At 72.3% G+C, this 57017-nt stretch carries 47 protein-coding genes and 4 pseudogenes (2 of these 51 cut by a window edge); 25 read left to right on the forward strand and 26 right to left on the reverse strand.

Going from position 1 to position 57017, the window contains the following annotated elements; genetic code table 11:
• Nucleotides 1-1210, forward strand: the 3' portion of a protein-coding gene (locus WMF17_RS24470; protein ID WP_437643524.1) for a hypothetical protein. Its footprint begins 485 nt before the window's first position; only the last 1210 of its 1695 coding nucleotides appear in the window; its start codon lies off the left edge, out of view; it ends in the stop codon at nt 1208-1210.
• A 151-nt stretch (nt 1211-1361) separates the two neighbouring features.
• Here WMF17_RS24470 and WMF17_RS24475 read toward each other — a convergent pair.
• Both WMF17_RS24475 and WMF17_RS24480 read right to left on the reverse strand, forming a co-directional pair.
• Nucleotides 1362-1682 (reverse strand): annotated as a pseudogene (locus WMF17_RS24475) (SDR family oxidoreductase); the annotation flags it as partial.
• Between the two features lie 22 nt (nt 1683-1704).
• Nucleotides 1705-1779: pseudogene (locus WMF17_RS24480) on the reverse strand (oxidoreductase); the annotation flags it as partial.
• Nucleotides 1780-2072: 293 nt separating this feature from the next.
• Between WMF17_RS24480 and WMF17_RS24485 the strand changes: the two are divergent.
• A pseudogene (locus WMF17_RS24485) lies at nt 2073-2210 on the forward strand (AraC family transcriptional regulator CmrA); the annotation flags it as partial.
• A gap of 294 nt (nt 2211-2504) precedes the next feature.
• Nucleotides 2505-3047 carry an EF-hand domain-containing protein gene (locus WMF17_RS24490; protein WP_437595531.1) on the forward strand — a complete coding sequence of 181 codons (543 nt, stop codon included), beginning with the start codon at nt 2505-2507 and terminating at the stop codon, nt 3045-3047.
• Nucleotides 3048-3183: 136 nt separating this feature from the next.
• Here the strand turns inward: WMF17_RS24490 and WMF17_RS24495 are convergent, their stop codons facing one another.
• Both WMF17_RS24495 and xylA read right to left on the reverse strand, forming a co-directional pair.
• On the reverse strand, nt 3184-3870 hold the full coding sequence (locus WMF17_RS24495) for a hypothetical protein (RefSeq protein WP_437643526.1): 687 nt from the start codon (nt 3868-3870) through the stop codon (nt 3184-3186).
• A gap of 492 nt (nt 3871-4362) precedes the next feature.
• A complete protein-coding gene (gene xylA, locus WMF17_RS24500) occupies nt 4363-5694 on the reverse strand; it encodes a xylose isomerase (protein ID WP_437595534.1) in 1332 nt (443 codons plus the stop codon).
• Between the two features lie 702 nt (nt 5695-6396).
• Here xylA and WMF17_RS24505 point away from each other — a divergent pair.
• The 7 genes from WMF17_RS24505 to WMF17_RS24535 all read left to right on the forward strand — a co-directional run bounded on the left by WMF17_RS24505 (nt 6397) and on the right by WMF17_RS24535 (nt 16559).
• Nucleotides 6397-7539: a penicillin-binding transpeptidase domain-containing protein gene (locus tag WMF17_RS24505; protein ID WP_437643528.1), complete on the forward strand. Its 1143-nt coding sequence runs from the start codon at nt 6397-6399 to the stop codon at nt 7537-7539.
• A 173-nt stretch (nt 7540-7712) separates the two neighbouring features.
• Entirely contained in the window at nt 7713-11933 is a 4221-nt protein-coding gene (locus WMF17_RS24510) for a PAAR-like domain-containing protein (RefSeq protein ID WP_437643529.1), read from the forward strand.
• Complete coding sequence (locus tag WMF17_RS24515; protein ID WP_437643531.1) at nt 11930-13606, forward strand: hypothetical protein; 1677 nt, start codon at nt 11930-11932, stop codon at nt 13604-13606. Before WMF17_RS24510 ends, WMF17_RS24515 begins: the two co-directional genes overlap by 4 nt.
• 112 nt (nt 13607-13718) lie before the next feature.
• Nucleotides 13719-14351 carry an endonuclease III gene (gene nth, locus WMF17_RS24520; RefSeq protein ID WP_437595541.1) on the forward strand — a complete coding sequence of 211 codons (633 nt, stop codon included), beginning with the start codon at nt 13719-13721 and terminating at the stop codon, nt 14349-14351.
• Between the two features lie 7 nt (nt 14352-14358).
• The gene (gene ung, locus WMF17_RS24525) at nt 14359-15042 is read left to right on the forward strand and encodes a uracil-DNA glycosylase (protein ID WP_437643533.1); all 684 of its coding nucleotides are present in this window, start codon (nt 14359-14361) and stop codon (nt 15040-15042) included.
• Between the two features lie 7 nt (nt 15043-15049).
• The gene (locus WMF17_RS24530) at nt 15050-15814 is read left to right on the forward strand and encodes a YkgJ family cysteine cluster protein (protein ID WP_437643535.1); all 765 of its coding nucleotides are present in this window, start codon (nt 15050-15052) and stop codon (nt 15812-15814) included.
• A 127-nt stretch (nt 15815-15941) separates the two neighbouring features.
• Nucleotides 15942-16559 carry a glutathione S-transferase family protein gene (locus WMF17_RS24535; protein ID WP_437595545.1) on the forward strand — a complete coding sequence of 206 codons (618 nt, stop codon included), beginning with the start codon at nt 15942-15944 and terminating at the stop codon, nt 16557-16559.
• Nucleotides 16560-16816: 257 nt separating this feature from the next.
• On the opposite strand, the gene WMF17_RS24540 is transcribed toward WMF17_RS24535, so the two are convergent.
• From WMF17_RS24540 to WMF17_RS24555, 4 genes and pseudogenes are all read right to left on the reverse strand, one after another.
• The gene (locus WMF17_RS24540) at nt 16817-17494 is read right to left on the reverse strand and encodes a hypothetical protein (RefSeq protein ID WP_437595546.1); all 678 of its coding nucleotides are present in this window, start codon (nt 17492-17494) and stop codon (nt 16817-16819) included.
• Between the two features lie 616 nt (nt 17495-18110).
• Nucleotides 18111-18401, reverse strand: a complete 291-nt coding sequence (locus WMF17_RS24545) for a helix-turn-helix domain-containing protein (protein WP_437604300.1) — start codon at nt 18399-18401, stop codon at nt 18111-18113.
• Nucleotides 18402-18572: 171 nt separating this feature from the next.
• A pseudogene (locus WMF17_RS24550) lies at nt 18573-19424 on the reverse strand (sigma 54-interacting transcriptional regulator); the annotation flags it as partial.
• A gap of 60 nt (nt 19425-19484) precedes the next feature.
• Nucleotides 19485-21314: a protein kinase domain-containing protein gene (locus WMF17_RS24555; protein ID WP_437595548.1), complete on the reverse strand. Its 1830-nt coding sequence runs from the start codon at nt 21312-21314 to the stop codon at nt 19485-19487.
• Between the two features lie 262 nt (nt 21315-21576).
• Between WMF17_RS24555 and WMF17_RS24560 the strand changes: the two genes are divergently transcribed.
• The 4 genes from WMF17_RS24560 to WMF17_RS24575 all read left to right on the forward strand — a co-directional run bounded on the left by WMF17_RS24560 (nt 21577) and on the right by WMF17_RS24575 (nt 25171).
• On the forward strand, nt 21577-22512 hold the full coding sequence (locus WMF17_RS24560) for a PP2C family protein-serine/threonine phosphatase (RefSeq protein WP_437643537.1): 936 nt from the start codon (nt 21577-21579) through the stop codon (nt 22510-22512).
• A gap of 171 nt (nt 22513-22683) precedes the next feature.
• Entirely contained in the window at nt 22684-23529 is an 846-nt protein-coding gene (locus tag WMF17_RS24565; RefSeq protein WP_437595551.1) for an aldo/keto reductase, read from the forward strand.
• A 147-nt stretch (nt 23530-23676) separates the two neighbouring features.
• Nucleotides 23677-24288 carry an HAD family hydrolase gene (locus tag WMF17_RS24570; protein WP_437595552.1) on the forward strand — a complete coding sequence of 204 codons (612 nt, stop codon included), beginning with the start codon at nt 23677-23679 and terminating at the stop codon, nt 24286-24288.
• Nucleotides 24289-24370: 82 nt separating this feature from the next.
• The gene (locus tag WMF17_RS24575; protein WP_437595553.1) at nt 24371-25171 is read left to right on the forward strand and encodes a hypothetical protein; all 801 of its coding nucleotides are present in this window, start codon (nt 24371-24373) and stop codon (nt 25169-25171) included.
• Nucleotides 25172-25393: 222 nt separating this feature from the next.
• On the opposite strand, the gene WMF17_RS24580 is transcribed toward WMF17_RS24575, so the two are convergent.
• Nucleotides 25394-26854 carry a thioredoxin family protein gene (locus WMF17_RS24580; RefSeq protein ID WP_437643539.1) on the reverse strand — a complete coding sequence of 487 codons (1461 nt, stop codon included), beginning with the start codon at nt 26852-26854 and terminating at the stop codon, nt 25394-25396.
• A gap of 187 nt (nt 26855-27041) precedes the next feature.
• Here WMF17_RS24580 and WMF17_RS24585 point away from each other — a divergent pair, with 187 nt between their 5' ends.
• From WMF17_RS24585 to WMF17_RS24600, 4 genes are all read left to right on the forward strand, one after another.
• On the forward strand, nt 27042-27464 hold the full coding sequence (locus WMF17_RS24585) for a hypothetical protein (RefSeq protein WP_437643541.1): 423 nt from the start codon (nt 27042-27044) through the stop codon (nt 27462-27464).
• A 267-nt stretch (nt 27465-27731) separates the two neighbouring features.
• On the forward strand, nt 27732-28334 hold the full coding sequence (locus WMF17_RS24590) for a hypothetical protein (RefSeq protein ID WP_437595556.1): 603 nt from the start codon (nt 27732-27734) through the stop codon (nt 28332-28334).
• A gap of 129 nt (nt 28335-28463) precedes the next feature.
• Complete coding sequence (locus WMF17_RS24595; protein ID WP_437643543.1) at nt 28464-30527, forward strand: OPT family oligopeptide transporter; 2064 nt, start codon at nt 28464-28466, stop codon at nt 30525-30527.
• 533 nt (nt 30528-31060) lie between these two features.
• Nucleotides 31061-31297 carry a hypothetical protein gene (locus WMF17_RS24600; protein ID WP_437595558.1) on the forward strand — a complete coding sequence of 79 codons (237 nt, stop codon included), beginning with the start codon at nt 31061-31063 and terminating at the stop codon, nt 31295-31297.
• A gap of 68 nt (nt 31298-31365) precedes the next feature.
• On the opposite strand, the gene WMF17_RS24605 is transcribed toward WMF17_RS24600, so the two are convergent.
• The 4 genes from WMF17_RS24605 to WMF17_RS24620 all read right to left on the reverse strand — a co-directional run bounded on the left by WMF17_RS24605 (nt 31366) and on the right by WMF17_RS24620 (nt 34852).
• Nucleotides 31366-32574, reverse strand: coding sequence for a PAS domain-containing protein (locus WMF17_RS24605; RefSeq protein ID WP_437643545.1), 1209 nt, complete (start codon nt 32572-32574; stop codon nt 31366-31368).
• A 207-nt stretch (nt 32575-32781) separates the two neighbouring features.
• Nucleotides 32782-33693 (reverse strand): alpha/beta fold hydrolase, encoded by a 912-nt coding sequence (locus WMF17_RS24610; RefSeq protein WP_437643547.1) that lies wholly within the window; start codon nt 33691-33693, stop codon nt 32782-32784.
• A complete protein-coding gene (locus WMF17_RS24615) occupies nt 33690-34322 on the reverse strand; it encodes a TetR/AcrR family transcriptional regulator (protein WP_437643549.1) in 633 nt (210 codons plus the stop codon). Before WMF17_RS24615 ends, WMF17_RS24610 begins: the two co-directional genes overlap by 4 nt.
• A gap of 98 nt (nt 34323-34420) precedes the next feature.
• The gene (locus WMF17_RS24620; protein ID WP_437643551.1) at nt 34421-34852 is read right to left on the reverse strand and encodes a hypothetical protein; all 432 of its coding nucleotides are present in this window, start codon (nt 34850-34852) and stop codon (nt 34421-34423) included.
• A gap of 305 nt (nt 34853-35157) precedes the next feature.
• Between WMF17_RS24620 and WMF17_RS24625 the strand changes: the two genes are divergently transcribed.
• A complete protein-coding gene (locus WMF17_RS24625) occupies nt 35158-35841 on the forward strand; it encodes a glutathione S-transferase family protein (RefSeq protein WP_437643553.1) in 684 nt (227 codons plus the stop codon).
• A 111-nt stretch (nt 35842-35952) separates the two neighbouring features.
• On the opposite strand, the gene WMF17_RS24630 is transcribed toward WMF17_RS24625, so the two are convergent.
• Together WMF17_RS24630 and WMF17_RS24635 are read right to left on the reverse strand one after the other, a co-directional pair.
• Nucleotides 35953-37224 (reverse strand): hypothetical protein, encoded by a 1272-nt coding sequence (locus WMF17_RS24630; RefSeq protein WP_437595566.1) that lies wholly within the window; start codon nt 37222-37224, stop codon nt 35953-35955.
• A 335-nt stretch (nt 37225-37559) separates the two neighbouring features.
• Complete coding sequence (locus WMF17_RS24635; RefSeq protein ID WP_437643555.1) at nt 37560-39377, reverse strand: hypothetical protein; 1818 nt, start codon at nt 39375-39377, stop codon at nt 37560-37562.
• 125 nt (nt 39378-39502) lie between these two features.
• Between WMF17_RS24635 and WMF17_RS24640 the strand changes: the two genes are divergently transcribed.
• Nucleotides 39503-40078 (forward strand): FKBP-type peptidyl-prolyl cis-trans isomerase, encoded by a 576-nt coding sequence (locus WMF17_RS24640; protein ID WP_437643556.1) that lies wholly within the window; start codon nt 39503-39505, stop codon nt 40076-40078.
• Between the two features lie 84 nt (nt 40079-40162).
• Here the strand turns inward: WMF17_RS24640 and WMF17_RS24645 are convergent, their stop codons facing one another.
• Together WMF17_RS24645 and WMF17_RS24650 are read right to left on the reverse strand one after the other, a co-directional pair.
• Nucleotides 40163-41020, reverse strand: a complete 858-nt coding sequence (locus WMF17_RS24645) for a serine/threonine protein kinase (RefSeq protein ID WP_437643558.1) — start codon at nt 41018-41020, stop codon at nt 40163-40165.
• A gap of 133 nt (nt 41021-41153) precedes the next feature.
• Entirely contained in the window at nt 41154-41579 is a 426-nt protein-coding gene (locus WMF17_RS24650; RefSeq protein WP_437643560.1) for a tellurite resistance TerB family protein, read from the reverse strand.
• A 128-nt stretch (nt 41580-41707) separates the two neighbouring features.
• Here WMF17_RS24650 and WMF17_RS24655 point away from each other — a divergent pair, with 128 nt between their 5' ends.
• Complete coding sequence (locus tag WMF17_RS24655) at nt 41708-42463, forward strand: tetratricopeptide repeat protein (protein WP_437643562.1); 756 nt, start codon at nt 41708-41710, stop codon at nt 42461-42463.
• A gap of 28 nt (nt 42464-42491) precedes the next feature.
• Here the strand turns inward: WMF17_RS24655 and WMF17_RS24660 are convergent, their stop codons facing one another.
• Nucleotides 42492-42860: a hypothetical protein gene (locus tag WMF17_RS24660; RefSeq protein WP_437595573.1), complete on the reverse strand. Its 369-nt coding sequence runs from the start codon at nt 42858-42860 to the stop codon at nt 42492-42494.
• A gap of 10 nt (nt 42861-42870) precedes the next feature.
• Entirely contained in the window at nt 42871-43227 is a 357-nt protein-coding gene (locus WMF17_RS24665; protein WP_437643564.1) for a hypothetical protein, read from the reverse strand.
• Nucleotides 43228-43414: 187 nt separating this feature from the next.
• Here WMF17_RS24665 and WMF17_RS24670 point away from each other — a divergent pair, with 187 nt between their 5' ends.
• On the forward strand, nt 43415-44125 hold the full coding sequence (locus tag WMF17_RS24670) for a nucleotidyltransferase family protein (protein ID WP_437595576.1): 711 nt from the start codon (nt 43415-43417) through the stop codon (nt 44123-44125).
• Here WMF17_RS24670 and WMF17_RS24675 read toward each other — a convergent pair.
• The 3 genes from WMF17_RS24675 to WMF17_RS24685 all read right to left on the reverse strand — a co-directional run bounded on the left by WMF17_RS24675 (nt 44114) and on the right by WMF17_RS24685 (nt 46852).
• Complete coding sequence (locus WMF17_RS24675; RefSeq protein WP_437595578.1) at nt 44114-45259, reverse strand: DegT/DnrJ/EryC1/StrS family aminotransferase; 1146 nt, start codon at nt 45257-45259, stop codon at nt 44114-44116. The genes WMF17_RS24670 and WMF17_RS24675 overlap by 12 nt on opposite strands.
• 80 nt (nt 45260-45339) lie before the next feature.
• On the reverse strand, nt 45340-46338 hold the full coding sequence (locus WMF17_RS24680; protein WP_437595579.1) for an SDR family NAD(P)-dependent oxidoreductase: 999 nt from the start codon (nt 46336-46338) through the stop codon (nt 45340-45342).
• An 82-nt stretch (nt 46339-46420) separates the two neighbouring features.
• On the reverse strand, nt 46421-46852 hold the full coding sequence (locus WMF17_RS24685) for a hypothetical protein (RefSeq protein WP_437595580.1): 432 nt from the start codon (nt 46850-46852) through the stop codon (nt 46421-46423).
• Nucleotides 46853-47043: 191 nt separating this feature from the next.
• Here WMF17_RS24685 and WMF17_RS24690 point away from each other — a divergent pair, with 191 nt between their 5' ends.
• Both WMF17_RS24690 and cysK read left to right on the forward strand, forming a co-directional pair.
• Nucleotides 47044-47823, forward strand: a complete 780-nt coding sequence (locus WMF17_RS24690) for an endonuclease/exonuclease/phosphatase family protein (protein ID WP_437595581.1) — start codon at nt 47044-47046, stop codon at nt 47821-47823.
• A gap of 161 nt (nt 47824-47984) precedes the next feature.
• On the forward strand, nt 47985-48875 hold the full coding sequence (cysK, locus tag WMF17_RS24695) for a cysteine synthase A (RefSeq protein WP_437604301.1): 891 nt from the start codon (nt 47985-47987) through the stop codon (nt 48873-48875).
• Here the strand turns inward: cysK and WMF17_RS24700 are convergent.
• The 4 genes from WMF17_RS24700 to WMF17_RS24715 form a co-directional block, all read right to left on the reverse strand.
• The gene (locus tag WMF17_RS24700; RefSeq protein WP_437643566.1) at nt 48863-50464 is read right to left on the reverse strand and encodes a complex I subunit 4 family protein; all 1602 of its coding nucleotides are present in this window, start codon (nt 50462-50464) and stop codon (nt 48863-48865) included. The genes cysK and WMF17_RS24700 overlap by 13 nt on opposite strands.
• Nucleotides 50461-51897 (reverse strand): NADH-quinone oxidoreductase subunit 5 family protein, encoded by a 1437-nt coding sequence (locus tag WMF17_RS24705; protein WP_437595584.1) that lies wholly within the window; start codon nt 51895-51897, stop codon nt 50461-50463. Before WMF17_RS24705 ends, WMF17_RS24700 begins: the two co-directional genes overlap by 4 nt.
• Complete coding sequence (locus WMF17_RS24710) at nt 51887-54946, reverse strand: YbcC family protein (RefSeq protein ID WP_437651384.1); 3060 nt, start codon at nt 54944-54946, stop codon at nt 51887-51889. Before WMF17_RS24710 ends, WMF17_RS24705 begins: the two co-directional genes overlap by 11 nt.
• A 77-nt stretch (nt 54947-55023) precedes the next feature.
• The gene (locus WMF17_RS24715; RefSeq protein ID WP_437643568.1) at nt 55024-56670 is read right to left on the reverse strand and encodes a SulP family inorganic anion transporter; all 1647 of its coding nucleotides are present in this window, start codon (nt 56668-56670) and stop codon (nt 55024-55026) included.
• Between the two features lie 294 nt (nt 56671-56964).
• On the opposite strand from WMF17_RS24715, the gene WMF17_RS24720 reads away from it, so the two are divergent.
• Nucleotides 56965-57017, forward strand: partial view of an RNA polymerase sigma factor gene (locus WMF17_RS24720; protein WP_437643570.1) — the 5' portion only. Its footprint extends 535 nt past the window's final position; the window shows 53 of its 588 coding nt (coding positions 1-53); its start codon is at nt 56965-56967; its stop codon lies off the right edge, out of view.

Below are 57017 nucleotides of genomic sequence, written 5' to 3' on the forward strand. Positions count from 1 at the left end.
GGTGGGGATCGCCGGACAGTCGACGATGCGGCCCTGGACGAAGCGCTCGATTCCCAACCTCAACATCGACGCGGACGAGTTCGTCGAGAAGCAGCGGCTCGGCGGCGTCGAGCACCTGCGGCTCAACAACGGCCAGGTCGGGACCATCTTCCGCGAGCGCCTCACGCTCGAGCTCTATACGCGCCTCGATTACCCGGCCCCCCTGACCAGCTACGCCTGGGTCTCGAGCAATGTCTGGGGTGCGGAGGTGTCCATCCCCTACGTCGTGGTCGAGCGTTACAAGAAGGCGTTCTGTTCGCGCCTCGAGGACAAGCTCGGCGGCGGCTGCGTCAACATGTGGGAGTTCGCCGGAGACTTCGCCGGCAACGACCCGTGGGGCGGCGGCGGGAGGCCGATCGACATGGTGCCGCCCGGGGGCAGCGTCTTCGACGATCCAGGGAGCTGCCAGCTCAAGACGTGCGACAACACCCGCGTGAAGGAGCTCGAGGAGGCGATAGCGGAGGCGCCGCGAGGCGAGGGCTTCAAGGCCGCGCTCGCGGGCTGGATCGACTGGCCGGCTTTCCATCGATTCCAGTGCCTGTCGTGGGTGCTCGCCACCGGAGACGACACGCTTCACAACGGCAACAACGTCGTGCTGGTCGAGCGGACCGATGGTCTGTTTCAGTACTTGCCGTACTCGGTCGACATCAGCCTGGGGCAGAGCTGGTATCCGCAGGTCCCTCTGCCCGGCACGAGCGCGCTGGCGCGCGGATGCCAGAGCGAGCCGGCCTGCTGGGCCGACACGATCGCGGCGTGCGAGGACGTGATCGAGGACTTCGCAGCGCTGGACCCCAACGCGGTCCTGAAGGGCATCTACGAGCAGCTGTCGGACGAGGGCATGCTCCGCTCGGGCGATGAGGAGCGGTACGAGCTTCTGGACGCCTGGATCACGGCGCAGCTCCAGTTCCTGCCGGTGGAGCTGGAGAGGAACCGTGACGAGCCGCAGCTCTGCGTTCCTCCCCAGGTCGATTGCGGTGGATACTGCGGCTATCCCGAGGACTGCGGCCTGGGCGCCGGAGCGGGCGGATTCGGTGCGGGCGGGGGTGGCGCGGGCGGTGGAGACCCGGGCGAGGGTGGCGCAGGCGGTGGAGACCCGAGCGAGGGTGGCGCGGGCGGTGATGGCGGTGGTGGCGCAGGCGGTGATGGCGCGGGGGATGCTTCAGGGAAGTGACACCGAGAATGGCGCCGTGAGGTTGTGTGCCCGACGGCGCCGTGCTCGGCCGCGCGGGGAGCGCTCGGCTCCCGGGGCAACCGAGCTCCGTCAGCTCGGCTTCATGTGGAGGCGCGCCCTGTGGCTCCGGGTACCCTACGGCCCGTCGAGCTCAGAGCAGGCTCGCCGTCGGGCCAACGACGATCTCGTTCACGTCGACGTCTTCCGGCTGCTCGATCGCAAACGCGATCGCGCGGGCGACAGAATCCGATGAAATCGCAATTTTCCGCCACTCATTCACCGTCTGTCGCGCGCTGTCGTCCGTGATGGTATCGGCCAGCTCGGACTCGGTGGCGCCAGGGGAGATCACGGTCACCCGGATGTCGGTGGACTCCTGCCGGAGACCGTCGGAGATGGCCCAGACCGCGTATTTCGTCGCGCAGTACACCGCGGCCGTCGGGAGCACGCGGTGCGCGCCGATCGACGCGAACGACCCGGGCGCCGCGCCGGGCAAGCAGGCGCGCGGTGGCCTCGCCGATACCACTGCTCGCGCCGGTGATCACAACGACCTTACCCTCGATACCAGGCATGGGAGACTCCTCGATACGGATTGCTCTCCGGCGCGGGAGTGCGCCGGTCACGAGGAGAACCTAGGGCTTCACCGCGAGCACGCGGTAGTCGGTTCCTGGACGGCTCTTGCCCGATCCTGCACGGCGTGCCCACGGCGCGACGAGGCGCGCTCCATCCTTCCCGCGCGCGGGAAGGATGGATGACGAGGAGGAGGAACGGGGAGGCGCCGGGCGCCCTCGCCGGCCTCTGCCGGGTGGGCGGCTCGAGCGCGATGAGGTACCCTGGACTCATGCATGGAGGCGTCCGGGCGGCGGCGAGCGCCGGTTACCGCGTCGGCTACGAGAGCCCGTCGCAGTTCAGCCGCGAGTACAGCCGGCTGTTCGGGGCGCCGCCGTCGCGCGACGTCGCGCGGCTCCGGAGCAGGATGGGCTCGAAGTCGCTGATGGGTTAGCCCCAGGGCGCACGCCGGCACGACCGGAGAGGCAGCGACCCGCCGGGGCAGCCCGCGCTGCTGTGGCATGGATTCCTGGGGACCGGCAAAGGCCGGGGCGGCGCCGGGCGCTGTCGCTCTCCTCCTGGCGGTGCGGGACATGAGATGCCCGGCCGGGTGGGAGATGCCGTGGGTCACGCCCGCGCCCGCTCAAAAAAAAATCGAGACGCGCGTAGGGAGGGCCGGCCGGGGCGCGTCCCAGGAACACAAGCCGGCAAGAACAGGCTGGCCCTTGCACCAAGGAGCACGACCCACATGACCCTCTCCCTCTTCTCGAACACGGCCCACAGCGCCATCCGTCGCTTCATCCTCGGCAGCTTCCTCGCGACGGCCGTGCTCGCCGGCAGCGGAGCGGCCTACGCGGCGACCAGCGCGAACGGCGCGGCGGACACGCAGGCGCCGCGCCAGGGCAAGGACGCCCGGCGCGAGCACCGCCCCAGGGATCCGGCCCGCCTCATCAAGCGCCTGGACAAGAATGGGGACGGCAAGCTGACCGTCGCCGAGCTCCCGGAGAAGGCGCAGAAGCGCCTGGGCAAGGCGGACACGAACAAGGACGGCACCCTGTCGGCCGAGGAGCTCAAGGCGCACGCCGAGCAGCGCACGAAGGCGCGCGCAGCGAAGCAGCAGGCGCGCTTCGTCAGGAGCGACAAGAACGGCGACGGCTTCCTCACCAGGGACGAGGTGGGCGACAAGCGCTGGGAGCGGATGAAGGCGGCGGACGCGAACCGCGACAACAAGCTGACCGCCGACGAGCTGCGCGCGGGGCGCTCCGCGCGCAAGCAGCCGGCAGCGCGGTAGCATCGCGGCGGACGCGCGGCGCGCGCGGCGGCGGTCAGGGCATGATCCCGGAGCGCAGCGCGCGTCGAGGCGCCACGCCGGCTCGGCCGACTCCACCCGCGCGCCGCCGCGCTCCCCTCCCCCCGGCGCTCGTCGCTCAGCGCCGCGAGCGCCCCTGCGCCGGCCCCGGGTGTGATGGGCGGTCGGCAGCAGGGGGGTCGCTGTCGCCTCGCCCGATGGGCGGAGAGGTCTCCTCGCCGGCGCCAGGCGCTATCGCAGCGCCCGCGCCAGGCGCCGTCTCCGCGCCAGCGCCGGGCGCTACCGCGTCGCCGGCGCCCGCCGGAGCGGCGACGCGGCGCTTCCTCGGACGCCTGGGGAAGAGCGGGAGCTGCTGCTCAAGCACCTGGCTCCGCCAGGCGAGCAGCGTCTGCGCGCGCCGGCGCGCCGTCTCCTTCCCGATGCCGGCGGTGAACCGGTAGAGGCGCCGCGCGAGCGCCACCGTGGTGGGCGCCGCCGGATCGAAGAGATCGGGCGCGACCTCCTTCACGACGTCGCACATGAAGATCGCTCGCCGCAGGAGCATCCGCTCGTCGGCGGTGCCCGGCGGGGCGGCGAGCAGCTCGCGTCCAGCGGGCGTGATCGCGGCGTCGTCGTCGCCGAGCCAGCCGAGGACGCGGGCAGCGGCGAGCGCGTAGCCGACGTGGCGCAGGGAAATGCCCGTCTGCTCCACGATCTGCTCCTTCGCGGTCACCCCTCCGGCGATCGCCTCGAGCACGCGCCGGACGTTCGCGAGGTTGTCGGCCTGGGGGATCTCGGTGCTGCGCAGCAGGCGGGTCGGCGGCATGGGCGACGATGAAGCCCCGGCCCCGGCCGGGAGGCGACACCATAGCGCGCACAGGAGCAGCGCGGATCTCGAACGCGTCCGCCCCGGTCCGGGCGATAGGTCGCGCGGCGGCGCCGGTGCCAGGCCCCGCGGCGGCGCCGGCGCCAGGCCCCGCGGCGGCGCCGGCGCCAGGCTCCGCGGCGGTGGCGCCGGTGCCAGGCTCCACGGCGGCGCCGGTGCCAGGCTCCGCGGCGAGGTGGGCCGGGAGCGCCCTGGCCTTGCTCGACCGCCTGAGCAGCGCCCTCTTCCGCAAGGGGCGCAGCGCCCGTCGTGTCGGCGCTGCGCCGCAGCGGTCCATCGACCGCACGGCGCAGCGTCGACACGACGGGCGAGCTCTGCGAGCAGGACAAGGCGAATGGCGATCTCGACAAGACCGGACGTGGAGCCCGGCTGCCCCTGAGACAGCCGGGCTCGCAGCGGCGTCGCCCGGCTGTCGCGCCTCAATCGCTCAACTTATCGAATCCACCGATTGACGATGTTTTCGTACAGCTCTTGCTGACCGCTCGTGAGCTTGACCTCACCACCAGCGTTGCCGATCTCGGCCAGCTGCTCCAGCGTCAACTTACCCAGCTCGAACTCTGCACCCTTACCACCGTCGAAGGATGCGTAACGAGCCTTGCGCATCGACTCGATCGGCGACTTGCGGATCAGGTCGTCGGCGATGAGGAGCGAGCGAGCGAACACATCCATGCCGCCGATGTGTCCGTGGAAGGTATCGGTCAGATCCGTCGAATTACGACGACGCTTGGCGTCGAAGTTGACGCCGCCACCCTGGAACCCACCGCTGCGGAGCAGGATGAGCATCATCTCCACCGTCTCGTTGATGCTGTAGGGGAACTGATCGGTGTCCCACGCGTTCTGATAGTCGCCGCGGTTGGCGTCGATGCTGCCGAGCATACCGGCGTCCGCAGCCACCTGCATCTCGTGGTCCATGGTGTGGCCAGCGAGCGTCGCGTGGTTCGTCTCCAGATTGAGCTTGAAGTCCTTGTCCAGGCCGTGTTGACGCAAGAACCCGATCACGGTCTCGGCGTCGAAGTCATACTGGTGCTTGGAGGGCTCCATGGGCTTGGGCTCGATGAAGAAGACCCCCTTGAAGCCGCGCGAGCGCGCGTAGTCGCGCGCCATGGTCAAGAAGCGCGCGAAGTGAGCCTTCTCGCGCTTCATGTCCGTGTTCAGCAAGCTCATGTAACCTTCGCGACCACCCCAGAACACATAGTTCTCACCGTTCAACGCGATGGTGGCGTCGAGGGCGTCCTTGAGCTGGGCGCCGGCATAGGCCACCACGGAGAAATCGGGGCTCGTGGAAGCGCCGTTCATGAAGCGCGGGTTGGTGAACAGGTTTGCCGTGCCCCACAGCAGCTTGACACCTGACTGCGATTGCTTCTGCTTGGCGTACTCGACGATGCTCTGAAGACGACGCGACGTCTCGGCGCGGCTATCGCCCTCTTCTACCAGATCGATGTCATGAAAGCAGTAGTGCGTCGCACCCAGCTTGGTGATGAACTCGAAGTTCGCGTCCATCTTCATACGAGCGCGGGTCAGCGGGTCCTTGCCCTCATCCCAGGGAAAGTGGATCGTCCCCGGACCGAACGGATCGTGCCCACGACCGCAGAACGTGTGCCAGTAACACACGGCAAACTTGAAGTGATCCTTCATGGGCTTGCCAGCGACGACGCGGTTGGCGTCGTACCACTTGAAGGCGAGGGGGTTGTCGGACTCAGGCCCCTCATAAGGGATCTTGCCGACACCAGGGAAGTACTCTTTGTCGCCAGTTACAACGGTCATAAACGGATCTCCAGCTCGTGGTTTGCGTGTGCCTTATATCAGAGGGCGCCTTCGACAACAAGCCTCCGGCACCGGCGTCTCGTACCAGTCACCGTACCTAGCTGAGCCGCGTCGACATCCCCCTCAGGGACGATCCGCGCAACCTGACCGCGGGTGCCTGCGCTGCCCTCGCTGAATCCGTTGAGACGCTCGTACTGCCGCCCCTGCGGCACCGGCCATGCGGCGCGATCGTGTCCACGACGGCGGCGGTAACGTTACAGCAACGAGGTACTTCAGCGCGTGGCGGCGGCCTGTGCGCGACGCGTAAGCGGGACCAAGCCCTGCGCATCCGTCGTCTCGCGAGGCAAAAACTCACCCGCATCTCTCGCCGCCAGCCGCGTTCGCGCGGACGCTACGCTCACGTACCAGGTCAGCGCGTGCGTGTCAACGCTCGCCAGAAACCGCGTGAATTTGGACAGGCCGCCCTCTGGCGTCCGGGGCCGCGGGTGACGCGAGCCGGCGAGCCGCTTCGTCAGATGTGCCCTATCGCTACAGCGTCTCGAAGCTCGACTCTCCTTTCAAACCCTTCACCTGCACCTGGCTCCGCGCCCGCGGTCGCGGCCCGGCAAAGCCTCCCGCGCGGCCAGGGATGAGCCTCGCCGATGACGCGCTCGTGCTGCGCGGAACTTGGCCCGCCCGCGCCCTCTCTTGCATCTGCGTCGGGTGCGATCGCGTCTCTACCTCGCGCTCGCCGCCGCGGTCGCCCTGTGGATCGCGCCGGCGACGGCATCTCCGGCGCCCCCGGGCGTTCGCAAGCTCCACGTCGAGGGCGGCGCGGTCCACGCCGCGGTCGGCGCGTCGGGCAAGCAGGTGCGCCTCACGCTCGATCCCGAGCTCCAGCGCGCCGCCGAGCGCCTCCTCGCCCGCTCCGGCGCGCCCGAGGGGGCCATCGTCGCCTCCGACGTCCGCACCGGCCGCATCCTCGTCTGGGCGAGCCGCGGCAAGCGCGACTACGTCGCCACCCCGCTCGCCCCGAGCGCGAGCCTCTTCAAGATCGTCACCGCGGCGGCGCTCCTGGAGGGCGGCAAGGTGAAGGTCGCGACGCCGGTCTGTTACACGGGCGGCATGAGCGCGATCACCGCGCGCGACCTTCTGGGCCGCGGCTCCACCTGCACCGTCTTCGGCGAGGCGCTCGGCCGCAGCATCAATGGCGTCTTCGCCCGCCTCGCCGGCCGGCACCTCACGGCCGCCGACCTGCGCCGCAAGGCCCGCGATCTCGGCTTTGACGGCGAGGTCCCCATCGACATCCCGGTCGCGCCCAGCACCGCCGAGATCCCGTCCGACGCGCTCGGCCTCGCCCGCGCCGGCGCGGGCTTCTGGAGCGGTCGCCTCAGCCCGCTCGGCGCCCTGTTCGCGATGCAGACCATCGCCAACGACGGCGAGCGCGTCCGGCTCTCGCTGCTCGCGCCGCCGGGCGCGCAGGCCGGCGGGGACGCGGGCGCGCCCGCGCCGCGGAGCACCGACGGCCGCGGACTCCGGCCCGAGGTCGCGCGCACCCTCCGGTCGATGCTCGAGGTCACGACGCGGCGGGGCACCTGCGCCAAGGCGTTCCGCAAGCCGGACGGCACGCGCGCCCTCGGCACCATGCCCGTCGCCGCCAAGACCGGCACCCTGGTCGGCGGCAGGCCCGCGCGGATGTTCTCCTGGTTCGCCTCGTTCGCGCCGTCCGATCGCCCCGAGATCGCCGTCTCGGTGATGCTGGCCAACGACATCGCGTGGCGCACCAAGGCGAACCTCGTCGGCCGCGAGCTGCTCGAGATCTACTTCGGCCGGCGGCGCCCGGGCCCCGTCGCGCGGCGGCGCTGACGGACGGCGAGCCCGGCGGCGCAGCACGCTCGGACCGCACGGTTTCCGCTGAGGAGACGCGCGCCTGCTTCCGTGACGGCGCCCGCACGTCGAGCGCAGACCGTTGCTTGGCGTGGTTCCGACTTGCGTCGCGCATTGCGCTCCGCTCCGCGTGTGTGTGACGCTCGCAGGCCATGGCGAAGGTCACCGCGCTCGGCATGGACACCATCACCGAAAAATCTGGCCATCAGATGACCGGGATGGCCGTGAGCGTATGCCTCACGCCGGCCGCGCCGAGCCCATTGCCCATCCCCTACCCCACCATGCGCACTGTCGCCGAGGGGATCATCGACCCGTGCATGCGCACGAAGATCGAAGGCGCGAAGATCCTCACGGTGGGCGGCTGCATGAAGGCCTGTCACGGCAACGAGCCGGGCACGCGGAAGGAGGTCGTCAGCCTCAACACCGCAGGCCCCTGCTTCCCCTGGCTCGGCGCGCCGAACGTGCTCATCGAGCTCGGCATGGCCGGCATCACCGGCAGCATGGGGCAGATGAACAAGTCCATCACCGTCGGCGCGGGCGCCAGCGCGAGCGGCGCCGGCGGGGGCGCCGGGGGAGGGGGCAACAGCGGCGGCGGCGCGGGAGGTCCGGGCGGGGGTGGGCCGCAGGGCGGGAGCAACGCCGGTGGGGCCGGCGGCGGGAGCGGCCAGGGCGCAGGACCGCCGAGCCCGCCGGCGCCGCCGGGCGCCGAGGGACAGGCCAGCGGCGGGCACCCTGTCGATGTCGTGACCGGTACGATGTTCACCCATCTCGCGATCGATTTCTCGATGCCGGGCTTCCTCTCGGCCCAGATGACCCGGAGATACCGCAGCTCCGCGGTGCGACACACAGCGGGCCTCGGCTGGGGCTGGTCGCACGGCTTCTCGTGGCAGGCCACGCGCGCCGGAGACCGCGTCGTCCTAATCGATCCCGACTTCCGCGAGGTGCCCCTCGCGGTCCGGGGCGAGGACGAGATCGTCGTGCTTCCGTTCGACGTCCAGGTTCGCTTCGTCGGGAACGACATCGTTGTTGCGCTGAACGACGGCTATTTCCGGGTGCTGCGCCGCGCGGCGGGCTCCCCCGTCTACCGGCTCGCGGCGCTGCGGGACGAGGCCGGAAACGCCATCGAGTGCGTCTGGGAAGCCGGGGAGCTCGTCGCGCTGCTCGACTCGGCCGGACGGCGCGCGACGTTGCGGCGCGACGGCCCCTACCGGAGCTGGATCCAGTCGATCGCCGGCGAGGACGGCGAGACGTACGAGCGACGCCTCGTCACGTACGAGATCGACGAGCGGGGCGATCTCGTCCGGGTCATCGACGCAGGCGGCGCCGAGACGAGCTATGCCTATGACGAACAGCACTACCTCGTCAGCGAGAGCTTGCCGGACGGGACGGTCTATCGCTTCGTCTACGCCGAGCACGCCGGGCAGCGGCGCTGCGTCGAGACCTGGGGCGAGCTGCGGGGAGGCGACATCCTGGGCGCCCTCGGCGCGCCCTCCGACGCCGCTCCCGCGCAGGCGAGAGGGCTCTTCCACGCTCGCTTCACCTACGGGCCTGGCCCCTTCGAGACGCGGATGATCGACGCGGCCGGCGGAGCGCACCGCTACCTGGGCAACGCCCTCGGGCTCGTGGAGGAGTACGTGGATCCGCGCGGCTACTGCTGGATCTACCGCTATGACGAGTCGGGCCGCCTGCTCTCCATGACCGACGGCGGGGGCCGCGTCGAGCGGCGCGCCTTCGACCGGCACGGCCGCATGGTCGGCCTCACGAGGCCAGACGGCGCGCGGTGGGCCTGGAAGAACGACGACGAGCAGAGCAAGATCGTCAGCATCGACGCCGCTGGCAAGCGGGAGATCGAGACGTCGTGCGGCACGCGGACGGTCGAGCACGAGGACGCCCGCGGGCACATCACCCGCTTCGCCTACGACGCCCGCGGGCTGCTGCGCGACATCGCCTATCCCGACGGCACGGTGGAGGCGCGCTCCTACGATGCGCACGGCAACATCAGCGAGCATACCTTCGAGGACGGCACCAGGGCGCGGTACACGTTCGATCTCTTCGGTCGCCCCGTGGGGGTCAGGACGCCGCGCGGGGCAGACTACGAGCTCGGTTACGACTCGCGTGGAGATCTCGTGCTCATCGGCGAGCCGGGCGACAAGAGGACGGAGCTCCGGATCGGCGCGGCCCGCCTGATCGAGGCGGTGCGCGACCCGTCCGGCGCGGTGACGCGCTACCGTCACGTCGCGGGCGCGCTGGTCGAGTGCGTGCGCGCGGATGGGACCCGCTACGCGTTCGGGTACGACGCCCTGCGCCGCCTCGTGTGGATCGAGAACCCGGCTGGCGAGCGTTATCAGCGCACCTATGACGGCGCGGGCAACGTCGTCCGCGAGACCTCGTTCGCGGGCGTGACAACGGAGTACGCTTACGACGGCTCGAACCAGCTCGTGTCCGTCACCCGAGCAGACGGCTCTTGGATTCACCTCGTGCGCGACGCGGAGGGGCGGCTCGTGGCACGGGAGCACTCGACCGGGCTCGCGGAGCGGTTCGCCTACGGCGCGGGCGGCGCGCTGACAGCGGCCGAGAGCCAGGGCGTCCGCGTGCGGTTCGAGCGTGACGGGGAAGGGCGCATCCTCCGCGAGATCCAGGAGGCGGGCGGATGGCGGTTCGAGATCGGCACGGAGTACGACGGCAACGGGGGCGTCCTCGGGAAGGCGTACTCGACCGGCTGGAGCGTCTCGTTCATCCGGCGTCCGGGAGACGGCGTGCCCCTCGCGCTGCGCGCCGTCACGGAGAACCCGGAAGAGCTCCGCTTCGAGTACGACGACCGCGGGGTGGAGACGCTCCGCCGGCGCGCCACCGGCCCCGGCGCGATCGCGACGGAGAGCGATGCGTATGGGCTCCCGACGCGCGTTTCCGTGCTGGGCGAGGGCGAAGCGCTGCTGCGAGAGCGGCGGTACGAGTGGGCCGCGGGTGGGCCGCTGCTGCGGGTCGTCGACATCGACGCCGGGCAGCGGCGGTACGAGCTCGATCCGCTCGGACGACCGCTCGCGGCGGAGGGGCTCGGGGCCGCCGAGCGCTTCCAGTATGCGCCGCAGGGCACGCCGGTGCCGCGGGGGCAGCCGTGGGCGGTCGGCCGCGGCGGGCGTCCGACGAGCGCCGGTGACGTGCACGTCGCGTGGGATGCGCTCGGCCGCCTCGCCGCGCAGCATGCCCCCGATCCGCAGCGATGCTGGACGTATACCTATGACGAGAACGATCGCCTGATCGAGGCGAGGCGCGGCGACGGCCTCGGCGTTCGCTACCTCTACGACCCGTTCGGGCGACGCCTCGCGGAGACGTACGATGACGGCGAGAGCACCTGGTTCGGGTGGGACATCGACAGCCCTGTCGAGGAGCGCGGGACGAGAGGCGGTACGGTACGCCGCGTCTTCCGCGACGACGGGTATGTGCCGCTGCTCGAGGCGGAGGACGGCCGCGCGTTCCGGATGATCGCCGCCGACGCAGCGGGCACGCCGTGGCTCTACGTGGATCCGAGCCGCGGCCTCGACGAGATCGACCTCTCGGCGTGGGGCGCTGTCGCTCGCCGGGGCGGCCGGCCGGGCGGCCTGCGGTTCGCCGGACAGCGCGAGGACGCGTTCACCGGGCTGCACTACAACCATCACCGGCACTACGCCCCCGCCCTCCACGTCTTCCTCACGCCCGATCCGCTGGGGATCGACGCCACGCTCAACGACGTGGGCTTCGTGCCCAATGTGACGCTGTACATCGATCCGCTCGGGCTCACGACCATCGTGGTGGGCGCTCCCAACGACCCCACCATCAAGAGCCACGCGAAGATCCTGCAGAAGCAGTATCCGGGCGCGAAGGTGATCACCTCGGATCAGCTGGGAAAGCCGCCTGGCTTGTGGCAGAAGCTCCGCGGCAAGAACAACAAGATCGATCCCAACGAGAGGCACGTCGTGGTGACAACCCACGGCGCGCCGGGGAGCGCGCAGTGGGGCAACGGCAGCGCCAGCGGCGAACAGATCGGTGACATGCTGAAGAACGCCGGGTTCCAGGGCGGCGCAGGCGCGGTGGTGGACGTCTCCGCCTGCAACGCGGCGACGCCCGCGGCGGGCCAGAAGAGCATCGCCCACGGGATCGCCTCTTCCACGCGCGCCAACGCGAACGGCGCGATGCGCGACCCGTCGGTCGATCCGAACAAGGTCCACAACTACCAGGGCAAGAAGCCCTTCTGGAAATTCTGGGGGAATCCGCCCCAGTATCCCTATCGCCCTGGCGAGATGTGTCCTACGCCACAGGGCCCCTTCGTGCATCAAGGCTACTACGTTGGAGTGACGCCCTCCGGATCGATCAGCGGCGTCCCGTTCAAGCCATGAGCCTTCGTCCCGAGAGCGTCCTTTCCCCGTTTGGCGGGCCGCCCCGGCAGGCGGATCTCGACGCGCTGTTCTCGCGGGCCAGCTTCGGACGCGTGCTCGCGCGACGGCCGGAGCCAGGGCGCAGCGTCGCCCCGACGCTCGCGTGGGTGGACCGCGCCGCGCTCGCCGAGCTCCGGCCGCTGCTTCAGATCTGCGACAGGGCGCCGCCGGCCGAGCGCGCGTGGCATGAGGCGCCGGTGATCGAGCTGTTCGGCCGGGGCGAGCGCGTCGCGACGCTCACGCTGCATCGCGGGCTCGCGCTCGGTTATCCGGGCTGGAACGCGGCCGCCACGCTCGTGCGCCCGGAGGAGCTCGCGGGCTGGCTGGCCGAGCGGGGATGCCCCGCGTCGCGGGGTGCGACACCGGGCTCGGGGCCAGAGAGCGCGGCGGAAGAGGCCCGCTGGCCGGAGGGCGCGCCTCCGGAGCTCGCCCCGCTCCGCGGGGTGTTCGCTGCTGCGGCCGGGGGCCGCTTCGCGGGAGCGATCGAGGCGCTGTCGGCGTTGGGGCAAGCGCGTCCGGCGCCTCTGGATCAGGCCACGGCGCTGCTGGAATGGCTAGGTCGCGACACGGGCACGTGGAAGGCCGCGCCGCACAGGGATCCCGTGCCGCTCGCCCTGCTCCGCGTGCTCGGAGACGCCGTGGTGGACGACGCCATCTGCGCCGGGCTGAGCTCGGACCCCGCGCGGCGCGGGGCAGCCCGCTTCGTGGCGGAGACGATCGCGACGCGCGCGGACCAGAAGCGGCGGAGCGAACGGCTCTCGGGCGCTCTCCCGGCGCTACGGGAGGCCGCGCGGACCTCGGAAATCGTGGGGAGCAGCCGCGCGTTCGAGGCGGCGCTCGCTCCTCCTCCGCTGGCGGCTCCCGAGGGCACCCGGCTCCTTGCAGCGGCGCAACACGGCCGCCTCTCGCGGATCTGCCGAGACGGCGATCACGTCGATGCGCTGGATGGGCTCTCGATCACCCGGTTCAGCGCCGGCGCGCCCGAGGGGGAAGTCCTGTTCGCGCTCCCCGGCGTGCACACCCCCCTCTTCGCGCGCGAAGGGCGCGCGTGCTTCCGGCTGAACGGCCGTGTCTGCGAGGTGTCGACGCCAGGGGGGCCGCTCGTCGCGACCGAGCCCAGCCTCTGGTCCCGCATCGCGCGCTCGCCGCTCTCTTACAGCGTCGCGCGCTCGCGCTGGGAGCGCGCGCGGCGGCGCTGCGCAGAGCGGGTGGAGACGCAGGAGCAGATGCCCATCTTCCTCGAGGTCGACGAAGAGGAGGAGGAAGCGTACGTCGAGCTCGGCGCGGCCGGGGCGCCGCTGCCGCGCGCGCTGGGGACACGCGCGCTCGCGTGGTTTGCGCCGGAGGGCAACCTCGTCGCCTGGGAGGGCGCGCGCGCCGGGTCCGCCAGGCTCGAAGGCCGGCCCATCGACCTCGCTGCTGGCGATGACGGGCTCTACGTGCTCGTCGAGCACGCGCCGGGAGAACACGCGGTCCTCCGGATCGATGGGGGGGCGATCACGACGTCAGCGCGCTTCCAGGTGGAGCCTTGCTCCATCGCACACTGGAGGCCGACGGGCGAGGGCGTGCACCTGCTCCTGGAGGCGCCGCTCGGCGACGTGCTGGTCGACGTGGCGCGCAGGAAGAAGGCGTGAGCGGCGTCGGCCGCGAGCTGCTCGAGATCTACTTCGGCCGGCGGCGCCCGGGCCCCGTCGCGCGGCGGCGCTGACGGACGGCGCCAGGCTGGGCTATCCTGCGGCGATCCGCATGACCGCCCGAGATCGCGTACCCCTCCTCCTCGACCACCTGCGCGAGGCCTACCCCGCCGCGCGTTACGAGCTCAACTGGGAGACGCCGCTCGACCTGCTCGTCGCGACCATTCTGGCCGCGCAGTGCACGGACGAGCGCGTCAACCGGGTGACCGCCGCCCTCTTCAAGAAGTACACGACGGCGCAGGCGTACGCCGACGCCCCCGCCGAGGTGCTCGAGGAGGAGCTCAAGCCGACCGGCTTCTACCGGCAGAAGACGAAGACGGTGAAGGCCGCGTGCCAGGCGCTCGTCGCGCGCTTCGGCGGCGAGGTGCCCGGGACCATGGCCGAGCTCACCTCGCTGCCGGGCGTGGCCAGGAAGACGGCGAACGTCGTCCTCAACACGGCGTTCAACCTCCCCTCGGGCATCATCGTCGACACGCACGTCGCCCGCCTCAGCGGCCGCATCGGCCTGTCGAAGCGCGAGAAACCCGAGCAGATCGAGGAGGATCTCATGCGGATCGTGCCGAAGGATCAATGGACCTTCTTCGGCCCTGCCATGGTCCTGCACGGCCGGTACACATGCGTGGCCAGGAAGCCCAGGTGCGCGGAATGCCGCATGAGCGATCTATGCCCGAAGGAAGGGGTGTGAGCGAGAGATGAAGATCGATCTACCTGACTCATGGCAGCACGTGCTCACGGGGGAGCTCGAGCAGCCCTACTTCCAGCAATTGAGGCGCTTCCTGGAGGCCGAGCGGAACGCGCACCAGGTCTTCCCCGCCGAGGACGACGTCTTCGCCGCGTTCAAGCTCACGCCGTACGAGCGCGTCCGCGTGCTGCTCCTCGGCCAGGACCCGTACCACGACGACGGGCAGGCCCACGGGCTCTGCTTCTCCGTGCGCCCGGGCGTCCCGCCGCCGCCGTCGCTCGCCAACATGTACAAGGAGGCGCTCTCCGATCTGCCGGGCTTCAAGGTCCCGCGCCACGGCTGCCTCACCGCCTGGGCCAGCCAGGGCGTGCTGCTGCTGAACACCGTGCTCACCGTCCGCGCGCACACGCCGAACTCGCACAAGAACCAGGGCTGGGAGACGTTCACCGACGCCGTGATCAGGAAGGTCAACGACAGGCCGGACGGGGTGGTGTTCGTGCTCTGGGGCGGCCACGCGCAGAAGAAGGCGAAGCTCATCGACGCGCGCCGTCACACGGTGATCAAGGCAGCCCACCCCTCTCCGCTGTCGGCGAGGAGCGGCTTCTTCGGCAGCAAACCGTTCTCGACCATCAACGCCGCCCTCAGCGCCCGCGGCGCCGACGAGATCGACTGGCGGCTCCCGGAGATCGAGTAGCGCCGCGATGTCCCGGCAGAAGCGCTCCCTGCCGCTCGCCCCCGGGACGCGGTACACCCCCGCCGTCCTCGAAGGCATCGCCGACGGCGAGCGCGCCGCCCTCGCGCTCTCGCTCGGAAAGCGCACCGAGGCCGGCGCCGTGGCGGCCGCGGCCTCGGCGCTCGCGCGCGCCGAGGCGCTGGAGGAGGCCGCGGTGGCCGCCGAGCCGCCCGACCGGCCGATCGCCTGCAAGGCCGGCTGCTCGACCTGCTGCGTCAGCAAGGTGCTCGTGCTGGCGCCGGAGGTGCTCCGCATCGCGGCCCACCTGCGCGCCACCCGGACCGAGGCGGAGCTCGCCGCGCTCGCCGAGCGCGTGCGCGCCGCCGACACAGCGACCCGCGGCCTCTCCCGGCTCGAGCGCGCCGAGGCCGGGGTCCCCTGCCCGCTCCTCGACGAGCGCGGCGCCTGCTCGGTCCACGCCGTCCGCCCGATCGTGTGCGCGGGTTGGACCTCCCTCGACGCCGCGGCGTGCGCGCGCCATTTCGCCGCGCCCGCGGCCGTCCCCACGGCGCCCATGCACCGCCCGGGCTACGAGGTCGCGAACGCCGTCCTTGCCGGCCTGGGCTGGGCCGCGAGGGAGCTGAGCCTCGACGCCGCGCCGCTGGAGCTCATCGCCGCGCTGCGCATCGCGCTCGAGCGCCCGAACGCCGGCGAGCGGTGGCTCGCGCGCCTCCCCGTCTTCGCCGCGGCCCGCGACGCCGAGTGGCAGGAGGACCGGCGGCGCGAGGCGTGATCGCCCGCCGCCGGCCGTCCCGCCGCCATCCCGGCGTTGTCAGGCGAAGAAATCCGTTTACTGTGGCGCGCCGCGGAGGTCGCCGCCGGTCGGCGCTTCGCGGCAGGACACAGGACAAGGAGGCTCCATGAAGCTTTACGGACATCCCATGAGCACGTGTACGCGCAAGGTGCTGATGGTGCTCGCCGAGAAGGGTCACGAGGCGCAGTTCGAGCTCGTCGACGTGTTGAAGGGCGAGCAGAAGCGGCCTGAGCACGTCGCGCGCCAGCCCTTCGGCGTGATCCCGGTGCTCGAGGACGAGGACTTCACGCTCTACGAGTCGAGGGCGATCATGCGTTACCTCGACCAGAAGCTCCCGGGCGCCTCGCTGACGCCGACCGAGCTCAGGGCGAGGGCGCTCATGGATCAGTGGCTCAGCGTGGAGCAATCGTACTTCTCCACGCCCGCCGTCAAGATCGTCATCCAGAGTGTCATCCACCCGATGCGCGGCCAGCAGTGCGACGAGTCCGTCGTCAGTGCGGCCAAGGCCGAGATCGCGCGGACGCTCGACGTGGTCGACAGGGCGATGGCCAGCCAGGAGTACCTCGCGGGCTCGAGCTACTCGCTGGCCGACGTCTCGTGGACGCCGTACCTCCACTGTCTCGTGATGTCGAAGGTCGAGGAGCTCATCACCGACCGGCCGAACGTCGCGGCCTGGTGGAAGCGCATCAGCGCGCGTCCGGCCTGGGTGAAGGTCTCGTCCTGACCACCGTCGCCCCGTCCTGAACGGGGCCGCCCACCGTGCCCGCGGGCCGCGTGGCCCCGGAGCGGCAGGCCACGTTGCCCGCCGCGCCGGGAGGCCGGCCACGGCTGCAGGCCCGAAGCAGCCGCAGCGGGCTTCACGCACGAAGCGCGCGGCGCGTCGAGCGGCAGGCGCCGGCGCCCTCCCTCGGACGGCTCCGGCGGAGTACGATGCGCGCATGCCCGTGTACCGCTCGTCCGCCGTCGAGCACGCTGCATCGCTCAAGTCCCGTAGGGCACAGCGACGTCGCTGGTGAGCCGTAAGCCGGGTGGAGGCGCCGAGCGCGACGTCGAACCTTCACGCAGGAGAGCAGAGGAGCTGCCGGCAACAGCGCTCGCCAGAGCGCAAGCACCCAAGGCGACGACGAGGCCACACGCCGTCACGACGCCGGCGACGAACGAGGAGCGTCGCGCGCAGGCCCAGAGCGCGCGCGTCGCTCTCCACCATGCTCGGAAGAGCGCGCAAGCCGCGAGGAGCACGAGCAGCGCTGCCGCTCCGATGACGCCTGCGCCACAAATTGGGCTCGGCGCCGTGATAACGCCCGCGTACGCGAGCGGCAGAAGGACGACATCAACGCTCAGCAGCAGGCAACCCAGGCCGACAAATGGATAACGAAAGGGCCACGGGACGCGCAGAACCCATCCTCTCGCTACAGCGCTCGAACGGCGTTGCCAGATCTCGAAGAGCTTGCTTGCAAAGGCTATACCGGATGTGAAGGCGAGCGCCATGCGGGTAAGGTCGATGGCGGCATCGACGGCCTGCGGCTCGATGCCCCCAGTCGCCTCTAGGAGTCCTGCGCTGGCGACGGCCAAGACCGCAGCCCAAAGGACCAGGAGGAACAGCGTGATCGGCCCCGCGAACAGGAACGACAGGATCGCCAAGGCGATCGCCGCGAGCACGGCTTGCCAGTGGCTCGACACGGAACTCGGCACGGAACAAGACGACCCGGAAGCAGGCAGGGTGGAGACCTTCATGGCTCCCGGCCGAAATGCAAATCGTCGGCCAACATCTCGCGAAGGACACCGACACGCACAGCATCCAAGCGGCGCAGGACGATGCGCGACGGGAGCGGGTTGCCCAGCCAGGCTCCTCGCTCGCGAGGTGATCGCGTTCAGAACATGCGGCCGTGCGGGTGATCGCGATCAGCTGCGAGGCAGCTCGAAGCACGGTACGCCGGCGTCTCGGGTGCAGGCTGCGAGCCCCGAAACGCACAGCGCGCCGTCGGCATGCCGGGTGCTCCAGCGCGGAGGGCGACAGGAGGTCATCAGCATGAGCGTTACCCAGCTCGTTCAGCGCAAGGATGTACGGGATGCCTTGGACCGAGTCATTCCTCCCTACAGCCGGGCGCAGCGGACCACGATGAAGGTACCCACGTCGGCATGCAACCCGCGTCTCGTTGGCACCGCGTTCGACTACGCGCTGCGCTTCGGCGAGCATGCCGCCGATGGCGGCGGCGGCAGCCGCGCGTGGCGGAGCTCCAACGGCTTTCCCCTGGTCTCCGGACCAGCTCGCCGTTCACCGCTTCCGCGAGCGCCGCTCGCCGCCCTCCTGTTGGATGGCCTTGAGCCGCCGGAGCAGCTGACCTCGGGAGAGCCCGAGACGTTTCGCCGCTTGAACCTGGTTATCGCCGCAGGCGTCGAGCGCCTCCAGGATCGCCTCCCGCGTCGGCGGCGGCGCTGCGACTGCCGCCGCGCGCACGCCGAGCAACGGCTCTACAATCGAGAGCTTGAGCCCCGTCGTCGGATCTGTCGCCGCGACCAGCCGACTCATACCCCGCACGTTCTCGGGCCAGTCGTGGAGCATCATGAGCTCCACCGCCTCCACGTCCACCCGCACGCGCCCCAGATCCAGCGGCCCGTGCGAGCGCTCCCAGAGCGCCCGCAGGATCGCGAACACATCCTCCGGTCGCTCCCGCAGCGGCGGCAGCGCGATGCGCACCGGAAACCGCGCCAACAGGTCGAGACGGAACCTCCCCTGCTGGACCGCCTCCTCCGGCGGGCGGTTGGTCGCCGCGATGATGGCGATATCCACGAGCGCCGGCTGCGTCGCGCCCACCGCGAGCACCTCCTGGTTCTCGAGGACCCGCAGCAGCTTGGGCTGCAGCTCGATCGGCAGCTCCCCGATCTCATCGAGGAACACCGCCCCTCCGGCGCTCGCTCGGAGCAGCCCAGGGTTGCTCGCGCCGCTTCCCGAGAACGCCCCGCGCTCCCAGCCGAAGAGCTGCCCCTCGAACACGCTTGCGACGATGCCTGCCACGTTGACGCGCGTGAAAGGACCTCTCGAGCGCCCGAGCGCCTGCACGACCGCCTCGGCGAGCATTTCCTTGCCCGTGCCGCTCTCCCCTGTGATGAGCACGTTGCGCACGGGCCGCTTCGTAAGCCGGTCGAGCTCAGCGCGCGCTGCGCTGAGCCCCCACGGCCCCGAGAGGCCGCCGATCGCGGGCGCCGGCTCCGCTCGCCCGGTGTACGTCTCGCGGTACACGAGGAGGGTTTCGCCCGCGCGCAAGACGGACCCATCCTCGAGCGGCACCGGCTCACGTGCTGGAAGCCGGTGGCCATCGAGCCATGTCCCGTTGCGCGAGCCCACGTCCTCGACCTGGAGCCGCCCCCCCGCCCGCGTCAGGCGAAGGTGGTTGGACGAGACCTTCGTATCGTCGAGCCCCGCCGCCGCGAGCCACGCTCGCCCCGCCAAGACGCCAGGGGACGGCAGAGGCACGACGACGTTGGCGGGAAAGGCGGCAAGCAGCACTGGAGAGCCCCGATCCCGGCGTGTGCCGGTCGGGGGCCGGTGCTCGTCGGTGGGCACATCGCGCGGCGGGCGGGTGGTCATGGCGCCCGCCTCATCGTACGGCCGAGGCGGCTCCCTAGCGAGCGTGCCGTGTGCCCCTCCTCATTCTGCGTCCAACGCCACGGCGACCCGCACCGACGCGCTGGTCCTCTCCCCGACGTACAGCAGCAAGCCCTGGCACAGCACGCTGCTCTTGAGCCAGTCGTAGTTGGCGGCGACGCGCCCCTCCGAGAGCGGCACACCTGCCTCCATCACCCGGACCACGACGTCGCCGCGCACCAGCTCGGCCGTCGTGACGTGCAGTCGATCGGGCTGGCTCCGGGCTGTCGGGTCCTGCGTGAACGGGATGCAGATCTCCTCCCCCGTGGATTTGCGGTGCACGCATGCCTCTGCGGCCGGGTGGGTCTTGGCCATGTCCTCGCTGAACCCGCTTTCGCCCTCCGGCCGCCGGGCTACCCCGATGAGCCGCAGCAACCAGGAACGATCCGGTAAGGGGACGTCCTCGCACGGCGCCGGCAGGCAGGTCATCCCCGTGGAAAGACAGTCGCCCTGCTTTCTGCAGCACGGCGTGACCTCAGGCGGCTTCGGCGGCGCGACCTGGAGCGGATCGGGCCGCACGGAGGCAACGCCCGGCGCAGCGGGCGGAAGGACGGACACAACCTCGTCGGCCTCCGGATCGGTACGACTTGCGAGCATCGCGGCGCCTGCGGAAGCAGCAACCCCGAGCGCCAGCCCCAGCGCCAGGAGGAGCGCCGATTGCCCCACGCTGCCGGGCGACCGAGGCTTGAAGGTCGGCTCTGCGTGCACCGTGCGCAGGCTCGGTGCGGGGATGGGGGTCACGGCAGACCGCCGCGGCCCAGCAGTGGAAGGCGCCGGCGAGAGCGTCGGGGCGGAGGGCCGCAGCGCCGCGGAGGGCGGCGAGGGCATCGGCGTGGTGCGGGGCGGGTCGCTCGAACGGGTTCCGGACCAGGAAGCTCGTCCGCGCTGTACCTGGAGCTCGGTCGGGCCAAGGTGCGGATCCGTCGCGCTCGCGCGCGGCGACGCGACGCGCAGCCGCCCCGGGCTCGCTGCCGTCGCCGTATCGATCCTCTGCAGGAGCGCCGCGCCATGGGTTAGCCGCCGCCGCGGCTGGATCTCGAGGCACGCGCGGATCACCTCGGCCCAGAGAGCGTCCGGCACCTGGGGCGGCCAGGGGCGATGTCCTTGCTCCGCCGCGACATAGGCATCGACGAATGCCTCGACCGGCGCGTCCGGAGAGAGCCCAGTCGGATGGGCTCCGCAGAGCAGCTCGCACGCCAGCACCCCGAACGCGAACACGTCGCGGGTGAAGCCTTCGCGCAGCGGGAGCCAGAGCCCAGGCGCGAGCAGCTCGGGCGGCAGGTACGCGACGGTGCCGATGACCGCGCCCGTAGCCGTCAGCGGCCTCGGGTTTCCGGCGGGCGCGGCGATCCCGAAGTCGATGAGCCGCACGCTGCCGGGCGCATCCGAGGTGCCCCAGAACGCGTCCGTTACGAGCACGTTGGCCGGCTTCAGATCGCGATGCAAGAGGCCCAGCCCATGCACATGCGCCAGCGCGGTCGCGACCTGGGCCAGCACGGCACCGCGCTGAGCGAGCGACATCCGCGTCGCCGCGTCCGTCAGCGACTGGCCTTGCACGAAGTCGAAGACCAGCCCCACAACGCCGTCCGCAGGCGCTTCGAAGAGGGCGCGGCACGGGATCAGCGCCGGATGTACGGCCCCGGCGACGGCTCTTGCCTCACGCCGGGCCCGTTCCGCGGCGCCCGCATCGAGGCCGCCGAGGAAGAACAGCTTGAGTGCGCGCAGGCTCCCATCGAGCGGATCGTGGACCTTCCAGACGGCGCCCTGCCCTCCTCGGCCGAGAGGTTCGATCAGGGTATAGCGGTCGACGCGCACGCCGGGGTGGAGCTGCACGGTCCATAGTTACCGCAGCGGTCTGGCCAACAGAAGGGGTGATCCAGAGCTGGCGGCGGGAGCGCTCGCCAACGTGCGATTCTGGATCCCCGCGAGCGCGCGCCCGACCACAGCGCCGCGGCGCGCGGTGTCCTGGAGGGATCCGTGTGGGACGTGATCGAGAACAGCGCGGCAGCTCCACGCCTGCGCTGCCGCCCGCGGCGACGGCTCGGCAGGCGCCGGCGCCCTCCCTCGGACGGCTCCGGCGGAGTACGATGAGCACATGCCCGTCTATCGCTCGTCCGCCGTCGAGCACGCCGCGTCGGTCACCATGGCGGCCCGGACCGACGTCGGGCTCAGCCGCGACCACAACGAGGACGCCTTCCTGCTCAGCGACCTCGCGCGCGGGCTCACCCACGGTCCTGCGGCGGCCCAGGCGTCGGTGGAGCCGCCGCTCGCCCTGGCGCTCGGCGTCTACGACGGCTCCGGCGGCGCGTCGTCCCCCGACGCGGCGAGCCGGCTCGCCGCGCGCACGGTCCACGCCGTCCTCAGCCGAACCGCGCCCCGCTCGAGCGACGCGCTCGAGCGCAGCCTGCTCGAGGCGCTCAACGCGGCCGGGCGCGCCGTCCTCGACAACGCCCGGAGGAGCCCGGAGCACCGGAGCAGCGGCACAACGGCCACCGTGGCCGCGCTCTGCGACGAGCGCCTGCTGCTCGCGCAGATCGGCGACAGCCGCGCCTACCTCCTCCGCAGCGGCGCCCTCACGCAGGTCACCCGCGACCAGACCCTTGTCCAGTCGCTGCTCGAGAGCGGCAAGCTGAGGCCCGAGGAGGCCGCGACCTTCGAGCACCGGAGCGTGATGCTCCAGGCCCTCGGGCTCCGCGCGAACCTCAGCATCGCGCTCTCCGCCGTGGAGCTCCGCCGCGGGGACACCCTGCTGCTCTGCACCGATGGGCTGAGCGACCTGATCGACGATCAGCGCATCGCCGCCGCGCTCGACGCCCACCCCGACCCGATGGAGGCCTCCAGCGCCCTGATCGACGCCGCGCTCGCCGCAGGAGGCCACGACAACGTCACCGCGCTTGTCGCGCGGTTCGACGGCCCGTGGCTCGCTCCGCCGGCCGGCGATGGCGACCTGGAAATCATTGAAATTGCTCTATTTTCTGAGGGGACTACCCGCCGCTCCGACGGCGCGCTGCCGAACCGGCGGATGATGTGAACGCCCTGGGCGCGCGCCTCACGCCGGCGCGCGACACAACGGCGGCTGGCGCGGCGCTCGGGCGCTTGCCTTCCGCAGTGAATTCAGCGATTCCACCCGGACGGAGGCTCGCCTTGGAGAGGGGGGAGCCGCATGCTGTCTTTTCGGGACGGAGCGGAGGGTCATCGTTCTATGGAGCAGCGCACACTCGGTTCTACGGGCGTCAAGATCCCGGTCGTCGGACAGGGCACCTGGCAGATGGAGGCGGATGACGAGGCGGCCTGCCTCGACGCCATCCGGCGGGGGATCGACGCAGGCATGACACACATCGACACGGCCGAGATGTACGGCTCGGGCGCGGTCGAGTCGCTCGTGGGCAAGGCGATCGAGGGGCGGCGCGACGAGGTGTTCCTCGTCTCCAAGGTGCTGCCCACCAACGCGAGCTACTCCGGCACGCTCGCCGCCTGCGAGCGCAGCCTGGAGCGGCTCCGCACCGACCGGCTCGATCTCTATCTGCTCCACTGGCCCGGATCTCACCCGCTCGAGGAGACCTTTCGCGCCTTCAAGGACCTGAGGGCCCAGGGCAAGATCCGTTATTTCGGCGTCAGCAACTTCGACCAGGCGGAGCTCTCGAAGGCGATCGCGATCGCCGGCGTGCACGAGATTGCCTGCAACCAGGTGCTCTATCACCTGCTCGAGCGGGCGATCGAGCACCGCGTGCTGCCGCTCTGCGAGCGGCACGGCATCGCGGTCGTCGCCTACAGCCCCTTCGGCTCGGGCCGGTTCCCGGCGCCGGACAGCACGGCGGGCAGGGTGCTCGCGTCGATCGCGGCCGCCCACCGCGCGACCCCGCGGCAGGTCGCGCTGCGCTTCCTGCTCCGCCGCCCGCCGGCCTTCGTGATCCCGAAGGCCGCGAGCGCCGCGCACGCGCTCGACAACGCGGCCGCGGGCGATCTGCGCCTCACCGGCGAGGACATCGCCCGCCTGGAGACGGCGTTCCCGCTCGGCCGGGACCGCGGCGTGCTGCCGACGCTCTAGGAGAGAGCGCTCATGTGCGGCGGTGGCCCATGATCCCCCGAGCCGGCGCCTTCGCTACGCGAAGAACGCGCTCAAGGCCCCCCTGGCCCCAGGGAGAGCGGAAGGAGTGACCGCAGGAGGCCGACCGATGTGCTAAGGATCCGGCCTGTGCCTGGACTTGTGTTCCCCTCCGGATCCTTTGCCGCCTACCTCTTTGATTGCGACGGGACGATCGCGGACTCCATGCCGGTCCATCATCGGGCCTGGCTCGAGGCGCTCGCCCCGCACGGGTGCGAGCTCACCAGCGAGGATTTCTACGGCTGGGCGGGTATGCCGACCGATCAGATCGTCGACCTCCTGAACCGGAAGTACGGGCTGCGGATGCCGCTGGCCGAGATCTCCGCGGCGAAGGAAGAGGCGTACTACCGCCTGATGCCGACCGTGCGAGGCGTACCAGAGGTCGTGTCCGCGCTCCGCGACGCTCCTCCGCGCACGAAGCGCGCCGTCGTCTCGGGGAGCCCCCGCGCCTCGGTGGAGAAGACACTCGAATTCCTGGGTCTCCGCGGGTACATCGACGTGGTCGTCGCGGCGGAGGACTACGCGCGGGGCAAGCCGGCGCCCGACCCGTTCCTGGAGGCGGCAAAGCGCCTGGGCGTCGAGCCCGCGCAGTGCCTGGTCTTCGAGGACGCCGTGCTGGGGATCGAGTCCGCGCGGGCGGCGGGCATGCAGTGGGTCCTCGTCGATCCCCGGGCGCTCCGCGCCGAGCGGCCAGATCCCTGATCCACGCCGGAAGGCCGCGGGAGACAGCCCAGAATACGTCCTGCCGCTCCTGGCCCAGGGGCGGTCGTGGCATACTCCGCCCATGAACCATGCACTCCTGCGCTCAGCGCTCTCCGGGCTGCTCCTCGCTGCCTGCGGCGGCTCCGTCGACACCCCGCCCGGCAGCGGCGGAGCGGGCGGCGCCGGCGCCGCGGGCGGCACCGGGGGTGCCGGCGGCGACACCAGCTCGACCTCGAGCGGCGGCGGAACGCCGGTTGTCTGTGGCGGGCGCAGCGGGGGAATCTGCGGCGCGGAGGAGTACTGCGACTTCCCCGACGATTCGTGCGGAACGTTCGACAGCGAGGGCCAGTGCTCCGCCCGGCCCGGGGGCTGTCCGGCGGATTGCCCGGGCGTCTGCGGGTGCGACGGCCAGTTCTATTGCAATGCGTGCGGCGCGCACCAGGCCGGGGTGGACGTCTCGGAGAACATCTCCTGCATCGATCCCGTGGGCGGCGACTACACCGCGACGTACTGGCCCGGCGGGCTCGATCACCTCGTCGTCTACAAGGCCGAGCCGGAGGCGGACCGGTGCGTGATGCTCTACGCCGACGCGCCGGTCGAGAGCGCGCCGGCCGGCCTCGACGTCGCCGCGCTCCCGGAGGGGTGGGTCGTGACGCGCATCGCGGTGACCCGGGGGGCGGCCGACTGCGCGCCGGGGGACAAAGCGCCCGCCGGCGAGGCCGTGCACGCGACGGACGCAACCGGGATCCTGGCGATGGATCTCTCGCCGGGAACGGCCGCGCCGTGCACCCTCGACGTGGACATCACCGCCACCTTCCCGGGGGAGCCCGCGACCGCGCGCCTCCGCGCGACCGGCGTGACCGTGAACGACGGGTGCCTGTAAACGACGCTCGCCTCGCGGCGCAGGGTGCTGCTCGACGCTCCTCGCCGGCATCCGGGCATGACACCTTCCGCTCATGAACCGTGGTGCTTCCCTTTCCCTCGCGCTTTCCACCTCCTCGCGACCGGGCTGAGCTCGGCGGCGACTGCCCGTGGCGGGGCGCGGGCGCCGCGGAGCTCCGTTGGCCCCCAGGCCCCCGATCGCGGCGGTTCGCGCGCCGCCGCGTCAGCGCTTCTTCGCACCGCCGCCGCGCCGGGCCTTCTCGGCCTCGGCGAGCCGCCGGCGCGCGTCGTCCAGCGCCGCCTGGCTGGCGAGGCCCTTCGGGAGCGCCTCGTAGCCGGCCACCTCCTCGCGCAGCGTCGCGACCTGCTCCGCGCCCTGCCCGAGCCGCTGCTGGATCTCCGCGCGGAGCTTCAGGTAACGCAGCCGGCGCGGGCCGTAGGCGCGGCCGATGGCGCGCTCCACCGCGGCGAGCGCCTCCGCCTCGCGGCCCATCGCGTGGAGCACCTGCGCGAGCCGCGCGGGCGGCTCGTACGACGCCGGCATCTGCGCCTCGCGCTCCTTCAACATCGCGACCGCCTCGTCGCCGCGCGAGAGCGCGAGGTACGCCATGGCCCGCCCGTAGTCGTACGCGGCGGCCGCCTCGGGCGCCTTCGCCTCCTTCGCGGCCCGCTCCAGCACGGCGAGCTTCGACTCGTTCGCCGCGCGGGCGCCGGCCGCGTCGCCGAGCGCCTGGAGCCCCTCGGCGAGCAGGCCCCACGCGTCGGCCCGGTCGTCGGCGCTCGAGTCCGCGGGCGGGCTCTCGACGATCGACCGGAGCCGGGCGACCGCGGCCTCGCGCGCGGCCCGCTGGGCCTTGCCGTCGGGGAGCGCGGCCGCGCAGGCGAGCAGGACGCTCGCGAAATCGGCGGGCAGCGCCGCGCCCTTCACCTCGCCGACGTGCGCCCTGCCGACGTCCGCGCACGCCGCCGCGTCCTTCCGACGGAGCGCCGACACGAGGCCAAGCAGCGCCTCGCTGCGCCGCGGCCACGCCTCGCCGCCCCGCGCCACGGCGCGCTGGTAGGCGGACGCCGCGGCCGCGTGGTCGCCGGCGCTGTGGGCCCGCTTCGCCTCGACCAGCAGGCGGTTCGGGTCGTCCGCGGGCAGCGCCGAGGCCGCCCGGGAATCCATCGCATGCAGCGCCTCGCGGAGCAGCTCGCGCAGCTCCTGCACCGACGCGGCGCCCCGCCAGAGCCCGACCACCTCGCCGTCCGCCGGCTCGAGGACGAAGAACGTCGGCCACACCGTCACCTCGTGCCGCTCCAGGAACGGCGCGCTCTCCGGTCGATCCGTGTCGATGTCGGCGAACACCACCCGATCGGCGAACGGGCGCAGCGACGGATCGGTCAGCACGTAATGCTTCATGCTCAGGCAGGTGTGGCACCACGGCGCCCACGCATCGACGAACAGCGCCTTGCCCTCGGCCCGGGCCTTCTCGCGCGCCCGCGGCAGGTCGTCGCGGATGAACTCGAGCGGCGGCCGCGCCGCCGCCGACGGCTCCGGCCTGGCGTCGAGCGAGGACGCCGCCGCGGCGGGCGGGGACGCCGCGGCGGCCGGGGGCGCCGACGCGCGCGGGGACGAATCGGCGGCGCAGGCGGCGAGCGAGGCGAGCGCGAGGAGAGCGGAGAGCGAGGCCGGGGAACGCACGGGCCAAGGGTAGCCCAGCAGCGGCGGTCTCGCCCTCCCTGCGACAGGCGAACCCCCACGTTGACGGGCCCTCGGCGCGGCGCGTACATATTTTTAACCGTGGGCCGACCTCGTGCTCGCCTGCGGGCGGGACGGCGGCGGCGCAGCTCGCCGGGGACGCCAGCACAACACATCAGGGGGAGCCCACATGATCGCGCGCGTGCTGAGGATAGGGGAGCATACGGTCCGCATCGGTGAACACGAGGACACCGTGGATCTGATGCTGCGGGGCGACATCTCGCCGGACGAGGTGGTGCGGCTCTTCGATTTCATCGCGTCCCATCTGGCCGGGCAGAGATACATGCTGGTCACCGGCGACGTGGTCCAGCTGGGCCGCGTTCCGGCCGAGTCCCGGAAAGCGGTCGTCAAGGAATCGGGCAGGGTGCCGCCCATCCGCGGGGTGGTCTATTACCGGGTGACCTTCGCGGGGAGGGTCATGACCGAGCTGGTGCTCCGGGGCTATGCGATCGCCACGGGGGTCGACGTCGCCGCCCACTTCGTCAACGAAGAGGCGGAGGCGCGGGCGTGGCTGGCCAGGCGGCGCGGGCAGCTCGCCCGTGAGCATCGCTGAGCCCGCCTGGCATGGCCTGGAGCGCCCGCGACGCGGCTGCGGCGCGCGCCGGACCGGCGGCTGGCGAGGGCGCGGCGGCGCGGGCGTGAGCCTGCCCGGACGGCGCGCGGGATCCGGGCCGGCGCGCGGCGTCCCTGGCGGGCTCGACCCTGCGCCGACAATGCGCCCCCCGGACCCGCGCAAAGCTGATACAGTGCCGCCGCGGTGAACGACTACGCGGGCCGGTGCGGAAGCTGCGCGGCATACACCCGGGTGCATGAGGATCCAGTGCGCGGTCGCGTCGGCGAGTGCGCCCTCGAGGTGTACCCGCCGCCGATCAAGGCGACCGCGACGTGCGCCCGCTACCGGGCCAAGGGCGCGCCGCCGCCGCCGCCTCCTCCGCGGGCCGCAGGCCAGCCCCGCGGCTCGGGCGGCAGGTCGCGGCCGGCCGAGCGGGCGCCGTTGCCGGAGCGCCGTCCCGGAGCCGCGCCGCAGCCCCTCCGTTCGCCGCTGCCAAGGGAGATCGACATCGACATGGATATCGACGAGTTCCGTCGTGTGCTGCGCGAGGTGCTGTCCGAGGAGCTCGGCGTCGGCCGCGCCGAGATGGGTGGCCGCTGGGAAGGCGGGGAGATCGTCCTCCGGCCGGGGAAGGAGGGCACGGCCGAGAAGCGCATCCCGCTCGACGTGTTCTTCCACAAGATCGTCATGCTGCGCGACAAGCTCCGCGTGCTGGAGCAGAAGATCAACGCGCACGAGGGGCTGACCGACGCAGAGAAGGTCCAGCTCCAGGCGTACATCACCGGCTGTTACGGCACGCTCACCACGTTCAACGTGCTCTTCGCCAACCGGGACGACGCCTTCGCCGGCAGCGCTCGCGATAGCGACTGAGCGGGCGCCGCGACACGAGACCAGCAATTCCGTCGCTGCCACGGAGTCCGGGGGGGGGCGCGAGGGCGCTCGGCGAAGAGCTGCACGAGGCGTCGCTCACCATGGTACAAGGTGCGCGGAGGTCGCCGGATGGCCATCAAACAGCTCACGCCCGAGCAGATCCACACCATGTCCCTCGAAGAGAAGGACACATGGTGGCTGAAGAACATCTACCGCGGCGACATGCCCCAGCTCACGTGGCGTTCGGCGGTCACGGGCATGCTCCTCGGCGCGTTCCTCTCGCTCACGAACCTGTACATCGGCGCGCGCACGGGCTGGTCTCTCGGGGTCGGGATCACGAGCGTGATCCTGGCCTTCGGGCTCTTCAAGGTGCTCTCCAGGCTGGGCCTCGGCAGCGACATGACGGTGCTCGAGAACAACGCGATGCAGTCCATCGCGACGTCGGCCGGATACATGAACGCGCCGCTCTTCACGAGCCTCGCGGCCTATTCGATGGTCACGACCACGATCATCCCCATGGGCCGGGCGATGATCTGGATGTTCATCCTCGCCATCCTCGGCGTGCTCTTCGCGTTCCCGATGAAGAAGCGCTTCATCAATGACGAGCAGCTCCCCTTCCCCGAGGGCATGGCCGCCGGCGTCGTCATGGACGCGCTGCACGAGAGCGACGCAAAGGAGGGGCTCTTCAAGGCGAAGCTCCTCCTCGGCGGCGGCCTCGCGAGCGCCGCCCTCGAGCTCCTCCGCGACGACAAGGTGATGCGCGCGCTCTTCGCGCTGAAGAGCATCCCCCATCACTACGACGAGCTCTTCTATCACGGCTGGTTCGCCGACCTGCTCGAGCGATGGGGCGTCTCGCCGGCCATCCGGGGCATCCCCCTGAACGAGCTCACGATCCGCTTCGATACAAGCATCATCTTCGTCGCCACAGGCGGACTGATGGGCATCCGGACCGGCGCGTCGCTCCTCCTCGGAGGGGTCCTCAATTACTGGATCCTCGCCCCCCTCCTGATCCAGCACGGGATCATCCTGCCGAGGAACGGGCATTACGGGTTCGGGCAGATCACGCTCTGGGCGCTCTGGGGCGGCGTCGCGTGCATGACGACGTCCTCGCTTTACGCCTTCTTCTCCAAGCCCAAGGTGATCCTCGACGCGTTCCGGGGCCTCTCCAAGAAGGGCGGAGCGAGGGACGTGCTCGCGGACATCGAGCTGCCGGTGAAGCTGTCGCTCATCGGCATCCCGATCGTCGGCCTTGTCGTCGTCGTGCTCGGGCAGCTCTGGTTCGGCATCTCCTGGTGGCTCGGGGTGCTCGCGATCCCGCTCGTGTTCATCTTCTCGCTCATCGCCGTCAACTCGACGGGCATGACGGCGATCACCCCGGTCGGGGCGCTCGGCAAGCTGACGCAGCTCACCTACGGCGTCCTCGCGCCGAAGAACATCACGACGAACCTGATGACGGCCGGGATCACGGCGGAGGTCTCGAGCAACACGGCGAACCTCTTGATGGATATCAAGCCGGGCTACATGCTCGGCGGCAAGCCGCGCCACCAGGCGATGGGGCACGTGCTCGGGGCGATCGCGGGGCTCGTGCTCTCGGTGCCTGTCTGGTATCTCGTGCTCATCCAGGGAGACATCGGGCGCTACGGGACGGAGAGGCTGCCGGTCCCGAGCGCGCTCACGTGGAAGGCCGTCGCCGAGGTGCTGATGAAAGGGATCGACTTCCTCCACCCGACCGCCAAGTCCGCGGTGGTGGTCGGGGCGATCGTCGGCATCGTCGTCGAGGTCGCGAAGCAGATCACGAAGAATCGATTCCCCCTCTCCGCGGTCGCCCTCGGGCTCGCGTTCATCCTGAACTTCACCGATATCTGGTCGATGTTCCTCGGCTCGTTCCTCTTCTGGCTCATCGAGCGGCGCGCCGCGACATGGCACAGGACGCGCGAGCGCAACGAGCGCGAAGCGCGGCTGATCGCGACGGGGCCCGGCGGGCTCACCGAGGCGCCCCCCGCGCCGGTCAAGCGGCCCTGGTACGCGCTCGCCGCCGAGAACAGCGAGGCCATCTGCGCGGGCGTGATCGCCGGGGGCTCGCTGATGGGCATCGGCCTGAGCGTGCTCGGCGTGCTGGTGCTGCCCGACGTGCTGGAAGCCGCGAGCCTCGCCAAGGCGCTCGGACAGCTCCTCGATTTCCTCCCGAAGTGAAGCGCCCTCGGTCGCCGAGCGGGCCCATCCGGCCCGCTCGCGGCCGCCTGCAGCCGCGCCTCAGTGGTGTGACAGGAATGCGCGCCCTGGAGGCCCACGGCGAGCCACGGTGGGCGCAGCGCGTCGCCCCGTCGAGGCGCTCCGCTCGGAGGCGCTCGTGGCGCGGTTCATGCAGCCTTGTTTGCGTCGCGTCAAACCGAGCTCAACGTAGGACGCGCGAGGAGAGGACCTTTCATGCCGGTGAATGCGCCCCCGTCCCGAGGAACGCCCAGCCCCGCGCCGGTCCGTGATCCCGAACCGGGTCCGCCGGTGCAGGATCCTGCGCCGAGCGAGCCGCCCCGGCGCGACCCGGATCCGGGCGAGCCGGCGCGTCGGGATCCCCCGCCCCCGCCTCCCGCGCCCGGAGAGCGCTCTCCGGAGATCGAAGACCCGCCGGCGCCGGGGCAGCCGCCCAGGGAGCCCGGAGTGATCGCGAGGGCCGGCTCCGCTTTCAGCGCCGCGTAACGTCATCCCCTAACCATCGAGAGGTGTCCATGAACACGTGTGATTGCTGCGGCAACAGCTACGACAAGGCCTTCCAGGTCATGGTGGGCGGCACGACCTACACGTTCGACTGTTTCGAGTGCGCGATACACAAGCTCGCGCCCGTGTGCGCCCACTGCGCCTGCAAGATCGTGGGGCACGGCATCGAGGCCGGCGGGGCGTTCTACTGCTGTGCGCACTGCTCCAAGCAGGAGGGCGTTCAGGGGGCGATCGATCGCGTGGCGTGAGCCGCCGCCGGGGCGGGCGGCCGTGCTGGCGCCGTGAGCCGGGTGAGGGTCCGGGATGGGGAGCGTCGTTAACGGCGCTCGGGCGCGATCTGGGTCGCGCCGGCCGCTCGCTCCTTGTTCATCTGGCGAATGCAGTGCTGGAGCGCGGCGCGGAGGTTGCCGAGGGTCGTGATCTTGTCCAGATCCAGGCCGAGGCTCACGATGGTCTGGGCGACGTTCGACCGGATGCCCGTGACGATGCCCTCGGCGCCGAGGAGCCGGATCGCGCCGACCAGATCGAGGAGGTAGCTCGCCGTCTTCGTGTCCACCATGTCGACGCCGGTGAGATCGAGGATCGCGTAGCGCGCGCCCGTGCGCACGATCGCCTCGAGGAGGGTATCCATGACCTCCGCGGTCCTCTGGCTGTCGAGGACCCCGATCATCGGCAAGGTCAGCACGCCTTCCCACACCTGGATGATGGGAGTCGACAGGTCGCGGATGACCTGCTGTTGCCGCTCGATGAGCTCCAGCTTGGTCCGGAGGTCCTGCTCCGTGCTCTTCGCCTGGCTGATATCGAGGGTGACGCCGACGACCGAGTACACCTCTCCTCGCTCGTCGCGGACGGGGATCTCCCAGTTCTCCCAGAACACCCCGTGCGTCGAGGAGAGCGAATGCGACGCCTCGCCCGCGAGCGCCCGTCGAAGCATGTCGACGCCATCGGTGCCGGCGTAGAGCTCGAACACGTTGTGGCCAAGGTGCTCCCCCTCCTGCAGCCCCGCGCCGTCGACCCCCTTGCCCTCGTGGAACGTGAACATCCCTTCCGCGTCGATCGCCCAGACGATGATCGGCAGCGTCTGCGTGACGGTCCGCAGGATCACCTCCTTCTGCTGATGGCGGCGGAGCTGCTCGCTCCGCTCCGTCACGTCCTGCCCGAACACCCCGACGCCGGTGACCTCCCCGCGCTCGTCGAGGAGGCGCTCGTGGCGCCACTCGAAGTACGCCACGCCGCCGTCCTTGCTGACGTGGCTCCACACCCGCGGCGCCGCGCCGTCCTCCGCGAGGAGCCGCCGCCACGCATCGGGGTCGCCGGACGCCGGCAAGAGGTCGTCCACGCGCCGGCCGAGCGCCTCCTCCCGCGCAGGACCGAACAGGCGCTCGGCCGCACCGTTCCAGTCCTCGATCGTGAGATCCGTGCCGTACTGGACGATCGCAAGCGGCGCCCGCTCAAAAAGGAGCGCACGCCTGCGCGCAAGCTGTCCGGCCTCGATTTCTTCCTGTGACGCAGTGGAAACGGTCATGCAAAAGAAATTTTACCCTGAACGCGTGCCGCTCGTCGAGAGCGGTCGTTACCGTCCTGCAGGCAGTACCGGCGTGCTCCGGCCACGCTGCCCGGGCGGAATCCATTGCTGCTGTAACCTCCCGAGCAGCGCCTACTACGTCAGCAGCCGTCGGATCGTCGCGATCGCGGATTTACGTCTCGCGAGCCGGCGCGCGGAAGGGGTGACTCACCCGGCCTGGGGGGCGAGCCGGGGCGACGCGGCTTCGGGCCCGAGGAAGCGCGCGATGCGCTCGCCGAGACGCGCGCGGAAGGCGTCGTCGGTGGGGGGCGAGTGGCGGCACCCCTCGAGCAGCTCGGTCTCGGCGCGCGGCAGGAGCACCCTCGCGCGCGCGAGCAGCTTGGCGCCGGGGAAGCTCACGTCGTCGTCGGCGCCGAACACGAGCGCGGGCCGCGCGAAGCCGGCGAGGGCCTCCGGCGTGGCGAGCGGCGGCACCCGCATGTCGAGCCGGTAGCTCCGCACCGCGTCGCCGAAGTAGGGGCCCCACAGGTCGTCGTGCGTGGAGAACAGCCCGGAGAGGAGGCGCGCGAGGCGCTCCTCGGAAGGGAACGCGCGGTAGAGGGCCATCGGGATGGCCACGCGCGTGAGGCCCTGCCACACCGGGCCGGACACGAGGCCGCCCGGCACGATCAGGACGAGCCGATCGATGCGGGCAGGTGCGCTCTGGGCCATGCGCAGGGCCACGAAGCCTCCCCAGCTCACGCCGAGGAGGTGGGCGCGCGCGAGCCCGAGCGTGTCGAGGACGTCGGTGAGCCACTCGGCGTAGGCGGGGCCGTCGAGCGGCAGGCGGACGTCGGCGCTCTTGACGGACTGGCCGATGACGTCGGGCGCGTAGACGCGATAGCGCGTGAGGAGCGGGCCGAGCTCGGGCAGGAGATGCGCGGAGCTCGCGAGCGCGCCGTGCAAGCAGACGAGCGGCGGGGCGTGCTCGGGGCCGGCGACGAGGACGTGCGTCGCGCCGAAGCGGGTCGAGACCTCGCGCGCTCGGGCCGGGACCGGGACCTTCTCGCGGAACCGCTCGAACCACGCGGCGATGCGCGCGCGCGCCTCTGGACTGCGAAAGATGATGGATGACGTCATCGAGCCCTCCTGACGTTGGCTGCGGGGCGGAGGCCGCAGAGGTGCTGAGCGACGAGCCGATCGAGCAGGGCGACGGGCGACGGGTGCGCGCCCTGGACCCACGCGATCAGCGCGAAATAGTAGAAGGAGAAGAACGCGACGCCGAAGAGCGCGGCGTCGGCGCCGTCGGCGACCTCCCCCCGCGCGCGGGCGGCGTCGAAGAGCGCGACGACGCGGCCGTGCACGGCGGCGACCTGCTCGGTGAAGCGCGCCTGCCACGGCGGGTCGGCGAAGAGCGCCTCGCGGAGCAGCGTCTTCGACAGCGTCGGCCTGCGGGCGTAATACGCGAAGAACGCGGCCCCGAGCCGGTGGAGCCGCTGCTCGAGGGTGCCGGGCTCGTCGTCGCGGACGGCCTCGGCCGCGGTGGCGGCGAGGTCGTCGAACAGCGCGGCGTGGAGCAGGTCGCGCTTGTCGGCGAAGTGGAGGAGGACCGTGCCCGCGGCGACGCCGGCGTCCGCGGCGATGGCGCGGACGTTCGCCGGCTCGAAGCCGTGACGCTCGAAGTGGTCGCGCGCGGTCTCGAGGATCCGGGCGCGCGTCGCATCCCTCTGGGCGTCGCGTCGGCCAGGCTTCTTAATGAACGCGTTCACTGAACGTGTTCATTACATGGAGGCGGGTGGCGCGCAAGCGGTATGGACGAGCCCGGCGCTCAGCGGGGTGAAGGGCGCCCGCGAAGCCGCGCAGGCGGCTACGATCCCGGGATGAGCGCCAGTCGCCGGCGCGCGTTCATCGGCACCACCGGCTCGGGCGGCGGCGGGGGCGGCGCGTCCGCGTAGTAGCACGTGGCGCAGTGACCCCAGAGCTCGCTCGCGTCGCGATCGCGCGCGATGAACTCGTAATCCTGGGGGGCGTTCACGGTCCTGGCGAGTCCGCCTCGCTCGTTCACCCAGTCGCGCAGGGTCGTCTTGACATGATCGACCCATTGCTCGGAGGTGAGCGGGGGCGCCTGCGTCGACGTGGTGGGCTCCCCTCTGGGCTTGGGCTTGGGGGGCGCTGTCTGCCGCTCGTAGACCGGGAGCTCTTCGTCGAAGATACCTGGCAACCAGCTCGACCACCATTGCTTCTGGCCGGTGTCTCGAAAGGCCTTGCGATCCAATGGCTCGTCGTCGACCCATCTCACGGCGCCGCGCTCGCGTAGCCAGAATGGCTGCGCGACGCGATCCGCCGTCGCCGGGTGGGGCGCCTTCGCGCTGCGCCACCGTCGCCGCATGCGGTGCATGAGGTTTGCCGTCAGGGCGGCGCCGTTCGTCTTCCTCCATGACCGATGCTCGGAGGTCGCCCCAGGGGATGCGGGCGCCTCGCCATGGGCCAAGATCCGCGGCGCACCGAGCCGCGCACCGGAGTCCGGAATATCCGCGCGGGCGCGAGCCTTTGCGCGCTGGCGCGAGCCTTTGCGCGCGGGCGCCATCGGGGTAGAGTGTGCCCGTGTATACCCTCTATATCGCCAACAAGAACTATTCGTCCTGGTCGCTTCGACCGTGGATCCTCATGCAGGAGGCCGGCATTCCTTTCGAGGAGAGGATGCTCCCGTTCGGCGATGAGGCCGTGTGGGCGCCCTTCCGCGCGCTCGCGCCGGCCGGGAAGGTCCCGACGCTCGTCGACGGAGGGCGCGTGGTATGGGATTCCCTCGCCATGGTCGAATACCTGGCCGAAAGGCACCCCGGCGTCTGGCCGCGTGACGAAGACGCCCGCGCCTTCGCGCGCTGCGCGGCCGCAGAAATGCACGCGGGGTTCGGCGTGCTCCGCTCGTTGTGCAGCATGAGCGTCGGTATTCGCGTGCGGTTGCGCGAGACGCCGCCCGCGCTCTTGCGTGACGTCGGGCGGATCTCCGCATTGTGGACCGAGGGGCTCGCGCGGTTCGGCGGGCCGTATCTCGCCGGCGACACGTTCACGGCGGTCGACGCCTTCTTCGCGCCGGTCGTCTTCCGCGTGCAGACGTACGGCCTGCCCCTCGGCGAGGCGGCGGCGGCTTACGCGGCGCGGATGCTCGATCGCCCGTCGATGCGCCGGTGGTACGCCGATGGGCTCGCCGAGACCTGGCGCGACGAGAGCCACGACGCCGAATGCCGCGCCGTCGGGGAATGGACGGCGGACCTCCGGGCGGTCTGAACCAGCCTCCCGCGCCTGCTCGAGAAAATCGCGGGGGCATGTCGGGCCCTGGCTTCGTCTTGCGGACGCAGGGCGGAACGGCTCTTCGGCGCGCTCAGGGTGAGCGCCGGCTCAGCTGGCCGCGGCGGACGGTTGCGCCTGGGAGCGCGCGCGGAGGCGCTGCTTGGCGGAAGGGCCGCCGGGGTGGCGGACCGAGGCGACGGCGCGATCCATGGCGTCGCACCAGTAGCGCGCGACGTCCTCGCGGTCGGTGAGGAGGGCGTCGATGGGGCCGTGGTCGCTCTCGATCTCGACCGCGAAGCGGTCGCCGCGGGGCTGCACGCCGACGCCGTGGACCTCCCCGGCGGAGATGGCGGCCCCGAGCCTGCCCTCGGGGCGCAGGTCGATGGCGCCGGTGCGGCTCACCCAGGGGGCGACGACGAAGCGGCCCGGCCCGAAGGACACCACCGGGGCCGAGCGCGCCGCATACCGGGACGAGAACCGGGCGACGCCGAGGAAGGCGTAGCCCGCGAGCGAGAGCAGCGCGGCGGCGCTGCCGACGCCGATCGCGATGCCGCTGTCGCCCGCGGCGGCGCTCCGCATGGTCTGGATCCACAGCACGAGCGCGGCGACGAGCAGCACGGCGCCGATGAGCGCGTTGCGGCTCGCGGCCGCGCGCGGTCCCTGGCTCGCGTGGTCCCGCACGACGAGGAGCTCGCCCTCGCTCCGGATCGCGAACCGCGCCAGCGCGGCGGCCGTCAGCGCGGGGGCCGGCGCAGCCTCCGGGAGGGGCCGCGGGGCGATGGCGCCGGGCGGCTCGGCGCCGCGCGCCGTCGCCAGCGGGACGCGCAGCGCGGCCGCGAGCGGCGCCGCCACCGCCTCGACGAGCGCCTCCGCCCGGCCGGGATCGAGGTCCTGCGCCTCGGCGACGAGCAGGCGCTGGGCTGCCGCGGGGCGCGTGGGCGTGGGCGGGGCGAGCGCGAGCCAGGCGGCAACGTGGGTCCGCTCGCGCGCGCACGTGGGGGCGGCGCAGCACGGGCGCTGCTCCGCGGTCACCTCGACGCGCACGGCGTCGCGCGACTCGGCCGCGCCCTCCCCTGCCCCGCCCGCGCCCGCGAGCCGCAGCGGCGCGAGCCGGAGGGCGCTCGCGCCGCGCTCGATCCGGAGCCAGACGGGGTCGCGCGGCGCCGGGCCGAAGCGCGCGTCCTTGTCGCGCTGCGGCGCGCCGAGCTCCGGCGCTGCGCGGAGGAGCAGCGGTGGGCCGTCTCCCTCCGCGGCGAGAGCGCGCGCCGCGCCGGCCGGATCGCCGAACGGATCGAGCGCAGGGACGGAGCTGTCGACCTCGAGAGAGCGGAGGGCACGCGCGACCTCCGCCTCGAATACTGCGGTGCTCGGCTCGGGCATGACGGCACGTTTGCCCCGGCTGCGCTGGGTTGTAAAGCGGGCCCGTCCGCGCGCCAACGCCGGGCGCCCGCTCTCCTGCCCCGGCCCCTGCTACCGCGCGCGCGGAGCCGGCCGCGGCTCGCGCGGAGCCGGCTCCCCGGCGCCGGCGCGACAGGAGCGCGCCGAGCGCGGCGAGCGGCAGCGCTCCAGGAGCCTCCGACGGCCGGCCGCCGCCCGAGCAGGAGCAGCCGGCGTCGCTCTCGGGCTCGTCCACGACGTGCACGCGGGGCTCGACCAGGCCGCGAACCCGGCCTCGATGCCGGTGGCGGCGAAGCCGGAGACCCCTCATCATCGTCTCAGCGGCCCTGCAGCACGACCTCGAGCTCCTCGGGCGCCGCGCTCCCCTCGAGGGGCAGCGTCACCTCCACCCCCTCGTGGACCGGCAAGGTCGCCGCGATGGGCCAGGCGCGCGGCGCCCCTCCTTCGCCCGCCGCGACCTCGCGCAGCGTGACGCCACGCAGCGGAGCCACGCCGCCGTTGAAGAGGCACGCCCGTAGCCGGCCCTCCTCCACGGCGACCGAGCATGCGACGACGTCGGCCGTCGCACGCCGGATCCGCCCGAGCTTCTCCTCCTCCCCGGACGCGGCGGGCAGGAGCGACAGGAGCGCGTCGCGGGCGCGCGGGTCGCGGAGCCAGGCGAGCATCATCGCCGCGTGGATGCGCACCACGCGGTAGCGCGCGCGCGTCAGCGCGAAGAACGCGTCGGGCGACGCCACCCCGGTCTCGCCGTTGAGCAGGCCCGTCACCCCCGGCTCGATCTTGACCTCCGTCCCGGGCGCCTCGACGTGCCACTTCACCGCGCGCCCCGGCCCGAGCGCGCCCTCCCAGAACAGACCGCGCTCGGTGATCCCGGCGCGCTCGCCGCGGCGATTGCGCCGCGCGAACGTGAGCAGCACGCGGAAGTCGCTCACGGGAGCGCCGCTGTTGTTGACGACCGCGAGCTCGAAATCGTAGCGGCCACGCGCCGGCCGCGGCGGGCGCCCGCCCCCATCGCGGCCGGCATCGCCCGGCTCCGCCGCCGTCCCGCCAGGCTCCGCGGCGGCCTCGTCGTCCTCCACCCGGTTTCGCCGCAGGATCGGCGCGATCACCCCGGCGCCATCGTCGGGCCCGGTCGAGCCGAGCACGCTGAGGATGGGCACCCCCTGCCGCCAGAGCGGCGAGTCGGCGCGGTCGCAGAGGCAGTGCGGGAACGACGGCTCGGCGCGCTCCCGGGCCTCGCTCGCGAGGAGCGCTGCAGCGGCTCCGCGGGCCGCCGGGCCGACGCCGCGCGCCGCCCGTCGCTCGGCCGGAGGCAGGTCGCGGGGCGCCGCGAACCGCTGCACGAACGCCATCGTGGCCACGATGCCGACCACGGCGAGCGCCGCGGGCACGAGCACGCGGGCCCGGAGCGGGAGGGCGTCGAACCCCTCCTCACCGCCGCGCTCACGCCCGGGCTGCGCGCCGAGCGGCGTCGGTCGGGGCGCGAACACGGGCGCGGCCGGCGCGTCGGGGGTCGAGGCCGCGAGGCGGTCCGACGCGAAGCCCATGCGGCGCGACAGCTCCGCCACGAGCGCGTCGCGCAGGCGATCCGAGGGCAGCCCTCCCCAGGTCACGAGCCGCGCGGCGAAGCGCAGCGCGAGCCAGGTCGCGAGCGCGACGAGGAGCGCGAGCGACGCGGTGCCGAGCGGGCCGCTCGCGAGATAGTCGGGGGACAGGGCGGCCGCGAGCACGCCGACCGGCGCCGGCGCGATCCAGCTCGCCGCGCGGGCGCGGAGGCGCGCGCGGTAGGCACTTTCCATCGCCTCCATCGCCGCCGGCGAGATCACGCCGGGCACGCCGGGGAGATCGCCCTCGAAGCGCGCGAGGACGAAGCAGTTGTGCGGCGAGCACGCGGACGGATCGAGCGCCACGCAGAGCGCCTTGCCGCGACGGAAGAGGCCACGGATCGCGGTGTAGGGGACCCCGAAGCGGACCGGCGCCGCCACGGCGCCCAGGGCGAACCCCTCGGCGTAGCCGGCGACACGGACCAGCTCGACCTCGAGCTCCGTCTCGGCGCAGGTGAAGCGCATGGCGCCGACGGCGTTGGCGCCTCCCTCGGCGATCGCCAGGGCAGCGACGGAGAACGCACGAGCCAAGGTGGCCGCACCCTAACCGCGCGGGCCGGAGCGCCGCAACGGAAACCCGGCCCGCCCCCCCCCGGGACCCGGGCGCGGCGGGAGACCGTTGATCGGGCCGCGCGGGGTGCGTAAGAGGTGGCGGCATGAAGCCTTTCCAAATCGTCCTCGGCCTCTCCTGCGCCATCCTCCTCGGTCCGGTCGCGGGCTGCGAGGACAAGGTCCCCGAACCGGACCTGCCGCCGGGCAGCGCCGTGCCGCAGGTGAAGCCCGCCGAGCCGGAGCCCGCCGACCTCATCAAGGAAGACACCGTCGTGGGCACCGGCCCGGAGGCGAAGGACGGCGACAGGGTCCGCGTCCACTACACAGGGCGCCTGCTGAAGACCAACGCCGAGTTCGACTCCTCCGTCGGCCGGGAGCCGTTCGTGTTCGCCCTCGGCAATACGGAGGTCATCAAGGGCTGGGACCTGGGCGTGGTCGGGATGAAGGTGGGCGGCAAGCGCAAGCTCACGATCCCCTCGCGCCTCGCCTACGGTGAGTCGGGCAGCCCGCCGAAAATCCCGGGCAAGGCGACGCTCGTCTTCGACATCGAGCTGCTCGGCATCGGCGACGCGGCGAACGACGCAGCCGCCCCCGCGGCCGACAAGGCCGGAAAAACCGCGCCCGCGGCCGGCAAGGCGGCCAAGGGCGATAAGCCCGCCGCCGCGCCGGCCGAGAAGTAAGGAGGAGCCCAAGGACGAGGTGCGCCGCGGGCGCCGCGAGAGAGGTGTAGCCCGGAATGCGCCGCGGGCGCACCGGAGAGCGCGCTACGTCCAGCGGAGCTGCCGCAGGTCGTCCCAGACGTCACGCGCGGAGAAATAGCGGTAAGCGTCGCGGCGGCGCAGCAGCTTGGCGATCACCTGGCTCAGCGGCGTGCCGAGCGCCTCGGCCTTCTGCCGCGGGGCCCCCTCGGCGATCTGCCGCGTGATCTCCTCGTAAGGGGCGTTCACGTCGATGGCCGGCTGGCCGGTGTGCATCTGGTACATGAGAAGCCCGAGCTGGTAGAGGTCGCTCTGCGTCGTCGTGTAGCCCGCCGTCACGAGCTCGGGCACGAGGATCTTCGGGTTCGCGACCTGCGGGCGGAACCAGCGGGTGACGCCGTCGAGCTGGTGGGCCACGCCGAAGTCGGTGAGCTTGACGAGCGGCCTGTGGTCGAGCTGGGAGATGAGCACGTTGCCCGCGTGCAGGTCGGCGTGCACGACGCCGTTGTCGTGCAGGTACTGCAGCGTCATCAGGAGCTGGCGCGCGAGCTCCAGGAGCAAGGGCGGCTGGAACGGGGTGCCCAGCAGCGCCCGGAGGCTCGTGTCGCACCGCTCGAGCGCCAGGTAGAAGAGGTAGTTCACCTCGAACGCGTCGTGGATGTAGACGATGTTCGGGTGGCGGAAGCTCTCCAGGCGGAGCATCTCGCGCGACCACTCCTCCTTGACGACCTGGTAGGGCTTGTTGGCCGGCCGCAGCATCTTCAGGGCGTACACCTGGTCGAACGGCCCGCTGCACTCGTACACCGAGCCATACTGGCCGTCGCCGATGAGCGCCCCGATCATGTACGTGCCCCGGGTGGAGGTCAGCGCAGAGCCCGGCACCGGAAACGGGATCAGGAAGCTGCCAGTCGAGGACCAGGTCACGGCGACGCCATCGTAACCGAAAACGACGGCGCCCGTTCACCCCGCGGCGCTCGCCCCGCCCTGAAGCACGCCCCCGCGGCCGAGCAAACCCCCGGGGCGGCCCGGGCGCAGCGCGCCGAGGGCGGCCGGACGCTCATGAAGCGGCGAGCTTCCGCAGGACGTCCGCGGCCTCGGCCTGATCGAGCTCGAGCGCCGCGGCGACGTCGAGCAGGAGCTCGCGCTCGCTGGTCCTGACGATCCCGTCGGAGACCACGACCTGGGCGGCCAGGAAAAAGGCGACCTTCCGGGCCTGCGGGGTGGCGAGCCGCTCCTTGAGCGACGCAAGCCGGGCGACGCGGCCCTCCTTCTGGAGCTGCTCCACCACGGTACGGATGAGCTCATCCATCGTGCTCGGCGGGATCCGGCGGTCCGTGAGCGACTCCACGCTCCGTGCGAAATGCACCCTCTCCTCCTGGCTGAACTCGCCGTCGGCGAACGCCGCGAGGAACATCAGCTCGACGAGCGCCTCGAGGTTGGGCTCGTCAAGCGTTTGCAGCGGAGGAGGGCTCATGAGCGGCATCGGATCCGTCTACACCGAGGCCCGGCGGGGGACCAGCCCCCGGCGCGCCCCCGCCCCCGGTGCGTCCGGGGCAAACGCCTCCGCGGGCGGCGTTGGGAGAGGGCGACCGGTGTGTCATGAGTTCGAGGATGCACGTGCGTGAACTCGCCCAGGCGGCGCTCCTCGGCGCGCTCCTCCTCTGCGGCTGCGGCGGCGCGGCCACGACCACGCCGCGCCACGCCGCGGGGCCCCTCCGGCCTGCCACCGCGGCGACGCCGCCCGCCGCGGCGCCAGCCGAAGCCGCCCCACCGCCGTTCCGGCTGCCCTGCGAGCGGGACGATCTCGTGGGCTGCACGAACGGCTGCGCCGACCGCCAGATCGAGGACTGCGTGACGCTCGGATCGATGTACCTGGGCGGCGCGATCGTCTCGGTCGACGTGGGGCGGGCGATGGGGCTGTTCAAGGCGGCGTGCGCCGAAGGGAGCGCGCGGGGCTGCCTGCGGCTCGGCGACGCGTACCACGATCGGCTCGCGCCCCCCGACAGAGCCGACGGGGCGAGCGGGGCAGACGCGGCGGACGTGGCGGACGAGGCGGCGCTCTACTGGCACGCGCGCGCGTGCCACGCGGGCGCGAACCTCGGCTGCCTCGCGGCCGGCAGGGCCTACCTCCACGGCCAGGGCGCGAGCGCCGACGCCGGGCGCGCGGCCGCGCTGTTCCAGCGCGTCTGCGAGCGCGGCAACGCCCCCGCCTGCGTCGAGCTCGGGCACCTCCACGCGCAGGGCGAAGGCGTGAAGCGCGACGGCCCGAAGGCGGTCGAGCTGTTCACCAAGGCGTGCAAGCTCGGCCTGGACGAGGGGTGCCTGCTGGCGAGCCGGTCCGGCGACGTCCTCCCGCCGCGCGACTGACGCGAGCGCCGGCGCGGCCCGAGGGGCGTCAGTCGGTCCGACGGCGCAGGGCGATGTCCAGCGCCGCCGTGATCATCGCGGTGAGCTGCGTGTCCGAGACGCTCTCGGACGGGAGCACGACGAGCTCCGCGCCGATGCGCCGCGACAGCTCGATGAACCCCTCCGGATCGAACGCCCGCACGTCCTGGGTCATCACGATGGCCAGCGGGTTCAGCCAGGCCGCGCTCCCGCGCAGCGACACGAGATCGCACGCGAGCAGGTCGGCGCCCTCGACGAAGACCAGCCGGCGGCAACGCTCCGCGAGCTGCTCGCTGGCGCTCACGATCAGCACGACCGAGGCAGAGGCCGTCCGCATGCTGCGCCCCGCGGGGCGCGTCGGCAATTCGCGCGTGCTCATCGCAGCGAGGTCAGCGCTCGAGGAGCGGACGCCGGTAGGGGACGGGCCCGTCGCCCTCGCCCCGAGCCCGCGCGCGCTCCTCGTCGGCGAGGGCGAGGTCCATGACGAAGGAGCCGAACGACAGCCGGAAATCCCGGTCGTTCGGCTTTGTCGCGTAGAAGGCGAGCAGGGAGAGCACGCTCCCGATCTGCGCCGCGGCCGGGTCGTCCGGGCACGCGCTGAAGCGGTCGGCGAGCGTGCAGAGCTGCCGGAAGAGCGGACCGCCCGGGTGCGGGCCGGCGCTGCACATGGCGAAGGTGCCGCTGCCGCGATATCCGAGCTTCCGGCGCTTCCTTCCGGGGGTACGGGACGGGGGGACCATCGTCATGATTGCTGCCCAAGCCGCCTGTGAAGGTTGAATCGCGCCGCGCAGGGGCTGACCTGCCGCGGGACGCTCTCCATCACTAAAGAGCAGCCGGAAGAGAGTCAATCGGAGAGGACGCGGCGGGCCAGATGAGCGCGAAAATCTGCGGAATGGTCCCCCGTCCGACCAGCGCGTGGGTATACGTCACCGCATGAAGGCAGTCGTGCTCGCCGGCGGCAAAGGCTCCCGGCTCCGCCCCTACACCGCCCTTATCCCGAAGCCGCTGATGCCGATCGGCGATCACACGATCGTCGAGATCCTCCTCCGGCAGCTCGCGCGCGCCGGGGTCACCGACGTGGTGATGTGCGTCGGCCACCAGGCCGCCCTCATCGAGGCGGTCGCCGGCGAGGGGAGGCGGTACGGGCTGCGCCTCTCCTACCAGCGCGAGGACACGCCGCTCGGGACCGTGGGTCCGCTCCGGGTCATCGAGCGGGACCTGCCGGAGCGCTTCCTCGTGATGAACGGCGACATCCTCAGCGACATCGACTTCGCGGCGCTCCACCGCACGGGCGAGGCGGCCGGAGCGCCGCTCGCCGTCGCCGTCTGCGAGCGCGCCTCGAAGATCGACCTGGGCGTGCTCGACCTCGGCCCCGAGGGGCGCGTCGTCGGGTTCCGCGAGAAGCCCACGTACACGTTCTGGGTCAGCATGGGCATCTACGCGATGAGCCGCGCCGTGCTGCGCTTCATCCCGGAGGGCCGGCCGTTCGGGTTCGACGACCTCATGCACGCGCTGCTCGACGCCGGCGAGCAGGTGGCCACCTTCCCCTTCCGGGGCCACTGGCTCGACATCGGCAGGAGCGACGACTTCGCCGAGGCGCAGGAGGAGTTCGAGAAGAACCGGCAGCGGTACCTACCGGAGTGACGCGGCGAGCGCCTCGCACACGGCGTCGACGTCGGCGTCCTGCATGCGCGGGTGGAGCGGGAGCGTGAGCTCGCGGCCCGCGATCGCGTCCGTCCGCGAGAGCCCCTCCTTGCGCACCCGGTCCGAGGCGCCGTGGTGCGAGAAGCGGTGGATCGGCGTGTAGTGCACGCTCGTCTGGACGCCGCGCGCCTTCATGGCCTCCATGACGGCCTCGCGCGAGGCGCCCTCGGGCAGGAGCACCGGCATGAGGTGGTGTGCGCTCTCGCCCAGCGCGCGCGCGTAGAAGTCGCGGTACGGGAGCCCGACGCCCGGCAGGCCGGCGAGGCGCTCGTGGTAGCGCGCCACGAGCGCCCGCCGCCGCGCGTTGCCCGCCGCGAGCCGTCCGAGCTGCACGACGCCGATGGCGCTGCGGATCTCGTCGATGCGGTAGTTCATGCCGGCGGCCATGACGTCGTACGTGAACGCGTGCCCCTTGTGCCGGTCGAGGGTCAGCGTCGTCATCCCGTGCGCGCGGAGGAGCCGCATGCGCGCGAGGAGCGCGTCGTCCTTCGCGATCACGGCGCCCCCCTCGCCGACCGCGAGGTTCTTGTTCGAGAAGAAGCTCAGGCAGCCGACGTCGCCCAGCGTCCCGAGCGCCCTGCCCCGGTAGCTCGCGAGCGGCGCGTGCGCCGCGTCCTCGACCACGGCGATCCCCCGCTCGGCCGCGATCGCGGCGATCGCGTCCATGTCGCAGGGGTAGCCGGCGTAATGGACGACCGCGATGGCCCGCGTCCTCGGGGTGATCTTGCGGGCGATGTCGGCGGGGTCGACGCCGAGGTCGTCGTCGCCGACGATGTCGGCGAGCACCACGTTCGCGCCGCACTGGAGCGCGGCGTTGGCGGTCGCCACGAACGTGAGGCTCGGGCAGATCACCTCGTCGCCGGGGCCCACCGAGAGCGCCGTGTACGCGAGGTGCAGCGCGGCGGTGCAGTTCGTCACGGCGAGCACCCTCGGGGTGCCGAGCGCCTCGCCGAGCTTCTGCTCGAACTGCGCCGTCCGCTCCCCCATCGTCAGCCAGCCCGACGCGACGACCTGCCGCGCGGCCTCCGCTTCTTCAGGCCCGAACGAGAGATCGCTGAGAGGTATCTTCCACATGGCGTTCCATCCATCCCGCCGGCCCCGCGCCGGGAGACCGAGCGCGTGAAGCGCCCGCCCGGACGGCGCGGCGTCGTGCGTCAGATCGCGTACTCGCGGGGCCGGTACTCGGCGAGGTGGCGCTCGACATAGGCGTACGTGCGCGCGAGCCCCTCCTCGAGCGGCACGCGGGGCGCGTAGCCGACGAGCTCCGTGGCCCGGCGGAAATCGGCGAGCAGCACCATCACCTCGCTCGCGTCGGGGCGCACCCGGGCCTCGTCCGTCACGAGCTCCGCGCGCTTGCCGGTCACCTCGAAGATGAGCCGGACGAGATCGCCGATGGAGATGGCGCGCCCGCTCCCCACGTTGAGCGTCTGCCCCACGGCCCGCGCGCTCGAGCCGACGAGGAGGAAGCCCGCGACGGTGTCGGACACGAAGTTGAGGTCCCGCACCGGCGCGGTGCTCCCGATGCGGAGCGCGGCGCTCCCGGCGGCGAGCTGCTGCATCACGCTCGGGATGATCGCGCGCGACGACTGCCGCGGGCCGTAGGTGTTGAACGGCCTGATCGTCGCGACCTCGAGGCCGAAGGAGAGGTGGTAGCTCTCGGCGAGCTTGTCGGCGCCGATCTTCGTGGCCGAGTACGGGGACTGGCCGGTCAGGGGGTGGGCCTCGTCGATCGGGGTGTAGCGCGCGGTGCCGTAGGTCTCGCTCGTCGAGGTGTGGACCACGCGCGCGCCGTGCTCGCGCGCCGCTTCGAGGACGTTCAGCGTGCCCTGCACGTTCGTCGCCACGTACTGCTGCGGGGCCACGTACGAGTACGGGATGCCGATCAGGGCCGCGAGGTGGAACACGACGTCGGCGCCGCGCACGAGCGACCGGACCGCGCCCGCGTCCTCCACGTTGCCGGGGACGATCTCCACCTGCGCGAGGACGTCCTCGGGGAGCCGGTCGAGGTGCCCGCGTCGCGAGCCCGAGGTGTACCGGACGAGCGCCCGCACGCGCGCGCCCTCCCGGACCAGCGCCTCGACGAGGTGGCTGCCGATGAACCCGCCGGCGCCGGTCACGACGGCGCGCTTGCCGCGATAGAAGCCTTCGCTCACGGCCGCGTCCGTGGCCTCTGCGGGTGCGCGCGTCAAGCGCGTACCGACGCGCGGGGCTCGCGGCCGGGCGGCGCCGCCGCGATCACTGGATCTGGATCTGGTCGGTGGGCGTGTTGCCCGCCCCCTCCGGGGTCCCGATCTCGCGGTGCACGCAGAGCCCCTGCTTGCAGTAGGACTGCGGCGGGCTCTTGCAGTCGACCTTGGGCTCCTCGCACTTGCCCGTCTTGTAGCTCTCCGCGAGGGGCTTGATCTTGTCGAAGGTCGCATTGCTGATGGGCTTCGCACAGCCCGGCCACTCGCTCTGGCGGCAGTCGACGTCCGTGTTGCAGTGCTGCGCCTTGTTCACCATCTCGAAGGCGTCGCCGCGGAGCTTGTCGCACTCCTTGGGCTCCATCTTGCTGTCGCAGCCGGCGAGCAGCGCGAGCAGGACGAGGCATCCGGCCAGGCGGAGCGGGGTTCGAGATCGGAAGGAGGCCGTTCCAGGCCGCCCCCTTCGAGGAGCACTCGCGATCATTCAAGGTTCTCCCGGTCAAGGTCGCCCTTCCGCGCCGGAAGGGAGCGGCTTGCGCCGAGCCCTTCGTATCACGGCTGGATTCGGGCGCGCAGCTGGCGTAGCCCGTCGGCATGGTTCTTCCTCGAGAAGGCGTCGGGGCCGGCGGCGCCGTACACGGCGGTTCCGGCGCGGCTGCCCGGAGTTGCCTCCGGGTGCTCACCCTGAACATCTGGAACCGCCACGACCCGTGGGAGGCGCGCCTCGGCCTCATCCGGAAGGGCGTTCGCGAGCTCGATCCCGACGTGGTCGGGCTCCAGGAGGTGCTGTCGCATGAGGGCCGGTCGCTGGCCGACGACATCGCCGAGGGGCTCGGCTACGAGGCCGCGTTCGGCGCCGCGCACGACCTCGGCGGCGGCGTGCTCTTCGGCAACGCCGTGCTGTCGCGCTGGCCGATCGGGCGGAGCCAGGCGTTCCCCCTGCCCACGGGCGAGACCGACGAGAAGCGCTCGATCCTGCTCGCCGAGCTCGCGTCGCCCCGCGGCGTGATCCCGTTCTTCGTCACCCACCTGAACTGGAAGTTCCACCACGGCGCCGTGCGCGAGGCGCAGGTGGCGGCCGTGGCCGAGATCGTCATGCGCGAGGCGCCCATGGAAGGCCTGCCGCCCATCGTCGTCGGCGACTTCAACGCGCAGCCCGAGTCCACGGAGATCCGGTTCATGAAGGGGCTGCACGCCCTGAACCAGAAGAGCGTGTACTTCGCCGACACCTTCGATCAGACGGGCAAGGGCCCCGGGTTCACCTTCGATCCCCTGCGGAACCCGTTCGCGGCGATCACGAACGAGTACCCGCGCCGCATCGACTACGTCTTCGTCCGCGGTCCGGACGAGCAAGGGCGGGGCAAGCCGCTCTCGTCGCGGGTCGTCCTCGAGGAGCTCGAGGACGGCGTCGCCGCGTCGGATCATTACGGGGTGCTGTCGGAGATCTCGCTCTAGGACTCGCGACCCCCGGCATCCTCGGAGGATGCCCTGTTCACGTGTACACTGGCGTCATGTCGACCCCTCGAGCCCCGGGTGACGGCCCGCCGAGCCCGCCCGGCGCTCCCGGCGAGTGCTCGGCTCCCCTGCCCGCTGCCCCTCTGCGTGTCGGTCCGGTCGTGCCGGACGCCCTGGCGCTCATCGGCGGCACGCCGCTCGTCCGGCTCGCCCGGATCTCGCCCGAGGGGGGCGGCGTCATCTACGGCAAGCTCGAGTCGATGAACCCGGGCGGCAGCGTCAAGGACAGGGCGGCGCTCGGCATGGTGCTCTGCGCCGAGCGCGAAGGGGCCCTCAGGAAAGGGTCGACCCTCGTCGAGGCGACGAGCGGCAACACCGGGATCAGCCTCGCGATGATCGCGGCCGTGCGCGGCTACCGCTGCGTGGTGGTCATGCCCGAGGACATGAGCGTCGAGCGCCGGCACATCCTCCGCGCGTACGGCGCCGAGATCGTCCTCACGCCCGAGGGTCAGGGCATGGCCGGCGCGGTCGCCCGCGCGGTCGAGATCTGCGCGGCGACCCCCGGCGCCTGGATGAGCCAGCAGTTCCAGAACCCGGCGAACCCCGCCGCCCACGCGCGCGCCACCGGCCTCGAGATCCTCGCGCAGACCGGCGGCGACATCGCGGCGTTCGTCGCCGGCGTGGGCACCGGCGGCACGCTGACCGGCTGCGGGCGCGTGCTCAGGGATCAGCTGGGCAGCGCGGTCCGTATCTGCGCGGTCGAGCCGACGAACAGCGCCGTGCTCTCGGGTCGAGGCCCAGGCCCCCACGGCATCCAGGGCCTCGGCCCCGGCTTCGTGCCGGCGATCCTCGAGCGCTCGCTCATCGACGAGATCCTCACCGTCACGGAGGCGGGCGCGTCCCGCATGGTGCGGCGGCTCGCCCGCGAAGAGGGGCTCCTCGTCGGGCCGAGCTCCGGCGCCAACGTCCACGCGGCCGTGGAGATGGCGCGCAAGGTGCGCGGGACGATCGTGACGGTGCTGCCCGATTCGGGGGAGCGCTACCTGACCTGAGCCGCGTCCGGCCGCAGCGCGCCCAGCTCGTCCGCCGGGCCCACCGCGACGCTCGTCGCCCCGGACAGGGATCCCAGGCCGCCATCGGCGATGGCTCGGCGGCTCCTCGCCGCCCCGGCGCGCATCCCTGCGCCGCGGGCCGCGCCGTGGAGGACCCGCTCGACCATCGGCTCGTGCAGCGCGAGCAGCCGCGCCGGGGCCACGCCGAGGACCCCGGTGAGCGCCACCATCGCCAGCAGGAACGCCCGCTCGCGAAACAGGAGCGCCTCCACCGAGGCGCCCCGCAGGTCGCGCCCCAGCGGACCCAGGAAGGCGCGCTGGAACGCGCGGAACAGCGTGATCCCGTTGAGCGCCGCCGCCGTCAGCGCCAGCACCGCCAGCACGGGATGAATGTGTAAAATTCCATGCAGGAGCAGGTCCTCGCTCACGAACGAGAGCGCCCCCGGCATCCCGATCGCCGCGCACGCGAGCAGGAAGAAGAAGGCGGCCATGCGCGGCGTCCGGGCCACGAGGCCGCCGAGCGCCCGCGTGTCGGCGGTGCCGGTGCGCGCCTCGAGCGCTCCGATGACCATCGCGAGCCCCGTGATCGCGATCGACGACGCGACGGTCTGGAGGAGCGCGCCGCTCACGCTCTCCCGGCTCAGCGAGGCGATCCCCAGGAGCACGAGCCCCTTCTGGCTCGCCACGAGGTAGCCGAGCAGCCGGCGCAGATCCGTCTGGACGAGCGCGAGCACCGCGCCGTGCAGCGCGCTCACCAGGCCGAGGACGGCGAGGATCGGCATGCCCTCGGCGCAGCCGGCAGGCAGGAGCGCCACCCCGACGCGCAGGAGCACGCAGACGCCGACCTGCATCTCGGCGAGCAGGACGGTCACGCCGAGCGGCCCCCGCTCGAGCAGCACGGGCAGCCAGCCGTGGAACGGCACGGCGGCCATGCGCATCAGCACGGCGATCCCGACGAGCGCGAACAGCGGCGACTGCCACGCCTCGGGGATGCCGACGCGCGAGATCTCCTCGATGTCGAACGGCAGGGCCGCCCCGCGGCGCGCGGCGAGCACGGCCATGGCGCCGATCGCCAGGGCGAGCGGCGCCGCGCCTCCCAGCAGGAAGATGCGGCAGGTGCGCCGGAGGAGCGGGTCCAGGGCGCCCTTCCTGGCGACCAGGCGCTCGACCGGCACGAGCGCGGCGAGCCACGACGCCGCGAGCACCGCGAGGTCGAGCGCGCAGAACACGCCGAGGATGGCGCTCCCCGTGGCGAGCAGCGCCGCGGCGGTGGGCCGATCGAGCGCGGCGCGCGGGCTCGCCGCGACCAGGGCGAGCAGGACGAAGCCGAGCAGCGGGAGCAGGGCGATGGTGTAGCCGTCGAGGCCGAGCCGGAGGCGCGCCCCGAGCAGCGGCAGGGCGGTCCCCCCCGCGGCGAGCGCGACGCCGGCGCACGAGAGCGCGAGCGGCACCGCCGAGAGGAGCAGGGTGAGCGCCGCGCCGACGACGGCCGCGCGGCGCGCGCCCTCGTCGCTGCGCGCCCGGGAGGCGACGAGCGCCGCGACCGCCGGCGTGAGGATGAGCGCCGCGAGGATCGGAAATGAGCTCACGTCCGGGCTCCCTTCGTGTCGCGCGCTGGAGGCTCGAAGGCCATGGCGCGCGCGTCTTCTACCCCGCGCGCGGGCTGCTCCCCCGGCTCGGCGGCGGCGCGCTCGGGCCAGCCGCTCAGCGCCGCCACCCACCGGCGCTCGCTCCGGTCGAGCAGGCGCCCGAGGCGCATCAGCGGCGCGGCGACGAGCCGCTCCTGCAGCGCCTCGAGGTGGAAGCGATCGAGGGCGAGCCAGTACGCGCGCCGCACGAGCGCCGCCGGCAGCATGCGGGCGGCGAGCCCGAGGGGCGGCAGCGGCTCGCCGGCGTGCGCGGCCCGGATCTCCTGCGCGTCGCGGAGCGCCGAGGGGGCGCGCAGCATCTGGAGGCAGCGCAGGCACGCGTGCGCGAACAGGTGGACGAGCGCAAGCCGGTAGAGCCCGAGCCCGATCTCCACGAACATGAGCCCCACCTGCGTCATCGTCGCGTGCGCGAGCGCGTTCTTCACGTCCGCCTGCACGCGCCCGACCATCGTGCCGTAGATGGCCGTCGCCGCCCCGACGCAGGCGATCACCGCGCTCGCGGCCGGAGAGCGCTGGAGCAGCGGGGCCACGCGCAACATCAGGTACACCCCCGCGTGCACCGAGAGCGCGCCATAGAAGAGCGCGCTCGAGGGCGTCGGCCCCTCCATGGCCCGCGGCAGCCAGCTCCCCAGCGGGAACTGCGCGCTCTTGCCCATGGCGGCGAGGAACAGGCACAGCGCGATCGCCGTGGCCGCTCCGGGGCCGAGCGACGCGGCGGCCCCCGGCCAGGGGGCGCCGCCGAACGCCACGCCCCACTGCGAGGAGCGGGCGAGATCGTGCATGAGCACCGCGCCCCCGAGCAGCCCGACGTCGCAGAGCCGGTAGGTGATGTAGACGCGCACCGCGGCCCGCGGCGGCGCCTCGCGGTCGTGGAAGAAGGCCACGAGCAGCACGCTCGTCACGCCCACGAGCTCCCAGCCGGCGAAGAGCAGGTCGACGGTGCCCGCCGACACGAGCGCCAGCATGCCCGTCGAGAACAGCGCGAGGAGCAGGAAGAACCGCGCAAACCCCGGCTCGCGGTGCAGGTACGCCACCGAGAACCGGCCGACCACGAGCGCGATCAGCGAGACGAGCACCATCATCGTCGCCGACAGGCGATCGACGAGCAGGACGATCTCGAACGCGTAGCTTCCGGTCCCGAACCAGCGGCCGAGCTCCACCGGCAGAAAGGCGTAGGGCGCCGCGACCGCCGAGCCCCAGATCGCCAGCGAGGCCGCGAGCGAGACCGAGAGCGCGGACAGCACGGCGCGCGAGATGACGCGCTCGCTCGGCGTGCGCAGGAGCAGCAGGTAGGCCCCGAGCGCGGCGAAGGCCGCCGCCGGGGAGAGCACGGCGAGCGCGGCGAGCTTGCCGAGCAGCGCGTCAGACAGCATGGCCTTTGACCTCACGTGGCCGCGTGGACGCGGCGCCGATGAGCGCTGGCGGGACGAAGCCGGATCTCCCAGCGTACCAGTCGGCGGAGCGCTGGACCGCCGGCAAGGGGTCGTCCGGGGGAGAGCACGGCGCGAAGCCGTCCCCCGTGAAGCACGCGATCCGGCGCGTCGCCGGATCGACGCAGGCGAGCTGAATCCAGCCGTTGCCGATGAGCTCGCGGAGCGCCGGCTGCCGCGCGCAGAGCGCGGCGGCCGTCTCCGTGCTCGCCTCCACGGCGACGAGCAGGCGCACCGGCTCGTGGATCTCGATCATCTGCCTCGGCAGCCCGGTGCGCAGGTCGCTCAGCGATCCCTCCATGACCCCGAGCATCGAGACCAGGTTGTGCGGGAGCTTGGTGCCGGCGCCGTAGCGGCGGTTGTCGACGCAGGAGAAGTAGTATTCGAGGTTGATCCCCGCCCCGACCGGGCCGACCGCGAGCAGGACACGCTCGAGGATCGCGCCGCCCGGGTCCTGCGTCGGGTCGTACGACACGAGGAACGCCCTGCGATCGAGGAACAGCCCGCGGGTGAGCGCGCGGCGGCCGACCACGCAGACGGCGTTGGTCACGTGCCCGAGCTCGGGCCGGGCCTCGCTGAGATCCGCGGCGCGCGCCTCGACGTGCGCGAGCGCCCGCGCGGGGTCGCTCTCGGCAGGCGCCGACGCGAAGCGACGGCAGCGCTCGTGCGCGTGCAGCTCGCGCGCCGCGTCCAGGGCGCCGAGCAGCGCCGAGAGATCGCCGCGGTGCGACGCCGGCGCGAGGTGCTGGTCGTAGAGGACGATCTCGTCGGTCGTCGTGTTGTTCATGCCGCCGAGGAAGAAGGTCCCGTCCGGGAGGTCGATCCCCCGGCCGCGGAGCGAAGCGCGGATCTCGGGGTCGTTCGCCATGGCCGCGAACAGCCGCGCGTTCGGGCCGCCGTGGCGGCCGCCGCACGCGCCGCAGTCGTAGGCCGACTGGTGCGGGTTGTTCACGCTGGTCGACCCGTGGCCGAGCACAGCCACGATCGGCGCGAAGCCGCGCGTGAGCCCCATGTTCTCCAGCGTGGCGGCCACCCGGGCCGCCTTCTCCGCGGCGGTGAACGGCCGCCCCTCGCCGGCCGCGCCGGAGCCCTCGTCGTGCGGGCTGTGGAGCCGCGTCGGCACCGCGGGGAACATGCGCCGCTCGAGCGCGCGGCGCAGCCGCGCCGTCGCCCGCGGGAAAAGGATGCGCCCGACGAGCGGGAGGGTGGAGAACAGGCCCAGGGTCGGCGTGAGCAGCACGCGGCGCGCCAGGGTGCGGGAGCCGCGCCCGAGGGCGTGCAGGAGCCGCGCCCAGCGCCTGCGGCGGGCCTTTCGGCGGCGGCCCGCCTCCTCCTCGTGCGGCCGCTCGACGATCTCGTGCGCCGGCTCCACGCCGACCGGGCAGAGGCTCGCGTGGCCGGCGTCGTCGAGCCCCCGGTAGCGGATCGGCACGCCGAAGAAGCCGGCCACGCCGAAGGTCTCGTGCCGCGGCGAGAGCTCCTCGAAATGCCGCCTCAGCCCCTCGCAGCGATCGTCGATGCAGAAGGCGACCTGGAAGCGGGGCTCTTTCACCGCGCGGTCGTCCTCCGGGCGGCGCAGGTTCGCGGCGATCCCGTGCAGCGCCTCGACCCGATGGTGGTGCTCGTAGGCCTCCTGCAGGACGCGGCGCCGCGCGATCCCGTCGAACGCCTCGAGCGCCGACAGCGCCCAGACGCGATCCGCCTTCGACAGCGGCTCGACCTCGGCGGCCGACAGCCCAGCGAGCTGGGCGAGCTGGAACAGGCGGAACGGCCGATCGTGCTCGGGCGAGCGCGCCGGCGGCGCTGGCGGCCGTGCCGCGCGGCGGGCGTGCTCGACGAGCCCGGCGAGGGGCCCTGCGTATCCGAGCCGCCGGCGCGCGACGTCGCGCAGCGCGTACCGGGCGAGGGTCAGGCGGACGGCCAGGTACTCGACAAGCGACGCGGGCGGCGAGCCCGGCGGCCGGTCGCCCGGGGTGTGCTCGAGGCGGTGGATCATGCCGGCCCACCCCGGCAGCTCGAGCAGCACGCGTGTCACGTACCCCTCCCAGGGGTCCTCGGGCACCCCGAGCTCGTCGAGGGCGCGGGCGGCGATGGCGGGCGGCGGGAGCCCCGCCGCGTCGAGCCGGCGGAGCTCCGCGTCGAGCCCCGCGAAGGCCGGAGCAGCGAGGCGCGAGCCCGCGAGCGCCATGTCGCGGAAGCAGCGCCAGATCCCCTGCGCCCGATCGGGCATCGCCCAGTGCGCGACGCCCTCGTCGAGGTAGGCGGCGAGGAGCCGGATCACGAGCGGATCGACGAGCTCGGCCGGATCCTCGCCTGCCAGCGCGAGCAGCAGATCGCGGTGCGACCGGTCGACGCCCACGCGATCGACGAGCGGCGGCTCCGCGGGCGGGGCGGGCGGCAGCGGCACGGCGCGGCACGCGTCCCAGAGCGCGAGCGCGGCGCGCGACTCCGGATCGCGGCCGCCCTGGTCGCGGAGGTGCGCTGCGGTCTCGGGGCGCTCCTCGAGCCAGCGCTCCGTGCTCTCCAGGATGCGCCAGCGCCGCTCGGCGGGGGCGTCGGCCCGGAGCCTCCGCGTCTCCCCCACCTCGGAGATACGCCACGAGAGGCCCGCCGCCGTCTCCGCCTCGATGGGATAGCGCAGCGCGAGCCGCTCGATCTCGTGGCGGGACAGCGGGCCTCGTCGCTCGTCCGGATGCGCCGCGAAGCGCCCCGCGAGCGCCGCCGCGAGGTCCTCGTCGTCGATGCGACCCGACGCGATGTGCGCGCGGTAATCCGCCTCCGCGAGGTACGGCTCCGCCTCGAAGACGGCGCTCGCCGCGGCGAGCGCGTCGTGGAACGGCAGGTGCTGGAACGCGTGCAGCGTGTTGTGGTGGACGAACACGCCGATGGGCCCTTGCGCCGGCAGGAGGTGCCCGGCGTGCTCGACCACGTCGCAAAGGCGCCTCTGCCGGGCGGCGCTCGCGCGGAGATCTCGAGAGAGCTCGGTGTTCATGGCGATCCCGGAGAACGGTTGTTCCTGGAGCTTCACCCGCGTGCGCCCCTGTCGCGGAGGCCGTGCCTCGCCTCGATTCAACGCTCGGCGACAGGGCTGATGACAGCCCTCTTCCTCGCAGAGAGCGGGTGGGACGACATCTGGAAGTGTTCGCCGAGGCCCGCGAGGGTCAAGGTCCGCCCCTCTCGCTCCATCGTGCCCTGGAGCTCGTGCAGGTTGGACATGACCGTGTGATCGACCAGGCGGGCATCCGCGAAATTGATCTCGATGCTGGAGGCGTTCGCGTGGCTCGCGAGCCTCCGCTGGAGGCTGAGATAGTTGCTGAAGACCGCCGCGTGCTTGACGCGCAGCACGACCCGCTGCCCCTCGACGCGCTCCTCCACCTCGGAGCGGAAGAGAACGCGCAGCGGCGCGCCGTTGATCAGGTGGATGAGCATCTTCACGGCGATGCCGGCCGCGACCCCGACGAGCAGATCGGAGGCGATGCACAGCGCGGCCGTGGTGCCGAAGATGATGAGCTGCTCCCTGCCGATGCGGAGCGTCCTCACGAACTCCTTGGGGGACGCGAGGCGGGTCCCCGTGAACGTGAGCATGGCGGCCAGCGCGGCGAGGGGGATCCTGTGGATCAGCCCCGGCGCGAAGGCGACGAAGAGCAGGAGGAAGATGCCGTGGAAGAAGTTCGACAACCGGCTCTTCGCGCCGTAGCCGATGTTCGCGGAGCTGCGGACGATCTCGGAGATCATCGGCAGCCCGCCGAGCAGGCCCGCGATGAGGTTGCCGGCGCCCGTGGCGAGCAGATCCCGGTCGAGGTCGGAGCGGCGCTTCGCGGGATCGAGCGAGTCGACGGCCTTCGCCGACAGCAGAGACTCGATGCTACCCACCAGCGAGAACATGATGATGTATTTGATCGACGCGGGCGTGCCGACGTGGCTGAAGTCCGGGAAGACGATCGCCTGGAGGAGGTTGCCCGGCAGGTTGACCAGGAAGCTCGGCCCGAGCGCGTACGTCGTCTGGGTCGCCGCGAGCGTGTAGGTGTGCTCGTGCTCGAGCTCGAAGGCGTGGGCGAGCGGCACCGAGAGCGCCAGCACCAGCATCGGCGCAGGGATCTTCTGCAGAAGGCGCGCTCTCCTGGCGACCGCTGGATAGCCGAAGAGGATGACCAGCGAGAGGACGCCTATCAAGGCGATCTCGGGGTTCAGCCGAAACAGGCTGTGCGGGATCTCGAGGATCAGGTGGAGCGGCGCCTTCGCCGCGGGCGTGACGCCGACGAGCGTGTGGATCTGTTTCGAGCAGATGATGATCCCGATGGCCGCCAGCATGCCGTGCACCACCGAGCCGGGGAAAAAGTCGCCGAGCGTGCCGGCGCGCGCCAGCGCGAAGGCGATCTGAATCAGCGCGGCGACAGTGATGCACGCGAGCGCGCGGCGGTAGCCGACCGCGTTGTCCCCGCCGCCGAGCTCTTGCACGGCGCCCAGCGCGATGACGATGAGGCCCGCCGCGGGTCCCTTGATGGTCAGCGGCGCGCTGCCGAGCCAGGTGGCGACCGCGCCGCCGACAACGGCGGTGAGCACGCCGGCGATGGGGGGAAACCCGCTTGCCATGGCGATTCCCAGGCAAAGCGGCAGGGCGATCAAGAAGACGAGGAAGCCTGAAACGAGGTCGTTCTTCCACGAGGCGGACGCAGGCGTTGACGCGGGCGCGCCTGGAATAATCGGCTTGGACATGCGGTGTTCAGCCCTCGGATACGCGGGCCCCCTGTGGGGCCCGATGTTCGTCAGAACACGCTCCAGGACGGGACCACTCGGCCCAAGGTTCCCACGCGGGGTGACGATTTCGCCCGATGTGCAGGAACCTGCGCGCGCCTCCGTTCCGTCCCAGGGGGGCCGCCGATGTACAGCTCTCCCCCGCTCGGGGTGCCGCTGCTCGCCCCGCTGTGGCCCGAGCAACGGGTGCTACCCCGCCGTCCAATCCACGCTAGAGTTCAGGGCCTCGACGCTCCAGACGCTCGAACGGCCCTCATGACCGAATCGCGACCCCTCCTCGGCGAATCGCGCGCGCAGTTCGAGTCGGC

Origin of the sequence: Sorangium sp. So ce362 (genome assembly GCF_051519845.1) — a bacterium.
GTDB lineage: Bacteria > Myxococcota_A > Polyangia > Polyangiales > Polyangiaceae > Sorangium.

Excerpts from the sequence above, each read along its gene's own strand:
- WMF17_RS24490 (WP_437595531.1), top strand. The coding sequence starts at position 2,505 with ATGACCCTCTCCCTCTTCTCGAACACGGCCCACAGCGCCATCCGTCGC.
- WMF17_RS24495 (WP_437643526.1), bottom strand. The coding sequence starts at position 3,870 with ATGCCGCCGACCCGCCTGCTGCGCAGCACCGAGATCCCCCAGGCCGAC.
- xylA (WP_437595534.1), bottom strand. The coding sequence starts at position 5,694 with ATGACCGTTGTAACTGGCGACAAAGAGTACTTCCCTGGTGTCGGCAAG.
- WMF17_RS24510 (WP_437643529.1), top strand. The coding sequence starts at position 7,713 with ATGGCGAAGGTCACCGCGCTCGGCATGGACACCATCACCGAAAAATCT.
- WMF17_RS24515 (WP_437643531.1), top strand. The coding sequence starts at position 11,930 with ATGAGCCTTCGTCCCGAGAGCGTCCTTTCCCCGTTTGGCGGGCCGCCC.
- nth (WP_437595541.1), top strand. The coding sequence starts at position 13,719 with ATGACCGCCCGAGATCGCGTACCCCTCCTCCTCGACCACCTGCGCGAG.
- ung (WP_437643533.1), top strand. The coding sequence starts at position 14,359 with ATGAAGATCGATCTACCTGACTCATGGCAGCACGTGCTCACGGGGGAG.
- WMF17_RS24530 (WP_437643535.1), top strand. The coding sequence starts at position 15,050 with ATGTCCCGGCAGAAGCGCTCCCTGCCGCTCGCCCCCGGGACGCGGTAC.
- WMF17_RS24535 (WP_437595545.1), top strand. The coding sequence starts at position 15,942 with ATGAAGCTTTACGGACATCCCATGAGCACGTGTACGCGCAAGGTGCTG.
- WMF17_RS24545 (WP_437604300.1), bottom strand. The coding sequence starts at position 18,401 with ATGATGCTCCACGACTGGCCCGAGAACGTGCGGGGTATGAGTCGGCTG.
- WMF17_RS24560 (WP_437643537.1), top strand. The coding sequence starts at position 21,577 with ATGCCCGTCTATCGCTCGTCCGCCGTCGAGCACGCCGCGTCGGTCACC.
- WMF17_RS24565 (WP_437595551.1), top strand. The coding sequence starts at position 22,684 with ATGGAGCAGCGCACACTCGGTTCTACGGGCGTCAAGATCCCGGTCGTC.
- WMF17_RS24575 (WP_437595553.1), top strand. The coding sequence starts at position 24,371 with ATGAACCATGCACTCCTGCGCTCAGCGCTCTCCGGGCTGCTCCTCGCT.
- WMF17_RS24585 (WP_437643541.1), top strand. The coding sequence starts at position 27,042 with ATGATCGCGCGCGTGCTGAGGATAGGGGAGCATACGGTCCGCATCGGT.
- WMF17_RS24595 (WP_437643543.1), top strand. The coding sequence starts at position 28,464 with ATGGCCATCAAACAGCTCACGCCCGAGCAGATCCACACCATGTCCCTC.
- WMF17_RS24600 (WP_437595558.1), top strand. The coding sequence starts at position 31,061 with ATGAACACGTGTGATTGCTGCGGCAACAGCTACGACAAGGCCTTCCAG.
- WMF17_RS24605 (WP_437643545.1), bottom strand. The coding sequence starts at position 32,574 with ATGACCGTTTCCACTGCGTCACAGGAAGAAATCGAGGCCGGACAGCTT.
- WMF17_RS24610 (WP_437643547.1), bottom strand. The coding sequence starts at position 33,693 with ATGACGTCATCCATCATCTTTCGCAGTCCAGAGGCGCGCGCGCGCATC.
- WMF17_RS24630 (WP_437595566.1), bottom strand. The coding sequence starts at position 37,224 with ATGCCCGAGCCGAGCACCGCAGTATTCGAGGCGGAGGTCGCGCGTGCC.
- WMF17_RS24640 (WP_437643556.1), top strand. The coding sequence starts at position 39,503 with ATGAAGCCTTTCCAAATCGTCCTCGGCCTCTCCTGCGCCATCCTCCTC.
- WMF17_RS24650 (WP_437643560.1), bottom strand. The coding sequence starts at position 41,579 with ATGCCGCTCATGAGCCCTCCTCCGCTGCAAACGCTTGACGAGCCCAAC.
- WMF17_RS24655 (WP_437643562.1), top strand. The coding sequence starts at position 41,708 with ATGCACGTGCGTGAACTCGCCCAGGCGGCGCTCCTCGGCGCGCTCCTC.
- WMF17_RS24660 (WP_437595573.1), bottom strand. The coding sequence starts at position 42,860 with ATGAGCACGCGCGAATTGCCGACGCGCCCCGCGGGGCGCAGCATGCGG.
- WMF17_RS24665 (WP_437643564.1), bottom strand. The coding sequence starts at position 43,227 with ATGACGATGGTCCCCCCGTCCCGTACCCCCGGAAGGAAGCGCCGGAAG.
- WMF17_RS24670 (WP_437595576.1), top strand. The coding sequence starts at position 43,415 with ATGAAGGCAGTCGTGCTCGCCGGCGGCAAAGGCTCCCGGCTCCGCCCC.
- WMF17_RS24675 (WP_437595578.1), bottom strand. The coding sequence starts at position 45,259 with ATGTGGAAGATACCTCTCAGCGATCTCTCGTTCGGGCCTGAAGAAGCG.
- WMF17_RS24685 (WP_437595580.1), bottom strand. The coding sequence starts at position 46,852 with ATGATCGCGAGTGCTCCTCGAAGGGGGCGGCCTGGAACGGCCTCCTTC.
- WMF17_RS24705 (WP_437595584.1), bottom strand. The coding sequence starts at position 51,897 with ATGCTGTCTGACGCGCTGCTCGGCAAGCTCGCCGCGCTCGCCGTGCTC.
- WMF17_RS24710 (WP_437651384.1), bottom strand. The coding sequence starts at position 54,946 with ATGAACACCGAGCTCTCTCGAGATCTCCGCGCGAGCGCCGCCCGGCAG.
- WMF17_RS24715 (WP_437643568.1), bottom strand. The coding sequence starts at position 56,670 with ATGTCCAAGCCGATTATTCCAGGCGCGCCCGCGTCAACGCCTGCGTCC.